39 protein-coding genes (1 of these 39 only partly in view) are annotated in these 42,451 nt (G+C 71.3%); 16 read left to right on the forward strand and 23 right to left on the reverse strand.

The window, feature by feature from the left end:
* The 3 genes from ABD817_RS27845 to ABD817_RS27855 all read right to left on the reverse strand — a co-directional run.
* Nucleotides 1-1,113: the 5' portion of an MFS transporter gene (locus tag ABD817_RS27845; RefSeq protein WP_344921137.1), read on the reverse strand. The gene continues 339 nt to the left of window position 1, outside the view; only the first 1,113 of its 1,452 coding nucleotides appear in the window; it begins with the start codon at nt 1,111-1,113; its stop codon lies beyond the left edge, outside the window.
* A 379-nt stretch (nt 1,114-1,492) separates the two neighbouring features.
* Nucleotides 1,493-3,100, reverse strand: a complete 1,608-nt coding sequence (locus tag ABD817_RS27850; protein ID WP_344921138.1) for a M4 family metallopeptidase — start codon at nt 3,098-3,100, stop codon at nt 1,493-1,495.
* A 336-nt stretch (nt 3,101-3,436) separates the two neighbouring features.
* Nucleotides 3,437-3,577 carry a hypothetical protein gene (locus ABD817_RS27855; protein WP_344921139.1) on the reverse strand — a complete coding sequence of 47 codons (141 nt, stop codon included), beginning with the start codon at nt 3,575-3,577 and terminating at the stop codon, nt 3,437-3,439.
* Here ABD817_RS27855 and ABD817_RS27860 point away from each other — a divergent pair.
* On the forward strand, nt 3,576-4,064 hold the full coding sequence (locus ABD817_RS27860) for a hypothetical protein (protein ID WP_344921140.1): 489 nt from the start codon (nt 3,576-3,578) through the stop codon (nt 4,062-4,064). The genes ABD817_RS27855 and ABD817_RS27860 overlap by 2 nt on opposite strands.
* Before the next feature lie 144 nt (nt 4,065-4,208).
* Here ABD817_RS27860 and ABD817_RS27865 read toward each other — a convergent pair whose 3' ends face one another.
* From ABD817_RS27865 to ABD817_RS27875, 3 genes are read right to left on the reverse strand one after another with little or no spacing between them, the layout of a single operon-like run.
* A complete protein-coding gene (locus tag ABD817_RS27865; RefSeq protein WP_344921141.1) occupies nt 4,209-4,757 on the reverse strand; it encodes a hypothetical protein in 549 nt (182 codons plus the stop codon).
* 52 nt (nt 4,758-4,809) lie between these two features.
* Nucleotides 4,810-5,775: an ankyrin repeat domain-containing protein gene (locus ABD817_RS27870; RefSeq protein WP_344921142.1), complete on the reverse strand. Its 966-nt coding sequence runs from the start codon at nt 5,773-5,775 to the stop codon at nt 4,810-4,812.
* Between the two features lie 2 nt (nt 5,776-5,777).
* The gene (locus ABD817_RS27875; RefSeq protein WP_425583414.1) at nt 5,778-6,467 is read right to left on the reverse strand and encodes an endonuclease V; all 690 of its coding nucleotides are present in this window, start codon (nt 6,465-6,467) and stop codon (nt 5,778-5,780) included.
* A gap of 38 nt (nt 6,468-6,505) precedes the next feature.
* Here ABD817_RS27875 and ABD817_RS27880 point away from each other — a divergent pair, with 38 nt between their 5' ends.
* The 3 genes from ABD817_RS27880 (at nt 6,506) to ABD817_RS27890 (ending at nt 9,132) form a co-directional block, all read left to right on the forward strand.
* The gene (locus ABD817_RS27880) at nt 6,506-7,267 is read left to right on the forward strand and encodes an MOSC domain-containing protein (RefSeq protein WP_344921144.1); all 762 of its coding nucleotides are present in this window, start codon (nt 6,506-6,508) and stop codon (nt 7,265-7,267) included.
* A 136-nt stretch (nt 7,268-7,403) separates the two neighbouring features.
* The gene (locus ABD817_RS27885; protein WP_425583415.1) at nt 7,404-7,706 is read left to right on the forward strand and encodes a thiamine-binding protein; all 303 of its coding nucleotides are present in this window, start codon (nt 7,404-7,406) and stop codon (nt 7,704-7,706) included.
* 235 nt (nt 7,707-7,941) lie between these two features.
* On the forward strand, nt 7,942-9,132 hold the full coding sequence (locus ABD817_RS27890) for an MBL fold metallo-hydrolase (protein WP_344921145.1): 1,191 nt from the start codon (nt 7,942-7,944) through the stop codon (nt 9,130-9,132).
* 40 nt (nt 9,133-9,172) lie between these two features.
* Here ABD817_RS27890 and ABD817_RS27895 read toward each other — a convergent pair whose 3' ends face one another.
* From ABD817_RS27895 to ABD817_RS27905, 3 genes are all read right to left on the reverse strand, one after another.
* On the reverse strand, nt 9,173-9,937 hold the full coding sequence (locus tag ABD817_RS27895; protein WP_344921146.1) for a nucleotidyltransferase domain-containing protein: 765 nt from the start codon (nt 9,935-9,937) through the stop codon (nt 9,173-9,175).
* Nucleotides 9,934-10,584 carry a nucleotidyltransferase domain-containing protein gene (locus ABD817_RS27900; protein WP_344921147.1) on the reverse strand — a complete coding sequence of 217 codons (651 nt, stop codon included), beginning with the start codon at nt 10,582-10,584 and terminating at the stop codon, nt 9,934-9,936. The genes ABD817_RS27895 and ABD817_RS27900 overlap by 4 nt, the downstream gene beginning before the upstream one ends.
* 206 nt (nt 10,585-10,790) lie before the next feature.
* Complete coding sequence (locus ABD817_RS27905; RefSeq protein ID WP_344921148.1) at nt 10,791-11,537, reverse strand: pirin family protein; 747 nt, start codon at nt 11,535-11,537, stop codon at nt 10,791-10,793.
* A gap of 234 nt (nt 11,538-11,771) precedes the next feature.
* On the opposite strand from ABD817_RS27905, the gene ABD817_RS27910 reads away from it, so the two are divergent.
* The 5 genes from ABD817_RS27910 (at nt 11,772) to ABD817_RS27930 (ending at nt 19,107) form a co-directional block, all read left to right on the forward strand.
* Nucleotides 11,772-13,514, forward strand: a complete 1,743-nt coding sequence (locus tag ABD817_RS27910; RefSeq protein ID WP_344921150.1) for a glycosyltransferase family 2 protein — start codon at nt 11,772-11,774, stop codon at nt 13,512-13,514.
* Nucleotides 13,511-15,529, forward strand: coding sequence for a radical copper oxidase GlxA (gene glxA / locus ABD817_RS27915; protein ID WP_344921151.1), 2,019 nt, complete (start codon nt 13,511-13,513; stop codon nt 15,527-15,529). Before ABD817_RS27910 ends, glxA begins: the two co-directional genes overlap by 4 nt.
* An 88-nt stretch (nt 15,530-15,617) precedes the next feature.
* Nucleotides 15,618-16,622 (forward strand): glycoside hydrolase family 6 protein, encoded by a 1,005-nt coding sequence (locus tag ABD817_RS27920; protein WP_344921152.1) that lies wholly within the window; start codon nt 15,618-15,620, stop codon nt 16,620-16,622.
* Between the two features lie 101 nt (nt 16,623-16,723).
* Entirely contained in the window at nt 16,724-18,715 is a 1,992-nt protein-coding gene (locus ABD817_RS27925) for a Xaa-Pro dipeptidyl-peptidase (RefSeq protein ID WP_344921153.1), read from the forward strand.
* Nucleotides 18,716-18,936: 221 nt separating this feature from the next.
* On the forward strand, nt 18,937-19,107 hold the full coding sequence (locus ABD817_RS27930; protein WP_344921154.1) for a hypothetical protein: 171 nt from the start codon (nt 18,937-18,939) through the stop codon (nt 19,105-19,107).
* Between the two features lie 223 nt (nt 19,108-19,330).
* Here the strand turns inward: ABD817_RS27930 and ABD817_RS27935 are convergent, their stop codons facing one another.
* Together ABD817_RS27935 and ABD817_RS27940 are read right to left on the reverse strand one after the other, a co-directional pair.
* Nucleotides 19,331-19,549, reverse strand: a complete 219-nt coding sequence (locus ABD817_RS27935; protein ID WP_344921155.1) for a DUF2277 domain-containing protein — start codon at nt 19,547-19,549, stop codon at nt 19,331-19,333.
* Nucleotides 19,550-19,808: 259 nt separating this feature from the next.
* Nucleotides 19,809-20,165 carry an ArsR/SmtB family transcription factor gene (locus tag ABD817_RS27940; protein WP_344921156.1) on the reverse strand — a complete coding sequence of 119 codons (357 nt, stop codon included), beginning with the start codon at nt 20,163-20,165 and terminating at the stop codon, nt 19,809-19,811.
* Between the two features lie 140 nt (nt 20,166-20,305).
* Between ABD817_RS27940 and ABD817_RS27945 the strand changes: the two genes are divergently transcribed.
* The gene (locus ABD817_RS27945; RefSeq protein ID WP_344921157.1) at nt 20,306-21,406 is read left to right on the forward strand and encodes an NADH:flavin oxidoreductase/NADH oxidase; all 1,101 of its coding nucleotides are present in this window, start codon (nt 20,306-20,308) and stop codon (nt 21,404-21,406) included.
* Between the two features lie 209 nt (nt 21,407-21,615).
* Here ABD817_RS27945 and ABD817_RS27950 read toward each other — a convergent pair whose 3' ends face one another.
* The gene (locus ABD817_RS27950; RefSeq protein ID WP_344921158.1) at nt 21,616-22,923 is read right to left on the reverse strand and encodes an aminotransferase class I/II-fold pyridoxal phosphate-dependent enzyme; all 1,308 of its coding nucleotides are present in this window, start codon (nt 22,921-22,923) and stop codon (nt 21,616-21,618) included.
* A 160-nt stretch (nt 22,924-23,083) separates the two neighbouring features.
* Between ABD817_RS27950 and ABD817_RS27955 the strand changes: the two genes are divergently transcribed.
* The 3 genes from ABD817_RS27955 to ABD817_RS27965 are packed head-to-tail and all read left to right on the forward strand — an operon-like array spanning nt 23,084 to nt 25,789.
* Nucleotides 23,084-24,154 carry a PucR family transcriptional regulator gene (locus tag ABD817_RS27955; RefSeq protein ID WP_344921159.1) on the forward strand — a complete coding sequence of 357 codons (1,071 nt, stop codon included), beginning with the start codon at nt 23,084-23,086 and terminating at the stop codon, nt 24,152-24,154.
* A 29-nt stretch (nt 24,155-24,183) separates the two neighbouring features.
* Entirely contained in the window at nt 24,184-24,342 is a 159-nt protein-coding gene (locus ABD817_RS27960) for a hypothetical protein (protein ID WP_344921160.1), read from the forward strand.
* Nucleotides 24,343-24,346: 4 nt separating this feature from the next.
* Nucleotides 24,347-25,789: a WS/DGAT/MGAT family O-acyltransferase gene (locus ABD817_RS27965; protein ID WP_344921161.1), complete on the forward strand. Its 1,443-nt coding sequence runs from the start codon at nt 24,347-24,349 to the stop codon at nt 25,787-25,789.
* Here the strand turns inward: ABD817_RS27965 and ABD817_RS27970 are convergent.
* The 4 genes from ABD817_RS27970 to ABD817_RS27985 all read right to left on the reverse strand — a co-directional run bounded on the left by ABD817_RS27970 (nt 25,676) and on the right by ABD817_RS27985 (nt 28,098).
* Nucleotides 25,676-26,203 (reverse strand): ATP-binding protein, encoded by a 528-nt coding sequence (locus tag ABD817_RS27970; protein ID WP_344921162.1) that lies wholly within the window; start codon nt 26,201-26,203, stop codon nt 25,676-25,678. The two genes, ABD817_RS27965 and ABD817_RS27970, sit on opposite strands and share 114 nt — an antisense overlap.
* Nucleotides 26,204-26,654: 451 nt before the next feature.
* Nucleotides 26,655-27,200 carry a type 1 glutamine amidotransferase domain-containing protein gene (locus ABD817_RS27975; protein WP_344921163.1) on the reverse strand — a complete coding sequence of 182 codons (546 nt, stop codon included), beginning with the start codon at nt 27,198-27,200 and terminating at the stop codon, nt 26,655-26,657.
* 32 nt (nt 27,201-27,232) lie between these two features.
* A complete protein-coding gene (locus tag ABD817_RS27980; protein WP_344921164.1) occupies nt 27,233-27,550 on the reverse strand; it encodes a DUF4031 domain-containing protein in 318 nt (105 codons plus the stop codon).
* Nucleotides 27,547-28,098 (reverse strand): TetR/AcrR family transcriptional regulator, encoded by a 552-nt coding sequence (locus ABD817_RS27985; RefSeq protein ID WP_344921165.1) that lies wholly within the window; start codon nt 28,096-28,098, stop codon nt 27,547-27,549. The genes ABD817_RS27980 and ABD817_RS27985 overlap by 4 nt, the downstream gene beginning before the upstream one ends.
* 116 nt (nt 28,099-28,214) lie before the next feature.
* Here ABD817_RS27985 and ABD817_RS27990 point away from each other — a divergent pair, with 116 nt between their 5' ends.
* Nucleotides 28,215-29,798: an MDR family MFS transporter gene (locus tag ABD817_RS27990; RefSeq protein WP_344921166.1), complete on the forward strand. Its 1,584-nt coding sequence runs from the start codon at nt 28,215-28,217 to the stop codon at nt 29,796-29,798.
* Between the two features lie 60 nt (nt 29,799-29,858).
* Nucleotides 29,859-30,815: a GNAT family N-acetyltransferase gene (locus ABD817_RS27995; protein WP_344921167.1), complete on the forward strand. Its 957-nt coding sequence runs from the start codon at nt 29,859-29,861 to the stop codon at nt 30,813-30,815.
* Between the two features lie 99 nt (nt 30,816-30,914).
* On the opposite strand, the gene ABD817_RS28000 is transcribed toward ABD817_RS27995, so the two are convergent.
* The 4 genes from ABD817_RS28000 to ABD817_RS28015 all read right to left on the reverse strand — a co-directional run bounded on the left by ABD817_RS28000 (nt 30,915) and on the right by ABD817_RS28015 (nt 35,819).
* Nucleotides 30,915-32,210, reverse strand: coding sequence for an AAA family ATPase (locus ABD817_RS28000; RefSeq protein ID WP_344921168.1), 1,296 nt, complete (start codon nt 32,208-32,210; stop codon nt 30,915-30,917).
* A gap of 85 nt (nt 32,211-32,295) precedes the next feature.
* On the reverse strand, nt 32,296-33,765 hold the full coding sequence (locus ABD817_RS28005; protein ID WP_344921169.1) for a hypothetical protein: 1,470 nt from the start codon (nt 33,763-33,765) through the stop codon (nt 32,296-32,298).
* 121 nt (nt 33,766-33,886) lie between these two features.
* On the reverse strand, nt 33,887-35,014 hold the full coding sequence (locus tag ABD817_RS28010) for a hypothetical protein (protein WP_344921170.1): 1,128 nt from the start codon (nt 35,012-35,014) through the stop codon (nt 33,887-33,889).
* 28 nt (nt 35,015-35,042) lie between these two features.
* Nucleotides 35,043-35,819 carry a hypothetical protein gene (locus ABD817_RS28015; RefSeq protein ID WP_344921172.1) on the reverse strand — a complete coding sequence of 259 codons (777 nt, stop codon included), beginning with the start codon at nt 35,817-35,819 and terminating at the stop codon, nt 35,043-35,045.
* Between the two features lie 327 nt (nt 35,820-36,146).
* Here ABD817_RS28015 and ABD817_RS28020 point away from each other — a divergent pair, with 327 nt between their 5' ends.
* Nucleotides 36,147-36,752, forward strand: coding sequence for a TetR family transcriptional regulator (locus ABD817_RS28020; RefSeq protein WP_344921173.1), 606 nt, complete (start codon nt 36,147-36,149; stop codon nt 36,750-36,752).
* Nucleotides 36,753-36,808: 56 nt separating this feature from the next.
* Here the strand turns inward: ABD817_RS28020 and gndA are convergent, their stop codons facing one another.
* The 3 genes from gndA to ABD817_RS28035 form a co-directional block, all read right to left on the reverse strand.
* The gene (gene gndA, locus ABD817_RS28025) at nt 36,809-38,239 is read right to left on the reverse strand and encodes an NADP-dependent phosphogluconate dehydrogenase (RefSeq protein ID WP_344921174.1); all 1,431 of its coding nucleotides are present in this window, start codon (nt 38,237-38,239) and stop codon (nt 36,809-36,811) included.
* Nucleotides 38,240-38,470: 231 nt separating this feature from the next.
* The gene (locus ABD817_RS28030) at nt 38,471-40,126 is read right to left on the reverse strand and encodes a serine/threonine-protein kinase (RefSeq protein WP_344921175.1); all 1,656 of its coding nucleotides are present in this window, start codon (nt 40,124-40,126) and stop codon (nt 38,471-38,473) included.
* A 242-nt stretch (nt 40,127-40,368) separates the two neighbouring features.
* Entirely contained in the window at nt 40,369-41,625 is a 1,257-nt protein-coding gene (locus ABD817_RS28035; RefSeq protein ID WP_344921176.1) for a glycosyltransferase family 4 protein, read from the reverse strand.
* Nucleotides 41,626-42,451 lie beyond the last annotated feature (826 nt).

The following is a 42,451-nucleotide window of genomic DNA, read 5'->3' on the forward strand; positions in this document are numbered from 1 at the left end:
GACCAGTTCCACGGCGAGCGCGGTGACGGCCAGGGAGACCGCGACCGTCACCAGCCCGGCGACCACCAGCGGGCGGCCCAGCCGGGTGACGATCCTGCCGCCGAACAGGGCGGTCACGGCCGACCCCGCCGCGAACGGCGTGGTCGCCAGCCCCGCCTCCAGGGCCGAGTAGCCCAGGCCGTTCTGCAGGTACAGGGTGAGGATGAAGAAGATCGCGGTGAAGCCCGCGAAGTAGAGCGCCCCGAGCAGGGCGCCGAGCGCGTACGAGCGCCTGCGGAACAGGGACAGGTCGACGACCGGCTGGTGGTGCCGCCCGTACCGGCGCTCCCAGGCCGTGAAGGCGGCGAGCACGGCGAGTCCGGCGAGCAGGGCCGGCCACTTCGCCGCGGCGCTCCACTCCTGCCCCTCGACGAGCGGCAGGAGCACCAGGACGACGCCGGTGGCGAGCAGCAGCACGCCCACCGGGTCCATGTTCTCCCGGGGGCGCCTCTCGCCCACCGGGGGCCGGATGTAGCGGTACGCCAGGACCACGGCCAGGATGCCGATCGGCACGTTGACGTAGAAGACGAGGCGCCACCCGTCGGTGTCGCCGCCGAGGTTGATGAGCATCCCGCCGAGCAGCGGGCCGATCGCGGTCGAGACGCCGATGACGGTACCCAGCATCCCGAACGCCCTGCCTCGCTCCGCTCCCCGGAAGAGCTGCTGGATCAGCCCGCTCACCTGCGGGTTGATCACTCCGCCCGCCACCCCCTGCACGAGTCTCGCGATGACCAGCAGGGCCGGGTTCTGGGCGAGCCCGGCCGCCGCGCTGGCCACGGTGAACAGGACGACGCCGAAGACGAACGCGTCGCGCCGGCCGTGCATGTCGCCGAACCGCCCGGCGGGGACCAGCACCAGCCCGAAGGTGAGCGCGTACCCGGAGACCACCCACTGCAGGGCGCTCTGCGGGGCGTCCAGGCCGGTGCGGATGGAGGGCAGCGCCACGTTGACGATGCTGACGTCGAGCAGGGTCATGAAACCGGCGACGAGGCAGACGGTCAGCGCCTTCCAGCGGCGCGGATCCGCTCCCTCGCGGTCCCGGGAGGACGTCACCCTGTCCGGTCCGGTGCTCATCCGGCCGCGTGGGGGAACGATGCCCCGGCCCCTGGTCGGCTGAGGATCGTCATGACCGCCTCGTTCCCCGTCTCCGGTCGAGCTCTCCACCTTTCAGCAGCGCATACGTACCCTTTTCCACCTTCCTAATCACAGGTCGCGATCCGAGCCCCGGGAGCGCACCCGCGAGGGCCGGAAATCGGGCGTGCCACGTACGGAAACACGAAAGTACGGCGGGCGGCTCCGTCGCCGCCCGCCGCACCGGCCCGTCCGGGTATGGCCGATGAATCCCACCCGGACGGTGCGATCACCGTCGACGCGGGGGATCGCCCTGCGTCACGGGCCCTGCGTCACAGGCATGTGTCACGAGCCCTACGGGCCCTGCGTCACAGGCACTGTGTCACGGGCACGACACCTCGCCGCTCGCGGCCGGGACGTTCACCGCGCTCCAGGCGGCCTTGACCGCGTTGACCTCGACGCAGCCGCTCGGGAAGAGCGACTTGGCGGCGGTCACGGTGGCCCTGCGCGCCTTCGCGTGCGTCCACGGGGCGGTCTTGGTGTTCAGCCCGGCCATGTAGATGCGGCCGGCCTTCTGGATGCCGATACCGGTCAGGCTCGTCGGACCCGAGCAGACGGAGCTGGCCGGCTTGCCCACCGGGTTGGTGCCCTCGGCGAGCAGGTAGAACCAGTGGTTCTGCGGGCCTGCCGCCGCGTGGACCGCGGTGGAGGGGATGGACGAGCTGTAGCAGTTCGGGTGCCCCTTGGCCGAGGGGTTGTACATGTTGCGGATCTCACCCGAGCCGGTCAGGTTGACCTCCTCGCCCACCAGGTAGTCCGGCGGGTCGAGGGCGGCGGGCTGGTTGGCGTAGTGCTCGGTCAGCGCGCCGAAGATGTCGCCGGTCGACTCGTTCAGGCCGCCGGACTCGTTGCCGCTGCCTCCGCCTCCGCCGCCGGAGGTCTGGAAGATGGCGTGGCCGTACTCGTGGCCGACCACGTCCATCGGGGTGACCTGCTTGGTGTTCGCCTGGTTGCGCCCGAAGCTGGTGTAGCTGCCGTTCCAGTAGGCGTTGACGGCGGTCAGGCCGACCCGGGCGGGGAAGGCGCCGCCGGAGCCGTTGAACCCGTTGCGGCCCAGCCAGCCGCTGAGCATGTTCCACTCGGTCTGGGCCGCGTACAGCACGTCGACGCAGGCGGTCTCCAGGTTGGTGCCCGAGCCGTTGCCCCAGGAGTCGTCGGTCCCGGTGTAGGCGGCGCCGTTCTGGCCGCCGCAGCGCAGGCCGGGGCGGGTGGTGTCGGTCATCGAGTACGAGCTGCCCGAACCCGAGGTCTGGATGGTCACCGGGTTGCCGTTGTAGTGGCTGTTGCCCGTTCCGGCGCGCACGTCGTCGTAGGAGTCGACGATCGACCCGTCGAGGGCGTCCACGAAGACGTGCAGGACACTCGGAGCCTCGGCGGTGGCGCCGTTGACGACCACCTCCCAGGCCAGCTTGGGCGTGGTGGTGGTCGCGTGCACGACCAGTTTGGGCGTGGCCACGGTCTCCACGACGGGCAGCTGCGCGCGGGCGGTGGCGGCTGCGGTGGCGGCGTCCACCTTGCTCGTGACGCCGACCGTGATCTTGGCCTGCTGGCCCGAGCTCACGGACCCGACGAGCTCTCCGGCCCTGTCGGTGGCGACGACCACCTCACCGCCGTAGACCGGCAGGCCGCGGTAGGTGCGCGCGTAGGTCAGGTACTGCAGACCGTACGCGCCGGCGACGCTGTTGCTCAGGGTGAACCTCTCGTTCTGGCCCTTGAGCAGGGTTTCCGACCTGGCGGCGAGGGTCGCGTTGGCGGTGGCGACCGCGCGGCTGCGCGACTCCGCGTCCGGCGGTGCGAACACCGGCGGCTCGGCGGACGCGGTGCGGGCTGCGGCGGCGTCCGCCGGGGTGGCGGCGTTCACCGCCGTGGGGGTGGTCATGGCGACGACGGCCAGTACGGCCACGGCGCCAAGCTTGACCTTCGGATTCACGCGGGGTGACTCCTCTCGGTGTCCCTGGGGGGGTAGGAGGGATGCAAGGAGCCCTAAGAGTCCGGGCTCCATAAAGGTGACACCGGGAAGCGCGGGTGGATACCTAACAAAATTCCATAACGTCGTGATATGGGCTGGTACGCGTATTGGTGTGGATCCTCCGGCAGCGCGCTCACCTGCGCGGGAGCGCCCTCGGGGTCGTGCCTGCCATTCCGCGATTCGGGAAAATTATCAGAGTCGGGAAGTCTCGCGAGATTGGGTCTTCTCAAGAGCCCGGCCGCGGGTTATCGAGAGCCTTGAACTATCCGGTTACGTCACCTGTTAAAAGGGCGCCACTCAGGTCAGCCACTTCTCGATGGTCACCCACCTCTCCGCCCACGGCTCCTGACCGCCGGGCGTTCCCCGGACGAACAGGGCGAGGGTCTTCGCCCCGTTCCGTGGAAAAGCGTGGAGAAGGCTCGCGATACTTGCGGCCATGGAAATACAGATCACCGACACGGCCGTGGGAGAGCTGACGCTCACGCTGGATCGGGACGGCGGCAGCATGAGGGTCGAGGGTGACGCGATTCCCACGGTCGTCGTGCGCCGATCGGCGGAAGCCGTCGCGCGGCCGCACATTCCCATCGGTACCCGGGGGCCCGAACACCTGACCATGACCCTCGACGGCACCGAGGTCCCGCTGCGTCCCGCGCCGGGCCGCGTCACGCGCCACTCCTACCGGGCCGAGGCGGACCACGCGGGAAGCACCTACACCCTGATCCCCACCTCCGACGTCTCCAGTGGTTTCTTCCGTGGCGAGTACGGTCTCGGGGAGTTCACCACCTTCGCCGACGGCGAGGTCCGGGCCGGATGGGTCGCTTCGCCGAGCCCGGAGGAGGCCGCCATCGGCTACGCGCTCGCCGCGTGCTTCGGTAGCGGGGCGGAACATCCCCTGCTGGCGCTCCTCGACAACATCGGTTTCTGAACGATGCCGTCGGACCCGACGTCCTCGGCCGTACGGCGGCCGTGACACTCCGGCGCCCGACCGGCCGACGCGGTCTCCGACGGGAGGCCGCACGCGGGGAACCGGTTCGAGGGTCACGAGGCCCTCAGGTCCGTCCGCGGGCGCTCAGCCGGTGGCGTGTTCCCAGTAGGGGTCGCGGTAGAGCATGACCGAGGTGCCGCGGAGCAACTCGTCGGGGGCGGAGATCAGCACGAGCTCGCCCCGCGCCTCCAGACCGCGCAGGATGTCGCGGACGCGCGGGCCGACCGGCAGGCGGCCCGCCGGGAGGTGGAGGGTCTCGCGAACCAGGTCGGCCACCTGGGAGAGCCGGAACGGCTCGGTGAGACCGGCGATCAGGCCGCGGACGATCTCAACGGTGATCACCGCCTCGGCCTCGACGTGGGCGAGCTGCCAGGTCAGCTGAGCCTCGCGCCGGCCGGTTCCGGCGCAGGCGGTGCACTTCTGGGAGAAGCCGGGCACGATGTCCTCGACGGTGGTGCCCAGGCAGGTGGTGCACTGGCCGGTCTCCAATGCGTGCGACTCCGCCGCCGCCCGGTCGGCCAGCTGCCTGCCGCACATGCACAGATAGATCCGGAACCCGCCGCGCACCAGGACGAGGTCGTCGGCGTCGTCGGGGACCTCTTCCCACAGGGCGGTGATCGTGTGCTTTCTCATCGTCGTGCGACTCTACCCATTCCGGGCCCATCACGGCCCTGTCCCGCCCCTGTCACCACAGCATGACCGGGACCAGCCTCATGGGAGCGCTCCACAGCCACTCCTCGGTGATGTAGGTGGAGGTCAGCAGGGTCATCAGGCCCAGGGTACGCTCGGTGGCGGTGGAGGGGTGGGCGCCGCAGTCGCCGAAGCGGCACATCCACAGCTCGAACATGCTGTCGTCGGAGAGCTGCTCGTGGACCGAGGGCCGTCCCGCGGGGAGCCCGTCCCGCCAGATGTCGACCGACGGGCTGGTGGACGGGAACGCCCCGGCCAGCACCCCGCCGCCCGAGGTGACCGCCCGGCCGACCCCGTCGCGCACCGGCAGGATGCCACCGGACTGGAAGAGCGCCACCCCGCCCCCCGGCGGGCTGGCCACGCGCAGGACCTCCACGGGGGAGGTCTGCTCCGCGTCCCGCAGCTCATCGGTCTCCAGCGGCGGGCACGACTCCGGCGCGGCTCCCAGGCGGCGGATGACCTCGTCCTCCGGCACGTCGCCGACGAAGGCCACGCACAGCTCCTCGTTGTAGTCCTCGTACGAGAACATCATCGCGTCGACGGTGGCCTGGAGCTCACGGAACCTGGGGCTCACGCTGGGAGCCCCCGGCAGGTGGGCGAACAGGCCGGCCATCTCGGTGAAGAGGGCCTGGGCGCCGGGGGAGCGGCCCGCGATGCAGGGCCGCCAGGGGTCGGCGCCCGCGGCGAGCAGGATTCGCACGGCGTCGTCCCAGCCGTGGCGGACGGCCTCCCACAGCGGAGTGGCGCCGTCGGTGTCGACGGGGTCGACCTCCGCGCCCGACGCCAGCAGCAGCTCGATCACCTGGGTGGCGCCCTCCTGGGCGGCCTGGTGCAGGGGGGTCGTGCGCAACCACGGCAGTCGCCTGCTCGGGTCGAACCCGTTCGCCAGCCGCTGGCGGATCTGCGCCAGGTTGGTGTCACGCCACGCGTCGGCGTCCTCGGCCCACTCGTCTTCGCCCACTTTTATCCCATCTTGTGCGGTGCGGATCCCACCAGGTCCGTACGACAGTTCTCGGTCAGGGCTCGTCGCGAGAGGCGGTCGGCGGCGCGGGTGGTCTCGGGGAGGCGGTAGCGGGGCGTCAGGTTCAGCACGTTGTGGCAGGCGGTGTCGAGGTCGACGCGGTGACCGGTGGAGACGAAGACGGGTTTGACCCCGTCCCGGGTGCGCAGCACGCGGCCGACGACGTCGCCGTCCAGCGTCAGGTCGGTCCACGAGCCCCGCTCGGGCGCGGGCTCGGGGTAGGTGCCGACGAAGGCGGTCTTGCCGACCCCGATCGCGGGCAGTCCCGTGAGCACGCCGAGGTGGCAGGCCAGGCCGAAGCGGCGCGGGTGCGCCAGGCCGTATCCGTCGCAGACGACCAGGTCGGGGGCCGCGGACAGTCGCCCAAGGGCGTCCAGCAGCGCCGGGACCTCGCGGAAGGCGAGCAGTCCCGGGACATAGTCGAAGGTCACCCTCCCGGCCACGGCGACCTCTTCGACGATCTCCAGCGTCGTCCCGTCCAGGACGGTCACCGCCGCCGCCAGTCGGTCCCTGTCGTAGGCGACGTCCACTCCCGCGATCCTCGCGGGACTGCGGGGCCCGGGACCGGTCAGGTCGAGCAGTGCCCTGAGCTCGTCCTGGATGGCCTTGGCCTCCGTGACAGTGCGCGGCATTTGTACCTTCATGACTCCATGATCGCTACTTTTATAGTATGACGTCATATTTCGGTACTGTTCATCGGATTCTTCGGTGGCCGGTGAAGTCACTGCGGGGTGAGGAGCTCCGGGAGGCGTGTCTCGACGATCGGGGGCTGGCCGGTGACCGGGCCTACGCGCTCGTCGACGAACGGGAGGACCACGCGGGCAGGGTGCTGACCGTACGGCGGCGGGCGGAGATGTTGCACTGGCGCGCCACCTACGGTTCCCCGGAGAGCGGGTCCCACGGGAGCGGCTCCCGGGGGGACGACGACGCGCCGACGCTGACCGGGCCCGACGGCGCCACGTGGCGGTGGGACGCCCCCGGCCTGGTGGACGCGCTGGCGGAGTCACTGGGACGGCCGCTGAGCCTGCGCGCCGCCGAGGGGCAGCAGGATCGGGGCCCGACCGTGCTGGTCACCTTCGAGGCGTCCCTGGCGGCCCTGGGCGACGAGCTCGGCAGGCCGGTGGACCTGCTCAGGTTCCGGCCCAACCTGCACCTCGCGACCGGCATGCCCGCCTTCGCCGAGGAGGGCTGGACACCCGGCAGCACGGTCACCGCGGGCGAGGCCGAACTCACCGTCACCGGCGACCGCGCGGGCCCCTGTATCAGGTGCGTCGTGCCCAGCTGGGATCCCGAGGGGCGTGAACGCTGGCCCGAACTGCAGAAGTGGCTGATCGACAAGCACGAGAACAAGTTCGGCGTGATCATGCGGGTCACCCGGCCCGGCACCGCCCGTCTCGGTGACCGCGCCACCGCCGCCCCCGGTCACCTCTGATCCCGCACCGCCGCCCCGCTCGCTTCCGATTCCTCACCCCTGTTCCTCCTCACCCGCCTCGCCGGATTGCCCGCCGATCCGACCGGAAACTAGGGTGCGTGGGGAGAGGCGCGGGGATCCGGGGAAAGGGCGATACATGTCGGTGCTCGTGGCGTTCAGCGTGACCCCCATCGGAGCCGGGGAGGATGTCGGCGAGCTCGTCTCCGAGGCGGTGCGCGTCGTCCGCGCCTCGGGCCTGCCCAACAGGACCGACGCCATGTTCACCACGGTCGAGGGCGAGAGCTGGGACGAGGTCATGACCGTCGTCAAGGACGCCGTCGCGGCGGTCGAGGCCCGCGCCGGACGGGTCAGCCTCGTCCTCAAGGCGGACATCCGCGAGGGGGCGGGTGGCCGCCTGGAGACGAAGGTCGCCACCGTCGAGCGGCATCTCGCCCCGTGACGCCCTCCGCCTCCTGGGACGCGCGACGCGCGCCGGTCACCCGGCGGCGCCCGCTCCCCGGCGACGCGTGACGCCCTTCGCGGCCACGTCGGTGTCTCTTTTGTGTCCACGCGGTGTCTCGTGCCCTGAACGGGGTCCCGTGTCCGGGTGGCCGGTCTCGCCCAGAGCGTAACGGGAACACCGGCGGGACCGAGGTCGTTCTGCAGGCACTGGCGACTTCAGGAGCGTGAACCGCATGGCGGGCAGCAGATCGATCGGGCGTCTCCTCGCGGGCGGGCTGGCGCTGGCCGCCGCCGGGTGGGTGCTGAAGGACATCCCCGCGGAACTCGGGGGCAAGGCCGAGGGAGAGCGGCTGGAGCGGATGCGCCGCTCGCCGCAGTTCCACGACGGCGTCTTCCGCAACTCCATGCCCGGCGGCTTCGTGCCCTCCCCGCAGAGCACGCGGGAGATCGCCTGGAACATGTTCCGCAACCGCGAGGAGCGCCGCCCGGCCGCGCCGGTCCCCGTGGTGACCTCACCGGCCGGCGGGCCGTCCCCCGCGGGGCTGAGCGTCATCTGGTACGGCCACGCCACCGCGCTGCTGGAGATCGAGGGCCGCCGCGTGCTCGTCGACCCGGTGTGGAGCAGGCGCGCCTCGCCCTCCCAGCTGGTCGGCCCGCGACGCCTGCACCCGGTGCCGGGGCCGCTGGCGGGTCTTCCGCCGCTCGACGCGATCGTCATCTCGCACGACCACTACGACCACCTCGACCGCGCGACGGTCCGCGGGCTCACCGCGCTGCAGATCGCCCCGTTCCTGGTGCCGCTGGGCATCGGCGCCCACCTGGAGCGGTGGGGCGTGCCCGCCTCGCGGATCGTCGAGCTCGACTGGGACGAGGAGGTGACGGTCGCGGGCCTGCGGTTCGTCGCCACCGCCGCCCGCCACTTCTCCGGCCGCACCTTCAACCGGAACGACACCCTGTGGGGGTCCTGGGTGATCGCGGCCGGGGAGAAGAAGGTCTTCTACGCGGGCGACTCGGGATACTTCGACGGCTACGCGGGGATCGGCGCCGCGCACGGCCCGTTCGACCTCACGCTCATGCCGATCGGTGCCTACAACGCCGCCTGGCCCGACATCCACATGGATCCCGAGGAGGCGGTCAACGCCCACCTCGACCTGGGGGGCGGGTTGCTCCTCCCGGTCCACTGGGCGACCTTCGCCCTCGCCACGCACCCGTGGGTCGAACCGGTCGACCGCCTGTGGCGCGAGGCCAAGGCCCGCGACGTCCGCATCGCCGTTCCCCGTCCGGGCGAGCGCGTCGACACCGCCGACGTGCCCATGCTGGAGAGCTGGTGGGAGATGCTGCACGGCGGCGCGACCTCCCGCCCGCCCCGGCGGGTGCCGCCGGTGCCGGCCTCCCCACCCCTGGGCTCCGACCCCAGGCTCTGACGCCACGCGCTGACCGGCGGGGGCGCGACGCCCCGGGACCTCAGGTCCCGGGGGTCCTCGCCGACAGGCGGGTGCGGACGACGAGATCGTGCACCGCGTCCGCCGACGGCGCGACGTCGGGAAGGCGGGAGGAGTCCCGGGCCTCCTCCAGTCTCCCGGTCAGCCGGGCGACGTCGTCCGCCAGCCGCTCCGGGCCGGGTGCGCCCGCCGGCAGCGGACCGTGCTCGGCGGAGCGCTTGGCGGCCACCAGGTCACCGACATACGGCGGGCCGCCGGAGAGCCGGGTGAGATCGGCCTCCAGCTCCCCGGTGCGCATCAGGTGGATGCCGGTGAGCAGCACGCGGAGGGTGTAGAGCAGGGGCTTGAGCTCGCCGGAGCTCTCGAACAGCCGCCACTGGGTGCGGGCGAAGCCCAGGTAGTGGTGGGCGTGGTGGCGGGTGACGCAGCCGGAGGCGATGGCGACCATCTCCTGGTGGACCGGCGAGGTGGACACCACCAGCGGGGAGAGCAGCTGCTCCAGCACGTAGCCGTTGCGGCGCAGCAGCAGACGGCAGAACTTGGCCAGGTCGTGGGTGACCAGGTCCACCTCGACGCCGTCGCGGACCCAGGAGCGGGTGAGGGTCTCCTCGCCCGTCCGCAGGCCGACCACCTCCTCCAGCGGCAGCAGGTGCGCGCCGCGCAGGTCCACGTCGGAGTCGGCCGAGGGGAAGCCGTACAGGTGCGCCCCGCTGACCGTGGCGAAGGCGGCGGGGCGCGTCTGCCCCGCGGGGACCTCGGCCAGCCAGGGGGGCAGGGTGACCGTCACAGCGCCGCCTCCCTCGTGTGCGTCAGGTATTCCTCCACGCGCCGCCGGTCGGGCTCGGCGGGCAGCACGCCGGTGTCGTCGAACCTCGCCGTCAGCTCGGAGCGCCAGCGGTCGACCTCCTCCCAGGGGAGCTCTCCCCGGCGTACGGCGAGCAGCCGGTCGCGATGGGCGTCCACCCGGACCAGCGGCTCGCCGTGGCGAGCCAGGTGCAGGCCGCTGAGCAACAGGCGGATCATGTGCATGGCCTGCTTCCACTTGGGGCGCGCGGGATCCAGTCGGCGGAACTGGGCGTTGGCGTATCTCACGAAGGTCTGGTTGGTGCGTTCGGACAGGAAGGCGTCCCGGATGGCGATCAGTTCATCGCCCGCCGCGGTGGTGTGCTCGACGATCGGCGACCACAGGCACTCCAGGACCGTCGGGTTGGCCTCCAGCGCGAGCCCGCAGAACCGCTCGACCTCCCACGAGAACTGCTCGGGCAGCGGCCCGTCGACGTGCGTGGGCGGCTTGGCCAGCCGCCAGAACAGCCGGGTCGGCGCCACGAAGACCCCGCGCCGGTCGACGTCCGACTCCTCGGTCTCCAGCCCATATGCCCGCGAACCGACCACCACCGACAGCACCGAGTGGTCCGGGACGTACCGTACATCCATCCGCACAGCCTGCCAGGCCCGCTCCCGGCGCGGGTACGGGTTTTCGCGCGCCGAACGCGCGGGAGGTCCCGTTCACGGGGGGGGAGGGCGGGACAGGTCATCGCGCGGGCGGGCCCGGCGGAGCCTCCCGGGCCGGTCCGGTGACGGGCCGGATCCCGCCGTCAGGCGGCGGGGGTCGCGTGCGTACGGCGGGCTGGATCCCGCCGTCAGGCGGCGAGGGCCGCGTGCATCTCCCAGACCAGGATCTCGGCCGGGCCGGTCGCGGTGACGCGCTGGCCGCCGGTGGCGGTGAAGCGGACGGCGTCGCCCTCGGCGAGGTGCCCGGCCCCCTCCAGGTCGACGGTGCCGCGCGGGACGAACAGGTGCAGGAACGGGGCCTCGGGCAGCTCCACGCTCTGGCCCGGCTGGAGCCTGGCCACGTGCAACGCGGCGTACCTGTTGTTGATCCGGATGGCGCTGCGGCCCTCGTCCCTGGCCATGCCCGACGCGACCGGGACCAGGGCGCCGCCGAGCAGCTCGGAGTCGATCTCCAGCTGCTCGTACCCGGGGGTGAGCCCACCCTCGTCGGGAACCACCCACATCTGGACGAAGTGCACCGGGTCGGTGTGCGGCTCCCCCTGGAGCCGCCACGAGTCGTTCTTCTCCGAGTGGAGGATGCCCGTCCCCGCGCTCATCCGCTGGGCCAGCCCCGGATAGATCACCCCGGAGTGGCCCTCGGAGTCCTGGTGGACGAGGGATCCGCGCAGCACCCAGGTGACGATCTCCATGTCCCGGTGGGGGTGGGTGTCGAAGCCGGTGCCGGGCTTGACGATGTCGTCGTTGTTGACGAGCAGCACGCCGTGATGGGTGTTGGCCGGATCCTGGTGGCGGCCGAAGGAGAAGGAGTGCTTCGAGTCCAGCCACTGGATCCTGGTGGCGGGACGCTCGCCGGACCTGCGGATGTCGATGTTCATGCCTGGTGGTCCTCTCACCTCGGTTTGTTGAAACTTAAACTACAGAGCCCGGTGAAATGTTCCTCACATCTCCGCGTTGGGGAGATCTTGCTTACCGACCCGAATATGATGTGTGACGATTTATCACCATGCGGGCCGTGGGTGACCTCGCCGTGACGAGGCGCGGCCTACGCGATCTACCTGGGGGAACACCGTGCTGGGCTTGCTTTCGTGTGCTCCGAGGTCGCTGAATCGATGAGCGCCCCCGCCGACGCCGCGAAAATCGCTCCCTACGACTACGAGAGGTTCAGCAGGCTCGCCGGGCCCGTGACCGAACCGGAACCCGGGGCGCCCTACCGCGTGAGCTACCGCTCCCTGCTGGCCACCGAGCCACACCGGGTACGGGCGGTGCTGCTGATGGTCGCGGCCCTTCTCGTGGAGTTCACCCTGATGGTCTGGCTGCTGCTGCCCGAGCACTGGACCGTCCGGCCCGACCCCTATGGCACGATCCCGTGGTACCTGCCGGTGGCCGACCGCGTCATGCTCGTCGCGATCGCCCTGATCGAGGTCTGCCGGCTGGTCAGCGTGGTCTCCAACGTGCACGCCATGCTGGCGGCGAGGGACCCGGTCCCGGTCGCGCCCGAACCCGGCACCCGGGTGGCCTTCATCACCACCTGCGTACCCGGCAAGGAACCGCTGGAGATGGTCAGGGAGACCCTGGCCGCCGCGCTGAAGATCCGCCACGACGGCGTGCTCGACGTCTGGCTGCTGGACGAGGGCGACGACCCCGACATCCACGAGCTCTGCGACTGGCTGGGCGCCCGCCACTTCACCCGCAAGGGCGTGCCCGAGTGGAACCAGCCCAAGGGGAGCTTCCGCGCCAAGACCAAGCACGGCAACTACAACAGCTGGCTGGACGCCCACGGCGACGACTACGACTTCTTCGTCTCGGTCGACACCGACCACGTACCGCTCCCGGAGTTCTGCGAGCGCATGCTCGGCTACTTCCGCGACCCGAGGGTGGCCTTCGTCGTCGGCCCCCAGGTCTACGGCAACTACGACGCCGGGGTCACCAAGGCCGCCGAGAGCCAGCAGTTCCTGTTCCACTCGCTGATCCAGCGCGCGGGCAACCTGTACGGCGCGCCGATGTTCGTCGGCACCAACAACGCCGTGCGCATCCGCGCGCTCAAGCAGATCGGCGGCCTGTACGACTCGATCACCGAGGACATGGCCACCGGCATCGAGTTCCATCGCTCCCGCGACCCGGAGACCGGGCAGCGCTGGATGTCGGTCTACACCCCCGACGTGCTGGCCGTGGGGGAGGGGCCGTCGTCGTGGACCGACTTCTTCACCCAGCAGTTGCGCTGGAGCCGGGGCACCTACGAGACGCTGCTCACCCAGTTCTGGAGGGTCGCGCCGAAGCTCTCGCCCGGACGGTTCTTCAACTACACCCTGATGGTGACCTTCTACCCGATGTCCGCGCTCAACTGGCTGCTGGCCGGGCTCAGCGCCACCCTGTTCATGGCCGTCGGCGGCTCCGGCGTGACCGTGCCGATGGACGTGTGGCTCATGCTGTACGGCGACGCGGCGCTGCTGCAGGTCATGCTCTACACCTGGAACCGGCGGCACAACGTCAGCCCGCACGAGCCGGAGGGCTCCTCGGGGGTGGCCGGGATGGTCATGTCGGCGCTGTCGGCGCCCATCTACGTCACCTCGCTGATCGGCGCCGCGCTGCGCAGGCCCAGCAAGTTCGTGGTCACCCCCAAGGGCGACTCCGCCAGCCCCGACCAGATCGCCACGTTCCGCATCCACCTGTGGTGGGCGGCGATCTTCGGCGGCGGCCTGCTGCTCACCGTCCTGTGGACCGGCCACATCCACCTGGTCATGACCCTGTGGGGGATCCTCGCCCTGGTCATCTGCCTGGGACCGCTCACGACCTGGGCCTGGAGCCTGCGGGCGGCCAAGGCCGGCCTGCGAGCGGTCGGTGACGAGTCGTGAGCCGCCTGCGCAAGCACCTGGTCGGGATGGCGGTGGTGATCGCCATCCTCGCGATCAACCTGCCCGCCGTCGCGGGCTTCGCCACCGAGAAGTGGCGCGACTACAGCATCAACCGCGACGACTACAAGGCCACCCACGGCCACTGGACCTTCCTCGACGTCCCCGAGAAGTTCAAGGTCAACGCCATCCACGCCGCGCTGCTGCACACCGGCAAGGTGCTCATCGTCGCCGGATCCGGCAACAACGCCGCCAACTTCGACAAGGGCACCTTCAAGACCGTGCTGTGGGACCCGGCCAAGCCGGGCGGGCCGGACGAGTTCAAGCTGATCGACACCCCCGTCGACTTCTTCTGCGCGGGACACGTGGTGCTGCCCGACGGCAAGCTCCTCATCGCGGGCGGCACGGGCCGCTTCGAGGTGCTGAAGGCCAAGGTCAAGCGGGCCGCGGGCGCCCTCACCATCAAGAACGAGGACCCCGACGCCAAGCCCAGGGAGTTCCATCCCGGCACGCTGCTGACCGCCCCCGGCGGGCAGGTCTACCGCACCACCGCCCACGTCAGCGTGCCGCCCGCGAGGAAGGTCGAGACCGGCGTGCCGGGAAAGGTGCGGATCCGGCCCAGCCAGACCAAGGTCTTCGCCGAGGCCGTCACCGAGGGCGCGGCGGGCCTGCTCACCGCGCCGGCCGGTTCCCTCAAGTACGAGATCCAGGGACTCAAGGGCCGGGAGAAGCGCGACCTGTACGCCATGGGCGGCAGCATGACGCTGGAGAAGCAGGACTTCCAAGGCATCAGGGACGCCTACGAGTTCGATCCCGTCACCGAGCGCTACACCAAGGTCCAGGACATGACCGAGGGGCGCTGGTACCCGACCATGACCACCCTGCCCGACGGCAGGGTGATGACCGTCTCCGGTCTCGACGTCGTGGGACAGATCACCAGGGACAACGAGATCTACAACCCGAAGACCAAGACCTGGCGGCCCGGCCCCAAGCGGTTCTTCCCGACCTACCCCGCGCTGTTCCTGCTGGAGGACGACACCCTCTTCTTCTCGGGCATGAGCGCCGGGTACGGCCCCGGCCAGCTCGCGCTGCGTCCCCCCGGCATCTGGGACTACCGCCGCGACACCGACCGGCCGGTGCGGACCCCGGGCGGCGTCGGAGGGGTGGCGCCCGACGAGATGGAGGCGTTCACCCCCGTACCTGGGCTGCCCCAGCCCGAGCTGAACGAGACCGGCGCCTCGGTGCTGCTGCCGCCCGCGCAGGACCAGCGGGTCATGGTGATGGGCGGGGGACCGGTCGGGGAACGCCAGCCGGGCCTGCCCAACGCCACCGCCAGGACCGCCATCGTCGACCTCACCGAGGCCAGCCCGCGCTACGTCAGGGGTCCCGACCTGTCCGACCCGGTGCGCTACCCGAACGCCGTGCTGCTGCCCGACGACAGCGTGCTCTCCTTCAACGGCTCCAGCGACTACCGGGGGCGCGGCGCCAGCGACGTGCTGCGCGCGGAGGTCTACCGCCCGGAGAGCAACAGCTTCCACGAGGCCGCGGCGCCCGCCGTCGGCCGCAACTACCATGCCGAGGGTCTCCTGCTGCCCGACGGCCGGGTGCTCGGCATGGGCTCCGACCCGCTCTTCGCCGACAAGGCGGGCTCGCTGCCCGGCACCTTCGACCAGCGCATCGAGATCTACACGCCGACCTACCTGCACAACGGCGAGAAGGCGCCGGTGTTCACCGGCGGGCGCGAGAGCGTGTCCCTGGGCCGCAGGGCCGGTTTCCAGACCCCCGACGCCGCACGGATCCACCAGGTACGGCTGATGCGCCCGAGCGCCGTCACCCACGTCACCGACGTGGAGCAGCGCTCGATCAAACTGGACTTCACCCGGGTGCCCACCGGGATAATCGCGGAGATCCCCTCCAATCCAGCCCTGGTACCCCCGGGGTGGTACATGCTTTTCGGAATCACCGAACGGGGAACGCCGTCCCCGGCTCGCTGGGTCCACATCCGAGGAGAGGGCTGACATGATCCCCGCGGCCCTCCCGTGGCGTACGGCGCCCTCCCACTTCTGCTCCCCGGGGCCAGGCCCGGGGTCCCCACGGAGGTATTCGATGAACAGGTACGGCCTCGCAGCCGCGCTGGCCCTCGCTCTCGCGACGGCGGCCTGCACCGGCGACCCCGCGCCGTCCACCGGCTCGGGGAGCGCCGCCCCCGGGAACACCGCGCCCGGGGACGCGAGTGGCTTCTACGTCGACCCCGACGGCGCCGCCGCCCAGGAGGTCCGCAAGCTCGAAGGGGAGGGCAGGACCGAGGAGGCCGGGCTGATCCGTAAGATCGCCGACCGGCCCAACGCGATCTGGATCGGCGACCAGGACCCGAAGGACAGGGTCGCCGGCATCACCACCAAGGCCCGGCAGGAGGGCCGGATCCCGGTCCTGGTGGCGTACCACATCCCCAACCGCGACTGCGGCCAGTTCTCCGCGGGCGGCGCCGCCGGCGCGCAGGAGTACCGCTCCTGGATCGGCCGGTTCGCCGAGGGCATCGGCGACCGGCCCGCCCTGGTCGTCGTCGAGCCCGACGCGCTCGCCCACATCCTGGACAACTGCACCCAGGGCGGTCAGGCGGGCGAGCGCCTCGACCTGCTTCGCAACGCGGTGGAGACGCTGAAGAGGCAGCCCAACGCGAAGGTCTACGTCGACGCGGGGAACGCCGGCTGGATCAAGGACCCCGGCGAGTGGGCCGAACCCATGCGCAGGGCCGGGGTGCCCCAGGCGGACGGCTTCGCCTTCAACGTCAGCAACTTCTTCACCGTCGAGGAGAGCGTCGCCGTCGCCGGACGGCTCTCGGACGCGGTCGGCGGAGCCCACTACGTCCTCGACACCTCCCGCAACGGCAACGGCCCCGTCCGCGACGCGCAGGGCGACGACGCGTGGTGCAACCCCAAGGGCCGCGCGCTCGGCACGGAGCCGACCACCGAGACCGGCCACGAGCGGGTGGACGCCTTCCTGTGGATCAAGCGGCCCGGCGAATCGGACGGCGAGTGCCACCGGGGAGAGCCCCGCGCCGGCGACTGGTTCCCCGAATACGCGCTGGAACTCGCGCGTAACGCGAGATAGCCGCTTATTCGTTATATCTTCGATCTTGCAGGTCAAGATTGCTTCGCAGGAGATTGACCGGAGTTGTCAGTTTTTCAGCGACCCTCTGGGAGCTTTCCTCGATGAACAGATGGAAGACGGTCATCGTCGCACTGGCGGTCACCCTGCCAAGCGGCGTGCTGCCGGCCGCTGTGCTTCCCGCCGGCGCGTTGCCGGCCGCCGCCGCGCGATCCGCGGCCCCCCCGATCGGGAACGGCGAGACCCAGCCGATCTACTCACGCGCCGACGCGCTCACCGAGACCGTGTTCGTCGAGGTCGCCGGGGTCGACAGTGACGCCGACGGCCGCCCCGACCGGGTCGCCGTCGACATCATGCGTCCCAAGGAGACCGCCTCGGGGCTGAAGGTCCCGGTCATCATGGAGGCGAGCCCGTACTACGCGGGCGGCAACGACGTGCCCAACCACGTCGTCGACCTCGACGGCTCCGACCCCGCGGGCATGGAGTACCGGCGCAACAAGTTCAACGACCTGCGCGACACGATGTTCGGCGTCGACGGCGACCAGGGCCTCGACGTGAACCGCGCGGCCGCGCCGCCCTTCCGCGGCTACTACGACAACTACTTCGTGCCGCGCGGCTACGCGGTCGCGCTGGTGGAGAACCTCGGCTCGGGACGGGCGACCGGCTGCCCCACGACCGGCCTGGACAACGAGACCGCGGGCCCCAAGGCCGCGATCGACTGGCTCAACGGCCGCGCCCGGGGCTTCGACGCGACCGGCAACGAGATCAGGGCCGACTGGTCCACCGGGAACGTCGGCATGATCGGCGTCTCCTACAACGGCACGCTGCCCAACGCCGTCGCCGCGACCGGGGTCAAGGGGCTCAAGGCGATCGTGCCGATCGCGGCCATCTCCTCCTGGTACGACTACTACCGCGCCAACGGCGGCGTGCTCGCCCCCGGCGGCTACCAGGGCGAGGACGCCGACGTGCTCGCCCGCTACGTCCTGACCCGCGAGAACGCCACGCAGGCCTGCGGCGCGCTGATGGACCGGATCGAGCGGGACCAGGACCGGGTCACCGGCGACTACTCCGGCTTCTGGGACCGGCGCAACTACCTCAACGACGTGAACAAGGTCCGCGCCGCCGTCTTCCTGGTGCACGGCCTCAACGACTGGAACGTCAAGACCAAGCAGGCCGTCCAGTGGTGGGACGCCCTCGCGAAGCGGAACGTGCCCCGCAAGATCTGGCTCCACCAGGGCGCGCACTTCAACCCGTTCTCCTTCGCCGGGCGCAACACCGAGTGGCTGCGCCAGCTCCACCGCTGGTTCGACTTCCACCTGTACGGCCTGCGCAACGGCATCATGGACGAGCCGCAGGCCGACGTGGAGTCGGGCCCGGGACAGTGGGCCCAGCACGCCTCCTGGCCGCTGCCCGGCACCCGTGACGCGCGGCTGCACCTGGCCGCCGGCAAGGACGGCCGCAACGGCACCCTGGGCGCCGACCGCTCCCGGGGCCACACCGTCGAGTCCTTCGTCGACCAGAGCACCCGCACCGCCGAGCGGCTCGCCGAGAACGCCGAGGCCGTCGACCCCAACCGCCTGGCCTACCTGTCGGGCCCCCTGACCCGCGACGCGCGCCTGTCCGGCACCCCCGAGATCTCGGTGCGCGCCGCGTTCAAGGGCGGGCGCTCGCCGTACCTGACGGCGCTGCTCGTCGACTACGGCACCGACGCCCGCGCGTACGGCGACGTCGTCTACGGCGACATCCCGGTCTGCTACGGCCAGGGTGTGCCCGGCGACACCGGCTGCGCCCGGCTGGCCGAGCACGCCACGGTGACCGCCCCCTACAAGATCATTACAAGGGGCTGGCTCGACGTCCGCAACCGCGACTCCGCCTCCAGGACCGAACTCCTGCGCGAGGGCCGCTTCTACGACTTCCGCTTCGACCTCCAGCCGAACGACTACGTCGTCAAGGCCGGTCACCGGATCGGCGTCGTGCTCCTGTCCACCGACCGCGACTTCACCCTGCGCCTGCCCCCGGGGACCGGCGTCTCGGTCGACCCGGCCTCCAGCTCGGTCACCCTCCCGGTCGTCGGCGGGCACCGCGCCCTCGGCTGACGCCCTCCCCCAAGAACACCTGAGCGCACCAGGAGCACGGGTCCCCGGCCCTTTCCCCGGCCGGGGACCCGTGCTCCTGGCGCGCGAGGCCCCGCCGGACCAACTGCTTCCGGCCCTGGGCGAGGGAGGTTCAGGGAGATCATGAGGGAGAACCCTGGCTTGTCCCTGACATCGGGGCTCCGGCCTGCCGCCGGGCCCGGCGGGGGCCTAGCGTGGAGCACATGGGACGAATTCTTCTGATCGTGGCGGCCGTGGTGATCGGCTTCCTGCTGCTGGGCTCGGTTCTGGGCTTCCTCTTCACGCTCCTCAAGTGGGCTCTGATCATCGGCCTGGTGGGCGTGGTGGTCATGTTCGTGAGCAGGCTCTTCCGCTCCTCGAACGCGCGCTACTGACCGGCGCCCGGCGGGACCGGACCCGGCCGGACCGGTGTCCGGCCGCCGCCGGTCCGCCGGGAGCCGCCGGGAGCCGGTCTCGGAGGGGACGCTCGCGGGAGCCGGTGACCCGCCCGGCCGAGGTCGGCGAATGCCATCCGCCCGAGGTCGGCCCTGAGCGCGGCCGGGACCGGGAAGCCGTAGCGCGGAAGCTCGGTCCCCGGCGCCCTCCCGCCGTCTCCGGTCAGTCTCGGGACACGTGCCTCAGCTGGAGGTCGTCGAGCAGGGTCTGGGTCGCGGCGGCCACCGCCTCGACGGCCCGCTCGAAGGCCTCCGCGTTGCGCGTCGACGGGGAGCGGAAGCCCGACACCTTGCGGACGTACTGGAGCGCGGCGGCTCGCACGTCGTCGTCGGTCACATCGCTGGCGTAGGGCTCACGAAGGGTCTTGATACTCCGGCACATGACAGGACGGTACTCCGTCTCGCGCCTCTCCCGAGCCTCCCGCCGTGCCGAAACCACCCCGAGGGGTGCATTCCGCCCCGCCGGAATCGCCCGGCGGAACCTGCCTGCCCCGCCAGCCCGCCCGCCCCGCCGGGTCCGGCTCGTCCACCGGGTCGCGTCGAGGCCGGTCGCCGTCCACCGAGCGCGCCCGTGGCCGGTCCCTCGCCGGGGCGTGTCGAGGCTCCTCGCCGCTCGCCGGATCACACCGGCGCCCACGTGCTCAGCCCTCGCGGTCGTCGCGCTCGCACTGGATCGCGTCGGCGCTCAGGACGGTGTCCAGGAGCCCGGGGAAGAGCGCGTCGAGGTCACGCCGGCGCAGCGCGTTCATCTTGGCCGTGCCCCGGTAGACCTGGTTGATCACGCCCGCCTCGCGCAGCACCCGGAAGTGGTGGGTGGTGGTCGACTTGGTGACCACCAGGTCGATCGCCGAGCAGGGGGCGCCCTCGGCCTCGTCCAGCCGCCACAGGAAGCGCACGATCTGCAGGCGCGTCGGGTCGGACAGCGCGTGCAGCACGCCCTCCAGACGGATCTCCCCGCGCGCGGGGTGCTCCAGGGCTCTGACGGGTGCGGTCGGCACGGTGGCTCCCTCCTGTGGGTCGACTCGATTGTACGAAGGTAATCGTAGTTTGACATCTTTCGTAGTACGTAGGTTATCGTATTAGCCGTGAAGCCGGGGCGCCGCCCCCCGAGATCCCTCCCCCCAGAAGGAGTACGGCCGTGAGCGCCCTGTTCGAGCCCCTGACGTTGAGGTCCCTCACCATTCCCAACCGGGTCTGGATGGCCCCGATGTGCCAGTACTCCGCGGCGGTCGAGGGGCCGGAGCAGGGGGTGCCGACCGACTGGCACCTGTCCCACCTGGCCGCCCGCGCGGTGGGCGGCGCCGGGCTCATCCTGGCCGAGGCCACCGCGGTGACGCCGGAGGGCCGCATCAGCCCGGCCGACCTCGGGCTCTGGAACGATCGCCAGCGGGAGGCGTTCGCCCGCGTCACCCGCCTCCTGCGGGAGCACGGCGCCGTGCCCGGCATCCAGCTCGCGCACGCGGGACGCAAGGCCTCCACCCGCCGCCCCTGGCAGGGCGGCGGGCCCACCGGTCCCGACGAGCACGGCTGGCGGCCGGTCGGGCCGAGCCCGATCCCCTTCGACGACGGCCACCCCACCCCCGCGGAGCTGAGCGACGGCGACATCGACCGGCTCGTGGGCGACTTCGCCGCCGCGGCGCGGCGGGCGCTGGACGCGGGCTTCCAGGTGGCCGAGATCCACGGCGCGCACGGCTACCTGATCGCCGAATTCCTGTCGCCCTTCAGCAACCGCCGCACCGACGCGTACGGCGGCTCGTACGAGAACCGCACCCGGTTCGCGCTCCGGGTCGTCGACGCGGTGCGCGCGGTCTGGCCGGACGAGCTTCCCCTCCTCTTCCGCGTCTCGGCCACCGACTGGCTGGCGGAGGACCCCGCCGACGACCGCGAGGGCTGGAGCGCCGACGACACCGTCCGCCTCGCCAAGGACCTGCTCGCCCACGGCGTCGACCTGCTCGACGTCTCGACCGGCGGCAACGTCGCCGGGGCGCGCATCCCCATGGGGCCCGGCTACCAGGTGCCCTACGCGGCCAGGGTGAAGGCCGAGACCGACCTGCCGGTGGGCGCGGTCGGCGAGATCACCCGGCCCCGGCAGGCAGAGGAGATCATCGCCTCGGGACAGGCCGACGCCGTCCTGCTCGGCCGCGAGCTGCTCCGCACCCCGTACTGGCCGAACCTCGCCGCCCGCGAGCTCGGCGTCGCCGGAGCCCGCTGGCCCGACCAGTACCACCGCGCGGTCTGACCCGGTTTCCGGCCGCCACCCGGCGCGTCCCTCCCGCCGGGCGGGGAGGTGACCCGTCCGGATGAGGGGACGCGCGCGGGTGGGGCGGAAGGCGGCGAACCGGTCCGCCAGGGGGGACGCGGGCCGGTCCGCCCGTCAGGGGGAGTGGCGGTGAGCGGACCGGCCCGCCAGGGGGCGAACCCCCGGGGGTCGAGCGGGCCGGTCCGGGATCATGGGATGGCGCGGCGCAGGGCCACCGCGTCCCGATGGACCGCGCGGGGAGCCTGGCCGTCGATGAGCAGGCGGCGCATCAGGACCGCGACCTCACCCATGGTCTCCGGGCCGAAGCCTCGGCGGGTCACCTCCTGGGTGCCGATCCGCAGGCCCCGCGCGGGCTCGTCGGGAGGCTGCCCCGGCAGGTGGACGCCGCTGAGATAGACACCGCCCTCGGCCAGCAGCCGGGCGGCCTCGTCCCCGCCGCCGAACGCGGCGGCGTCCACCGCCACGTGGTGGGAGACGGTCCAGCCCCGGTGGGCGGCGGCCACGGTGAAGCCCTCGCGGTCCAGCGCCGCGGCCAGTGCCCCGGCGTTGGCGAGGCAGCGGTCGGCGTACCCGGAACCGCCCGCGGCGTGCTCGGCGGCGGCGAGGGCGAGCGGCGCCAGGCGTGAGGCGTCGTAGTTGGCGGTCAGGCCGGGGTAGGCGGCCGACGACACCTGGCGGGCGAGATCCTCGTCGCGGGTCACGACGGCCGCGCCCGGCGGGCCGCCGAAGGACGTGTAGGTGGACATGGTCACCAGGTGCGCGCCCTCGTCCAGCGGACGCTGGAACCGGCCGCCCGCGATGAGCCCCGCCACGTGCGAGGCGTCGTAGACCAGCAGGGCCCCCACCTCGTCGCACGCCGCCCGCAGCGCCGCGACGTCGTACGGGAACAGCATCAGGCTCGCGCCGACCATCACCAGCGTGGGCCGGCGCTCGCGCAGGAACGCGGGCAGGGCCTCGTGGTCGACGTCGAGCCGCCCGGCGTCGTAGGGCAGGTCGGCGACCCGCAGGCCGCGGATCCCGGCGACGCCCTGGGCGTGGTGGCCGGCGTGGCCCCCGGCGGCCTCCGGCAGCACCGCGATCGTGTCGCCGGGGCTGGTGAACGCGCTGTAGCAGGCGAGGTTGGCCAGCGTGGCGCTCTGCAGCCGCACCTCGGCGAACTCCCCGCCCATCAGCGCCGCGACCTGGAGCGGGGCGAGCACCTCCAGCACGTCCAGCTCCTCCAGGCCGGTCTGGTTCTTGTCGCCCGGCCAGCCCATCGACGGGCGGCAGCCCAGGGAGATCTCGTGCGCGGCCCTGGCGCGCTCGCTCATCGTGTTGGTGCCCGCGTACAGCACCACGCCGTCCTCGTCGAGGCGGCCCCGGTGCTCGGCCAGCACCGCGGCGACCAGCCGGGTGACCGCGTCGAGGCCCAGCCCGTCCACCTCGGCCTCAAGCTCGGCCAGGCGCGGCTGTGCCCGAGGCGGGGCCCACGGGGCGACGCGGCTGCGCTCCTCCACGAGGTTCCTTTCACCGGGCGATCGGACGACTCTCACGAGGCGGACTCCCGTGGCTCACGAAGCGGGTCCCCGAAATGAATAAGTGCGACGCTACGGCCCGCGCCAGACCGAGTCATCGTTCCGGCGCCGGAGATACTTCCTACATATGTAGGATTGGAACGTGATAGCGGACGATGTTCAGGATCTGCTGGAGTCTCTTGCCGTCGCCGTGGGCCGGGGCATGTCCGTGGACGACCTGGAGGGCCGGGTCGTCGCGCACAGCGCCCACCACGGGGAGGTCGACCCGGTCAGGGCACAGGCCATCCTCTCGCGGTCGGTTCCCGCGGAGGTGGGGGCCTGGCAGGAGGCGCACGGGGTGGCCGCGACCCGCGATCCGGTCCGGGTCCCGAGAAATCCCGAGCTGGGGATGGCGGCCAGGCTCTGCGTGCCCCTGCTCCACCAGGACCGCCGCGTCGGCTACCTCTGGATCATCGAGGGGCCGGGCCCGCTGAACCCGCAGGAGCAGGACAGGGCCGTGCGTGACGCCGCCGCGATCGCCGCCCTGCTCGACGACGGCGGCAGCTCCCACACCCTGAGCCAGCTGCTCACCGGGGAGATCGGCGTGCGGCGCGCGGCCGGGGTGCTCGGCGAGGGACCGCTGCGCGTCCTGGCGCTGCGGGGCGACCCGGACGGCCTGCGCGAGGCGGTCGGCGCGGAGCTGGCCAGGATACGCCGCCCACCGGCCTTCACGATCCTGGACCGCCACGCCGTGCTGCTGCTGAACCGTGGCGAGGACGCGGCGGCGCTGGGGGAGCGGCTCGCCGCCAGGACCCGCGCGGGCGCCGGGGTCAGCGCGCCGCACCCGGGGCTGGAGTCGGCCGTACGAGCGCACGAGGAGGCGCTCGCCGCGGCCAGGGCCGCCGCGGCGGAACCCGCGCTGCGGCCGGTCGCCCGCTGGCCGGACCTGGGCGTCTACCGGCTGCTCACCGAGCCGATCGCGGGCCAGTCCGGCCCGGCGGGCGGCCCGCTCGACGCGCTGCGCGAGCACCCGGCGCTCCTGGCCACCCTGGAGACCTACCTGGACAGCGGGGGAGACGCGCAGGAGACCGCCAGGCTGCTCCACCTGCACCGCACCAGCCTCTATTACCGCCTCACCAGAATCGAGCACCTGGCCGGCCGCAACCTCAAGAACGGAACCCACAGGTTAGAACTCCATCTCGCGCTGAAGCTCGGTCGCTGGAATGCGGTGTAACGGCCGGATAATCCGGGCACAGCTCTGCGGTGCAGCAGTTGATCAGCGAGATCATGACCGTCGTCGTCGTGCTGATGCTCATTCCGCTGTCGTTAATCCTCGTGTCCGTGGTCGTTCTCGTCGCGCTGGCCGCGTTGGCCCTGGCGACCTCACGGGAGCAGGATGGGAGGACGACATCCCGGAGGTAGTACGGTGCGGCAGCTCAGCGCGGTGGACACGCAGTTCCTGAATTTCGAGACCTCGACGAACGTTGCGAACATCGGGGGGCTCGCGATCCTGTCGGGTGGGTTGTCGCGCGGTGACCTGGTGTCGCTGCTGGCCCGCCGGCTCCACCTGGCCGCGCCCTTCCGCAGGCGGCTCGCCTTCGTCCCGCTCGGCCTGGACCACCCGTACTGGACCGAGGACTCCACGATCGACCTCGACTACCACGTGCGCGAGATCGCGCTGCCCAAGCCCGGCAGCGACAAGCAACTGGGCGAGCAGGTGGCCAGGCTGCACGCCCGCCGCCTCGACCGGCGCCGCCCCCTCTGGGAGATGTACGTGATCCACGGCCTCCGCGGCGGCCGTACGGCCCTCTACATGAAGGTCCACCACGCCGCGGTCGACGGCGTCACCGGCGCCGACGTGCTGGCCGGTCTGCTGGACACCTCCCCAGAGCCCGCCGAGGTCGCGCTGGCACCCGCGGGCGAGCCCGAGGAGGAGATCGACACGGGGGAGATGGTCGTCAGGGGGCTGGCCAGGGCCGTCGTCAACCCGGCCAACACGATACGGTTCCTGATCAACGCCGTCCCGCACCTCGACGAGATCCCGCTGATCTCCCAGGTGCCCGGGGCGGGGCTGGTCTCGCGGCTCACCAGGGACCTGGCCACCTACCTGTCCGGATCCGGGGCCGCCGAAGTGCCCGCCATGCCTCGCATGACCGTTCCCCGCACCCCCTTCAGCGGCAGGATCAGCGCGCACCGGCGGTTCGCCTACACCGCCCTGCCGCTGGAGGACGTCAAGCTGGTCAAGAACGCCTTCGGTGTCACGGTGAACGACGTGGTGATGGCCCTGTGCGCGGGGGCGCTGCGCCAGTGGCTGCTCAAGCACGACGCGCTGCCCGAGCAGCCCCTCATCGCGGGGGTGCCGTTCTCGCTCCGCGTCCCCGGCGACCAGAGCACGGGAAACCAGGTCAGCATCATGATCACCACCCTGGCGACGCAGGTCGCCGACCCGGTGGAACGGCTGCTGGCGGTACGGGACGCCATGCGGCTGATCAAGGATCGCTCGTCGCTCGCCCCGGCGCGCTGGCTCCAGCAGCTCAGCGACATGATGCCCTCCGCGCTGACCGGCCTGGCCTCGCGCGCGGCCTTCAACCTGTTCGCCGGCAGCGCGGGCCCGATCAACGTGGTGATCTCCAACGTGCCCGGCCCGCAGCTCCCCCTCTACGTGAGCGGCGCCAGGCTTCTGGCGTACCACCCGGTCTCCGTCGTGACCGACGCCAGCGGCGGCCTCAACATCACGGTCTTCTCCTACGACGGCTCACTTGACGTCGGCGTGATCGCCTGCCGGGAGATGGTTCCCGATGTGTGGACCGTCACCGACTATCTCAGGGATGCGCTCTTCGAACTCAAGTTCCTCGTTGAGGAGCAGTGACAGGCCGGGGGCGTCCTCGACGAAGCGCAGGGTCTTCTCCAGGCAGACGATCGAGCCCCGCTCCTGCCTTTTGACGAAGCGGATGTCGTCGGCGAGGGCCTGCATGATCAGCAGCCCCCGGCCGTGCTCGGAGGTGGGGGCGGGGGAGGTGGTCTCCGAGAAGTCGAAGCCGTTGCCCGCGTCCACCACCTTGATCACGCAGCGGTCTCTGGACAGCTCGGTGCTGACCATGTAGTCGTCACTGGGGGTGGCATGCTGGATGACGTTGGAACACGCCTCCGAGAGCATGAGCTGGATGTCCTCGCGGATCTGCGGCACCACGCCCAGGGCCTCCAACGAGGAGTCGAGAAGTTGCCTGATCACGGGAACACTCGCAGCGTCACGCGGCAGACGCAACGCGATCGTGGCCTCCACGGTCCCCTCCTTTCACAGCCGATGTAGAAGCCTTGCCCTGGGGACGCCGTCCTAATCGGGGATGGTTGATCGTGTCCCTGGAATGCGGCAATACACGGCAAAGTGCTGCTTCTACGACATGTCATCGGATGTGCGAAGAATTCTCGCCTGGCCGCGGCTGCGCGGCTACGACTCGGGCTACGCGGCTGCGCTTGCGGGGCTCGAACGGGCGCCGCCACCCGGGGCAGGGCACGGAACGCCCACGGGGCGGGGGTCCCGGACCCCCGCCCCGCTTCGGTGATCGACGGCCGCTAGGGCCTGTTTTGTGGATCTTCGCCGTGGCGAGGATCGTCCAGGTGGATGGCCCGCAAGGCGGAGGAGGAGCTCATAACGGAGTTATGGGCGACGACGACAACGCCGCGGGGCGCCGCCTGGGCGACCGCAGTAGGCGAAAAGATCCACAAAACAGGCCCTAACCGGAGAAGGCGTCCGTCGCGGCCTGGCAGAAGGCCTTGAGGTCGTCGGGCTTGCGGCTGGTGATCAGCGTGTTCGGGCCCGAGGCGCAGATCACGACCTCCTGGTCCTCCCAGGTCGCCCCGGCGTTGCGCAGGTCGGTCCGCAGGCTCGGCCAGGACGTGACCTTGCGTCCGCGTACCACGTCAGCCTCGATCAGTGTCCAGGGCGCGTGGCAGATCGCCGCGACCGGCTTGCCCGCGTCGAAGAACCCCTTCGCGAAGCCGACGGCCGCCGGCACGGTCCGCAGGAAGTCGGGGTTGGCGACGCCGCCGGGCAGCACCAGCCCGTCGAAGTCGGCGGCGGAGACCTCCTCGACCGTCGCGTCCACCGGGAAGGTGTCGGCCCGGTCGAGGTGGTTGAACCCCTGGACCTCGCCCCGCTCGGTGGAGATCAGCTTGGGAGTGCCCCCCGCCTGCTTGACGGCCTTCCACGGCTCGGTGAGCTCGACCTGCTCGATACCCTCCGGGGCCACGAGGAATGCGATCGTCTTGCCGTTCAGCATGTCGTCCCCTTCGTTGACGTGCGGTTATATCGTCAAAGGTGTGCCATGCCCGGGGTGCCGGGATCTATGCGAGAGCTGTCGATTCCAGGACGGACCTTGCGTCGGCGGAGACCGGCGGCGGTGAGCCGGACGACGAGCTCGCGCGAGGACACGGCCTCGGCGCCCAGCGCGACGGCTCGCTCGTAGACGGTCTCGGGAACGTCGTAGTGGTCGCGGTCGAACGCCCGGCGCGGCACGCCGAGCAACTCGGCGAAGGCGTGCAGCTCCCCGGTCGAGCTGTCGCTGACCAGGTGTGACCAGAGCAGACCGCGCGGACCCGGCCAGTTGGGCGGGTCGATGAGCACGCTCACCGCCGGGCGAGGTCGAGCGCGACCTCCAGGGCGGCTGCCTGGCGTTCCTCGTCGGAGATCTCCTCGCCCCTGAGCATGAACCCCGAGGCGTGCAGCGCGAACAGGGCCATCGAGTGCCTCAGCTGGGTGGGCAGGGGGTCTTCCGGATCGACGAGGAAGGCGAGCAGCTCGAACATCCGCTCGCGGGTCTTCTCCATCGTCGGGTGGTTCTTGAGCGAGGTCTGGTTGCGCTCGAAGAAGCGCATGATCTCGTGGTGCCTGCCCCGGTGCAGGTCGTCGGAGTAGCGGCGGATCAGCCCCTCGCGCGTCTCGTCGGTGCGCGGCTGGGACCGGGCCCAGGCGATCAGCTCCTCGATCGCCTTCACCCGGTTCTCCGCCAGACTGGCGATGATGTCGTCCTTTGTCTTGAAGTGGTAGTAAAGTGCCGCCTTGGTCACGCCGAGGGCCTCCGCGATCTCGCGGAGCGAGGTGGCCTCGTAGCCCTGCTCGATGAAGAGCTTCAGGGCGATCTCCTGGATGCGCGTCCGTGTGTCGGCGTGTTCCCTCATGGTTCCCTTTACCGAGAAATCAACTTGACGGCCGGCAAGTAAGCGGCCTACATTCCAGCATAGCCGACGCTAGCCGGTCGGCAAGTAAGTAAGATCACAAAACTGGGGGCAAGAAAGTGAAGGAGACCGCGGCCGCGCCGGCGCGGCGCCGCGAGGTCATGGTGGTGCTGCCGGGCCTGATGCTCGCGATGGTCCTGGCCATGCTCGACAACATGATCGTCAGCACCGCGCTGCCCCGCATCGTCGGCGAGTTCGGCGGGCTGACGCACCTGTCCTGGGTGGTGACCGCCTACGTGCTCGGCACCACCGTCTCGACCCCCATCTGGGGCAAGATCGGCGACCTGTACGGCAGGAAGAGCATCTTCCTCGCCTCCATCGCCATTTTCATGGTCGGCTCCGCGCTCTGCGGCATGGCCGGATCCGAGATGCTCGGCGGGCCGTCCGACGGCATGACACAGCTCATCGCCTTCCGCGCGCTCCAGGGCCTGGGAGCCGGTGGCCTGATGGTCAACGCCATGGCGATCATCGGCGACCTCGTCCCGCCCCGTGAGCGCGGCCAGTACCAGGGCATCATGGCCGCCGTGATGTCGCTCGCCATGATCGCGGGCCCGTTCGTCGGCGGCTTCATCACCGACAACCTCGACTGGCGCTGGGCCTTCTACGTGAACCTGCCCGTCGGGTTCGTCGCCCTGGCCCTGCTCGCGGTCAAGCTGCAACTGCCCAAGCTCCGCACCGAGCACCGCATCGACTGGCTGGGCGCGGCGCTGCTCTCGGTCGGCATCACCGCGCTGGTCCTCATCACCACCTGGGGCGGCAACGACTACGCGTGGGGTTCGTGGCAGATCCTCGGCCTGGCGGGGCTCGCCGTGGTCACGCTGGTGCTGTTCGTCCTGGTGGAGCGCCGCGTCGCCGAGCCCATCATGCCGCTCAACGTCTTCCGCGACCGCAACTTCAGCCTGATCTCGGGCGTGGGCTTCCTGCTCGGGTTCGCCATGTTCGGCGCGATCAACTTCCTTCCGCTGTTCCAGCAGACCGTCCAGGGGGCGAGTGCCACCAACTCCGGCCTGCTGCTGCTCCCGATGATGGGCGCCGCCATGGTGGTCTCGCTCTTCGTCGGCCGCGCCATCACCCAGACCGGCAAGTACAAGCTGTACCCGATCCTCGGTGGCGTGGGCATGGCGATCGCCATGTGGCTGCTCTCCCTGATGGACGTCAACACCCCCGCCTGGCAGACCGGCGTCTTCATCGCTGTGCTCGGCGTCGGCATGGGCTTCCTGATGCAGACCACCATGCTGATCGCCCAGAACAGCGTCGAGCAGAAGGACCTCGGCGTCGCCAGCAGCGCCTCGACCTTCTTCCGCTCCATTGGCGGATCGTTCGGCGTCTCGCTGTTCGGCGCGGTCTTCAACAACCAGCTCACCTCGAGCCTGGAGAGCAAGCTGGGCGCCGCGGGCGAGCAGCTCGCCTCCGGAGGCGCCCAGTTCAACCCGGCCGCGCTGCACGAGCTCCCCGCCAACGTGCGGGTCGGCTTCCTGGAGTCGCTGGCCGAGTCGATCTCCAGCGTCTTCTGGTGGGCGATCCTGTTCGCCATCGTGGTGCCGCTGCTGGCGGCCTTCATCAAGGAGATCCCGCTGCGCGGCGGGCCCGAGGCGTCCGGATCCGAGGAGGACGACCGGCTCCCGGTCCCGGCGCTCGACTGACCGGCCGGCGCCAAGTCCCGACCCAGCGATCCCCAAGCCGTCCCCGCCACGATGGGGGACATGAAGACGACCATCCCCACCCCCGCCGGATACCTCACCCGGCGCCCGCTGGCCGGTGACGCCCGCGAGATCCACGAGCTGATCTCGCTCTGTGACACCCAGGTGATCGGCAAGGCCGACATGACCCTGGACGACGTCGCCGACCAGCTGAACGACTCCTCCTTCGACGGGGAGTCCGACGGCTGGCTCGTCCACGACGAGAGCGGGCGCCTGGTGGCGTGGGCCTGGGCCTGCCGCAAGGGCGGCAGCGACAACGTCGACGTCGACGTCGTCGTGCACCCCGCCGCACCGGATCTGACCGGCCCGCTCTGGGACACCGTGACCGAGCGGGCCAGGCAGATCACTACCGAGCTCGGCCACGACCGGGCCGTGGTGGACATCGGCCTCTACCGGGAGGACAGCGGCAAGCGCGCCATCGCCGCCTCCCGAGGCTTCGCCGCCGCCACCAGCTTCATCCGGCTGCGCGCCGACCACGAGGGAACGGTGCCCCGGCCCGAGCTCCCCGCCGGGATGACGGTGCACGACGGGCTCACCGAGGAGGTACGCCGCCAGGGCCACGCCGTGCAGCAGGCCGGTTTCGCCGAGCACTTCGGGTTCACCCCGAAGGACTACGACGAGTGGTACGACGAGCTGGACTCCTCGGTCAACACCGACTGGGCGCAGCTGACGGTGGCCCGCCTCGACGGCGAGCCCGTGGCGATGCTGCTGGGGACCAACGCCTTCCTCGGCGACGAGAATTCCGGCTACGTGCGCCAGCTGGCCGTACTCCCCGCCTTCAGGGGCCGGGGCCTGGGCCGGTTCATGCTGCGTAGGGCGTTCGCCGACGACGCCCGCCGAGGGCGAGTCGGCACCTATCTCCACGTCGACGCCAACAACAGCACGCCCGCCCTCGACCTCTACCTCTCGGTGGGCATGCGCCAGGTGCTGGCCATCGACGTCTGGCGGCGCACGATCTGACCCTCACCACGACTCCGCCACACTCCGCCGCACTCTGCCGTACGGCACCGCGGAGAGGCGGGGCGTCCCCGGCGGCGTGGGCGGGGCCCGCCGTGACCGTCACCCGTCCGGGGTCACCCGGTGCTTGGAGAGGTGGGCCAGCACCGCCTGGTTGGCCTCCCAGCCGTCGGGGAACTTCACCGGCACGCCGAGCTGGACCGGCTCGGACGACGGGTGGGCGTCCAGGAGTTCGGGAATGCCCGCCCTGGCCACCACGACGCAGGCGTGCCGGTGCCGGGAGGTGAGCACGCACAGCCGTCCCGACTCCAGGTGGAACGCGGTGGCGTCGCGGCGCCCGGAGAGCGGGTGCAGCACGATCGTCACGTCGTACTCCCGGCCCTGCAGCCGGTTGGCGGTGTCCACCGTGATCTCCGGGGGCACCCCGGCGGCCCTGATCGCGGCGACCTGGTCGCGGTGCGCGGCGCCGATGGCGATCCGCTCGGCCGTGACGGGATGGCTGCCGCGCTCGGAGTGCGCGACCGGACCCCGCTGGAGCAGCCGCATCGCCAGGACCGCGGTCGCCGCCACGGCCTCCGCGTCGGTGCGCACCGTGTGGCGGCTCGGCAGCTCGTACAGCGCCCACCCCGACACGGCCGCCTCCTCCAGCGCCCGGTCGTGGGAGGTGCGCATGCCGTTCACGGTGAACTCCAGCGCCCGGTCGTCGGGGCCCGTCCCCGCGCGGAACCCGGTGAACGGGTAGAACGCCTCGGAGACCACCGGGGCCGCCGATGCGGGCAGCCGCCAGGAGACCGGCAGCCGGTGCACCGGCAGGTCGGGGTTGTGCCGCAGCAGCACCGAGACCGCGCTCTGCACCGGATCCCACGACAGGCCCGCCCAGCGGTCGCCGTCCACGATGGAGAACGGGTCGAGCTGGCCGGGGTCACCCACGAACAGCGACCGCTCGAACAGCGAGGCGATGCGCAGCAGCTTGTCCGAGCGCATCTGGTACGCCTCGTCGACGATGGCCCAGGGCCAGGTGCGGTCGCCGATCCAGGCCCACTTGTCGGCGGTGGCGATCACCACGGCCGGGTCTCCCAGGTCGGGCAGCTTGCCCGCGACCGAGACGTTGGGGTGGGCGAGGATACGGCCGGGCGTGATGTAGCCGCTCGCCGACAGGCGGCCGATCGGCAGGTCGGGGTGCTCGATCGCGAGCCGCTCCACCAGGTCGTCGACCTGCTCGTTGGTCTGGGCGACGATCATCAGCGGCTCGCCGGTCTCCGCGATGTGCCCCGCCGCCCGCACCACCAGCGTGGACTTGCCCGCGCCGGGCGGCGAGTCCACGACCACGCCGCGATGGCGGGGCAGGTCGGCCAGCACGGCCCCCACCACGGCCGCCGCCTCCTGCTGCGGGGTCATGCCGCACCCCCGTCACGGCTCGCCCCGAGGGGAGCGCACGCGACCGGAAGGGACGCCCCCCGAGGACGCGGGGTCCGGTGAACACTCACAACCACTCCTCCTGCGCGTCGTCGTCACTGGGTTCGTACTCCTGCGGGGGCCCGCCGTGGGTCCACGGCGTCTGCTCCGGGTCGGGCAGCGCCGCCGACGACTGGAAGTCGTCGGTCAGCGAGGTGTAGGAGACCCGCTCACCGGGCTCGGGCACCGAACCGGGGGCCGGTGTCCTGCCCCGCCCCATCCCCTTGGTGACCTTGAGGGTGATCTCCCCGTCCGCGATCTCGACGATCTCGGCGGCGTGACCGCGCCGGTCGGGGCTGCCGACCGTGGTGCCGGGGGAGAGCCGCACCGGGTCGCCGGTCCGTACCGTGATCAGGGGACGGAGCTTGCGCGAGCGGCCCTCACCCTCGCTGTGCTCGGGGTCGGCGGACGTCACCGTCCCGGCGAAGGCCTCACCGCTCAGCCGGTACTCGGCCATGAGCAGCGGGTCGTCGTGGGCCCGCTGCACGTCGTAGCTCGCCCGCGCCCGCTCCAGTCCCGCCAGCCGCGCGGCGGCGCCGACCGCCCCGTCCCTGCGCGCCTGAGGCGGCCCGCCCTCGGCGATCCGCTCGACGAACCGGGTGAACGACCCTCGGTCGATCTCCCAGCGGTCCTTCACCCGCGACCCCTCGGGCAGGGAGCGCAACAGGTTCACACTCCGCCACATCAGCCGCCAGGTGGGTTCGAGCTGGGTACGCAGCGCCTGGCCGATCCGGTCGACGGCGCGATCGGTCGGCGCCTCCTCGTAGGCGCGTATCGCGGGACCGAGCACCTCGTTGTCGAAACCGGGGTCGGTGGCGGGACCGGCCGGAGGCCACAGCAGCGGGTCCTCGGCCTCCTCGGCCGCCCGGCGCCCCGACATTCCCGGCGGCGGATCGATCCACCCCAGCAGCGCCGCCAGATTGGCGTCCTCCAGGCCACTCTGCCCGGTCACCCAGTGCAGGCCCAGCGCCTCGGTGGCCGTGAGCAGCACCGAGGAGCCCGGCTGCCGCGACCGGTCGGTGAAGTAGGTCAGCCACCGGCCGAGCAGCGGCACCGACGGGTGCACCGGGTAGGGGCCGTCGGCCCGGCGGAACCGGGTGGACCGGCCCAGCAGCGCGGTGAACGAGGCCGCGGGCCGGTTCGGCACCAGGATCTGCGGCGCGTCCAGGCACCGCTCGTACGGCTCGCCGCTCTTGCGCTCGACCGTCTCGGTGCTCTTCTCGAACCCCTCGATGTACGGCAGCAGCACCTCGGCCAGCCCGGCGGCGAAGGCGAACCGCAGGTCCCGGTTGCGGGGCTGGGGAACGACGAGCAGCCGGGGATGACCCGGGTCGGTGCCGACCATGGCGGCCAGCGGCGCGGCGGCCTCGCCCGCGAGCTTGAGCGGGATGAGCACCAGCGGCTGGGCGGAGATGTGGCAGTGCCGGACCGTGGTGATCCGCTGCGCGACGCCGTCCCTGACGGCCCGCAGCTGCGCCAGCGCCGTCAGCGCGCTCACCGGCCCCCCTCCGTCCGCCTCGCCGACCCCGCCGGGGCCGGACCGGGCTCGCCGATCCCGATCCCGGTCGCGATTCCGGTCCCGGTCGCGGTGGTTTCTCGCGCGGCCGGTTCTCCCGTCCTCACCGCAGCGACTCCTCGCGCAACCGGTTCGCCAGCCGGAGCAGGCGGGCGATCTCCTCCTGGCCCTCGGCCGGTTCGCGGGTGCCCTCGGCCAGGCCGAGTGCCTCGTCCATGCCGGAGACGCCACCCAGCTGGTCGCGTACCTGGCGCCCGAGCAGGTCGGTGGACCCGCAGACGCGGGCCTCGTGACGGCAGAACATGCACAGGTCGCAGGTCGACAGGCAGTCGGGCGCGTAGCGGGCGGGCACCTGGAGCAGTGCCTGGGCCAGCTCCTCCGCCGAGCGGGTCGGCACGCCGTCCTCGCCGGGGGCCAGGTCGAAGGTGAGATCGCCGGGCAGGCCCTCCAGCAGGCGCTCGACCCTGGTCATCCGGGCGAGCTGGCGGTTGAGGACCGAGAGATGCTTGCGCACGTCGACCAGCGCCGCCGTCGGGCGGTTGGCGAAGTTCTCCGGGCAGACGAGGACCACGTCGTGGGAGACGCGCTCCGGGGCGTGCCCGAGCTCGGCCATGAGCGTGCGCAGCGCCATGACGTAGACCGCCGCCTGCCGCGCCGCCGCCGCGACCTTGTCCGGCTCGGCCTGGCCGTCGATCACGCTGAACGACTTGATCTCGACGATGTGGAAGCGCCCCCCGATCTGGAAGGCCACCACGTCGGGCTCCAGGTACGAGGTGTGCCCGGCGATCTCCAGGCTGAACAGCGGGTGGTCGTAGAACACCGCGGTCCCGTCGTCCTCGCGCGCCGCGCGGTCGATCAGCGCCCGGGTGTGCGAGTGGCGCAGGTGGGAGCCGACGCTCTCCACGTCCCGGTAGCCGACCTGGGCGACCTCCAGGCCGAGCAGCTCGCGCAGGAGCCGCAGCAGCTCGGCGCAGCCGTTCTCCTTCACCAGCGACTCGAACACGTTTCCACGGGTGATCGCGAACTGGGACTGGCCGAACGGCGCGGGGAAGCCGACGTGCCGGGCCGTGAGGTCCTTGTCGATCCCCGCGGCGTCCATCACCGCCCGGCGCGCGCAGCCGGGGTTGGCGGCCAGCGCCGCGATGGCCCGCGCGTCGTGCGGGTGGGACGGCATCGGCCCGCGCAGCTCGTCAAGCCTGTTCAGGAATGACCTCTCCCCGAGCTTGTTCATGAGCCGGTCTCCCCGTCCAGCCTGGTCTTCAACAGGCCCCCCTCAAGGTGTTCATCGCGGTGGCGCCGAACAGGCGCTCCACGTCCGGTAGTTGCCTCGTCGCCCGCGCCGCCACCTCGGCCCGCTGCGCCGAGTCGGCGGCCAGGTGCACCTCCAGCTCGGCCCGCGCCGCGCGGATCGCGGTCGCCGGGTCGGCCGGGGCGAAGCCCTCGACGGCGCCCGGGATGTTCTGCGCCATCCGCGACAGCAGCCGCACCGCCCCCGAGGGCGGCTCCGCCAGCCGCGTCAGGTGCTCGGCGACGCGCATGGCCGAGGTGAGGAAGTCGACGCGCGGGCTCAGCGGCCCCAGCACCCGCAGCTCGGGGGGCCACGTGCTGTCGGCGAGCAGCCCCCGCGCGGGGGAGAGGCGGTCGGTCAGCGCGGCGCACAGGTAGTACGGCCTGGCGTAGGGGTCGCCGCGGAACGAGCGCTCCTCGTCGCGCCGCAGGCTGGTCAGCTGGGAGCCGCGCAGCTCACGGGAGAAGAAGGCGTCGTTCACCGCCACGATCAGCTTGGCCGACGTCGGCACGCCCAGCATGGCCAGTGCCTGGTGCACCTGTTCCCTGATGGGCAGCAGCGGGGTCTCGGGGTCGTGCGGCGGTGCCGGGGCCTCGGAGGTTATCGCCGCGTCCCACGCCTGTTCCGCCCTGCGCAGGTCCCCGCGCAGCGACCGGGCGAGCGAGTTCTCCCTCGCCTTGACCGCCCGTCGCACCTCGGCGCGCAGGTCGGCTATTCGCCGTTCCAGCGCGTCCAGTGGATCACTCACGGCTCGGAGCGTAACAGGAGTTCCACCAGCCTCCCGCGAATTCCAGCGAATTCCAGCATTAAACCGGATCATGTAGTGGCAGTAACCGGACAAAAGGGGCATTTAATGCGAAACCCATCGTCTGGCCCGGCGCGGACCGAATAGTGGGTGCGATATCGCGCGTCGGCCCGACGCGGGGCGCGCTCGTCTCGGCGGCTGCGATCCGGTGGCGCGTGGCCGCCTCGTACTCCGCCGGACGGGCCCGCTCGCCGTCGAGTCCCGTGCCGGTCCGCCGCGCGCCACCCCTGAAAACTTAACCCGGTTAATGCTCCTGTTAGGTTGAAACGCGTGACAGGGCTCCGTGAACGTAAGAGACGGCAGGTCCACGAGGCGATCTCGGCGGCGGCGATCACGCTCTTCCTGGAGCGTGGATTCGACGAGGTGCCGGTCGCGGAGGTGGCGGCGTCGGCGGGGGTCTCCAAGCCGACTCTGTTCAAGTACTTCCCGGCGAAGGAGGACCTCGTCCTGCACCGCATCTCCGACCACCGGGGAGAGGCCGCCCGGGTCGTCCGCGAGCGCGGGGCGGGCGAGGCGCCGCTGGCGGCGCTGCACCGGCACTTCCTGGCCGGGCTTGAGCGGCGCGATCCCGTGACGGGGCTCAACGACCATCCCGAGGTGCTCGCCTACCACCGGATGATCTTCTCCACGCCCAGTCTCGCGGCCCGGGTCCTGCACCACATGGCCTACGACGAGGAGGCTCTCGCCGCCGCGCTCGCCGAGGACACGGACGAGCTCACCGCGCTGCTCGTCGCCGGTCAGGTCCTCGCCGCGCAGCGGGTGCTGGCCCGGCGGAACTGGCTGACCCTGGTCGAGGGGACGACGGCCGAGAGAGCCTACCCCTCGGCCGTCGCCGCCGCCGACCGCGCGTTCGCGCTGCTCCCCGTACTTCCCTGAACCTTCCCGAACGTCCCTGAACGCGCGGTGCCGGGACGTATCCCAGCCCCCGGGGTCTAGCCTTCGACCTCCGTGCGGTCGGCCGACCACAGGGTGTGGAAGGAGCCCTCGCGGTCCACCCGCTCGTAGGTGTGCGCGCCGAAGAAGTCACGCTGACCCTGGATCAGCGCCGCGGGCAGGCGCTCGGCGCGCAGCCCGTCGTAGTAGGCCAGCGCGGTCGAGAAGCCGGGCGCCGGGATGCCCAGTTCCGCGGCCTTCGACACCACCCGCCGCCACGAGTCCTGAGCCAGGGTGAGCGCGTCGGCGAAGTACGGGGCCGCGAGCAGGGTGACCGGCTTGTCCTGCGCCGCGTACGCCTCGCGGATGCGGTCGAGGAAGACGGCGCGGATGATGCAGCCGCCCCGCCAGATCGTGGCCAGCGCACCGAGGTCGAGGTCCCAGCCGTACTCCGTGCTGCCGACCCTGAGCTGGTCGAACCCCTGGGCGTAGGCGACGATCTTCGAGGCGTACAGCGCCCGCCGCACGTCCTCGGCGAAGTCCTCGCCGACGGCCCCGGCGGGCACGCCCGACGGGCCCGGCAGGCCGCGCGCGGCCTGCCGCAGGTCCGCGTGGCCGGACAGGGAACGGGCGAACACCGCCTCGGCGATGCCGCTCACCGGAACGCCCAGGTCCAGCGCGATCTGCACCGTCCACCGGCCGGTGCCCTTCTGCTCCGCCCGGTCGGCGATCACGTCGACGAGCGGCTTGCCCGTGGCCGCGTCGACCTGGCGCAGCACCTCGGCGGTGATCTCGATCAGGTACGAGGACAGCTCACCCTCGTTCCACTCCGCGAAGATGTCCGCGAGCTCCGCCGGGGTCCGGCCGAGTCCCTGCCTGAGCAGGTCGTAGGCCTCGGCGATGAGCTGCATGTCGGCGTACTCGATGCCGTTGTGCACCATCTTCACGAAGTGCCCGGCACCGTCGGGGCCGATGTGCGTGCAACAGGGCACGCCGTCCACCTTCGCCGCGATGTCCTCCAGCAGCGGGCCCAGCGCCTGGTACGACTCCTTCGAGCCGCCGGGCATGATGCTCGGCCCGAGCAGCGCGCCCTCCTCCCCGCCGGAAACCCCCGCGCCGACGAAGTGGAGGCCACGCTCGCGCAGCGCGGCCTCGCGCCTGCGCGTGTCGAGGAAGTGCGCGTTCCCGCCGTCCACGAGCATGTCGCCCGGCTCCAGCAGGGGGGCGAACTCCTCGATCACCGCGTCGGTGGGCGCACCCGCCTTGACCATGATCAGAATGCGCCGCGGGCGTTCCAGCGCCGCGACGAACTCCTCGGGAGTCTCGCAGGGGACGAAGGTCCCCTCGTGCCCGTGTTCCTCGATCAGTGCCTTGGTCCTATGCTGGGACCTGTTGTGTACCGCTACCGAGTGTCCGTGCCTGGCCAGGTTGCGGGCGAGGTTCGCCCCCATGACGGCCAGTCCTGTCACACCGATCTGAGCCTGAGTCATCTCTGACACTCCTTTGTCGTGTCCAAGAATGCCAGTCTGCACCCACCGCCGATCAACGGTACGAAGAGGGCACCGGCGAAAGGGCACCGGCCCCGTACGGTTTCGCGAATCGCCGGTCCCCTCGGGGTTCCCGCGTCCGGCGGGATCGGGGGCGCGATCGACCGGCCCCGCGACTGCCCGCATGCCGGTGCCGGGAGGCCGGAGCGGGGGTCTCCGGTGGAATCCCCGGGATCAGCGGCGGAACAGGGTCCCGGGGTCCTCCGAGCCGAGAACCCCGCCCAGGCAGCGATAGGTCCGCGCGCCGCCCTGGAACTGCTCCTTCGAGGGCGGCAGGACCGTGCTCCGCCACCTGGTCCGGCTGATCCCACGGGCGTCGCCGTACCGGGAGGAGAGCATGATCTGCGCCGAGCACACCTTCTTCACCGTCGGATGCATCTCCAGGGCCGCCAGGTCGTAGGTGAGCGAGTCCCGCGGCAGCGGGGCGATCGCGTACGTCTCCCACGAGTGGGACTCCTCGCAGCCGATCCGCTTGGCCGTGGTGTCGCCCGCGATCGCGACGAGACCGCCCCAGCACTCGGCCTCCGCCACGCACGCGGCTCCCGCGCCCGCCACCGCCGTGGCGGGGCAGGCGGTCGTGACAGTGGGGACCTCGGAAACCTCGCGCGCGGAGGACGTGTCCGCCTCCGGTGCCGCGCTCCCGCCGGTCTCGCCGCTGCCGCCGCTCTGGAGGGCTCGCTGCCCGGTGGGCGGGGCCTGGTCGCGCCCCTCGACGTACATGAGCCCGACCCCGGCCAGCAGCAGGATCGCGAAGGCCGCGGCCACCGCGACGAAGACCCGCACGTTCGACGAGGCGGGATGCGCCGGAGCCACCGAGGGAGACTGGGTACCGGAGAGCCCCTTCACACCCGGCGACGTCAGATGCGACCGCACCACATCCCCACCCGACGGTGTGGCGTACGGCGATACGGGCGCCGATGCCTGCCCCGGCGGTGTGGCGTACCGCGACGCCGATGCCGACCCCTGCCCCGGCATCGGGGGAGACCCCGGCACCGGGGGAGAGAGGGCGGGACGCGGGGCGCGGGACCGGTGGGCCGGGCCGCTCCCCTCCAGGCGCAGGTCCGTGAGGGCGTCGCGCAGCGCGGCCACCGAGGGGGTACGCCGCGCGGGGTCGGTGGCCATGGCCTCTCTGAGCACGGCGGTCAGCTCCGGCGGCACCCCCGGGATCTCGGGGATCGGCAGGCGGTGCAGGGCCATGATGACCGCGATGTTGACCACGCCGCTCTCGGGGAAGCGCGGCGGGCGCCCGGAGAGCAGCGCGTACAGCGTGGCGGCGAGGGAGTAGACGTCGCCGGCGGCGGCGGGTTCGGTCAGCTCGAACGCCTCGGGCGGGGCGTAGGCGGGGGTGAGGGACTCCCGGGTCACCGACGCCTCGCTGCCCGAGGACGGCATGGTGGCCAGGCCGAAGTCGGAGAGCACCACGTTGCCGTACCGGTTGATCAGGATGTTGGCGGGCTTGATGTCACGGTGCAACACCCCGGCGGCGTGCGCGGCCGACAGCGCGTCGGCGATCCGGACGCCGATGTCGGCGACCTCCGCCGGAGGCAGCCGCTTCTCGGCCCGCATCCGGTCCAGTAGCGACCCGCCGGGACACAGCTCCAGGACCATGTACGGCCGGCCGTCGGGCAGGACCCCCGCGTCGTAGACATGGGCGACGTGCGGGTGACCGGAGAGGGCACCGGCCGAGGTCACCTCACGCATGAAGCGGCGCCGGTCCCGCTCGGAGACCAGCACCCGGTTGTCCACCTTGAGCGCGACCTCGCGCTCCACCGCCAGCTGCCTGGCCCGGTAGACGATCCCGAAACCGCCCTGGCCGAGCACCCCGGACACCTCGTATCCCGGTACCGCAAAGGCGCCAGCTCCGCCCACCCGTCACCTCCTGAAGACGAGCGGCAGATTACCGGAGTTTTTACTGCGAACTACGTGTGTATTCCCTTATCCCCAGTCAGCGAATGGCGCCCGTGACCGGCGGGACATTCGTCATGCCTGGTCGGGCAGGCGGCGTTCGTGACTTGTGGGGTTTTTGTCATGCTCGGTCGGATGGACGGTGTCCGTGATTGGTGGGGCGTCCGTCATGACTGGTCGGGTGGACGGTGTCCGTGACCGGTGGGGTGTCCGTCGCCGAGTTCCGCCAGGAGCGCGTCCCAGCGTGCGCCGATGACGTCGAGACCGTACTCGGCGGCCGTCAGCACCGCGTTGCCGCCGAGTTCGCGACGCAGCTCACGGTCCTCGATCAACCGGCAGAGCGCCTCGGCGAGCGCCGCGGGCCGCTTCCGCGGGACCAGCAGCCCGTTGTGCCCGTGCGTGACGACCTCCCCGGGGCCGTGCGGGCAGTCGAAGCTCACCACCGGCACCCCCTTGCTCATCGCCTCCAGGATCGTCATGCTGAATCCCTCGTAGCGCGAGCTGACGACGTGGATCGACGACCTGGCCAGCTCCAGGCCGATCTCCGGCGAGCTGCCCATGAGCAGCATCGTGTCCGACAGCCCGGCCTCCTCGATCCTGTCGCGGAGCCTCCGCTCGGCCTCGGGCCTGCCGCGCCCGTAGAGGCGCAGTACCCAGTCGGGGTGCGCCTCGGACACCGGCTTCCACGCCTTGACCAGCAGGTCGAAGCCCTTGGCGTACACCATCCTGCCGACGGCGATCACGACCTTCTCGTCCAGCCTCGAGATGTCGCCGGTCAGCGCGGTCACGGCGTTCGGGATGTGCAGCAGCCGCTCCGGGGGCGCCTTCAGCGCCCTGCGGTAGTGCTCCAGATCCGTCCGGGTGAGGGTGACGAAGGCGTCCAGCCTGCCGTAGCGCCGCTTGATGAGCCGGACGACCTCCGGGGCGTGCACCTCCAGGGCCACATGCTCCTGGCCGACGGTGATGACACCCGGCGGCGCGAACAGCGCGGTGATCAGGTTGAATCCCGGCCGGGTGGAGATCAGCACGCCGGTGCGCATGGACCGCAGGAAACGGACCGTGAGCAGGTCCGTCCGGAGCGAGACCGCCCGGTGGATGTTCTCCTGCCTCGGGATCAGGACACTCGGCAGGCGCGACAGCAGCCGAGCCACCGGACCCCGCCGCCGGGTCCTGTCGTCAAGGAACGACACCCGCACGCCCGGCGGGATGGGGAAGAACGGCTCCTTCGCCGTCCGGACCACACTGACGATCTCCACGTCGCGCTCGCGCGCCAGGTGACCCGCCAGGTTGAGCACGGTCCTGATCGTGCCGCCCATCCCGTACGCGTGCTGCAGCAGGATGCGGATCGTTCCGGTGTCGGGCGCCGGAGCGTGCCGTGCCCGCCTCGCGTTGAGCACTCGCAGCAGCCGGAACGCCGCGCGCATGGCCTGTCTCCGGACCTTCCCCGATGTCCCCGGCATTCTGAGAGCCCCCCGCTTCCCGCCCCTGATTCCTCACCTTCCCGGAGCCGCTTTCCCTTAAAGCGCGCGCACAACGACATCCTGATCACTGTCCGGCAAGCTGTTTGTGCTTCCGGTGCTCTTGTTTCCCGCCGCTCGTCATTCGCCGAAGCGGGACAGCCGGTCATGTACCCACGCGAACAGGCCGGGGTGGTTGACGGTCCGCGTGCCCGTGAAGACCGTGGGACGGGGCTGCGAACCCCGCGATGACTTCCCGTCGGGCCGAGAAGCGGTCCATGAGCGGTAGCGGTTAAGGATCACCACCACGCGAGCGTGCGGCGAGTCGTCCGCTCCGGGTAGCCGGTTTTCCCTCGGGGGCGCGGTTGATTTGACGATGCGGGTCGGTGTTCATACAGTTCACCAGACCCGAGGGAGACGGCGGTGACGCCGGGGCCTCGGGACCCTCTCTACGCGATCTTCCTCCCCACGGGATCTTTGTCTCCAAAGGGGCCTGATTCGACACGAATCAGACGATCGGGTAGGTTAGAACGGTTGCCCCGAAAGGGGAGGCTGTAAATTCTGAAACAGGTAAGCCGGATCGGGTCGGTTTGACACGAAAAAGCGGGCCTGAAAGAATAACGGCACAACGAAAGAACAGAACAAAATAAAACGAACGCCCTGGAATTCTACTCGGCTGGTTGGTCGGGTCTGGGTGATGGTGTACGCGTCCGTTTCTTGAGAACTCAACAGTGTGTTAAAAGCCAGTGCATGAAGCACAACCCCGTCCTACCACCCTATCGGGGTGGGGGAT

The organism is Streptosporangium oxazolinicum, assembly GCF_039537505.1.
In the GTDB taxonomy this organism is placed as follows: domain Bacteria; phylum Actinomycetota; class Actinomycetes; order Streptosporangiales; family Streptosporangiaceae; genus Streptosporangium; species Streptosporangium oxazolinicum.

Coding starts and splice junctions, on each gene's coding strand:
- ABD817_RS27930 (WP_344921154.1), top strand. CDS start 18,937: ATGGGACGAATTCTTCTGATCGTGGCGGCCGTGGTGATCGGCTTCCTG.
- ABD817_RS27920 (WP_344921152.1), top strand. CDS start 15,618: ATGAACAGGTACGGCCTCGCAGCCGCGCTGGCCCTCGCTCTCGCGACG.
- ABD817_RS28000 (WP_344921168.1), bottom strand. CDS start 32,210: ATGACCCCGCAGCAGGAGGCGGCGGCCGTGGTGGGGGCCGTGCTGGCC.
- ABD817_RS27995 (WP_344921167.1), top strand. CDS start 29,859: ATGAAGACGACCATCCCCACCCCCGCCGGATACCTCACCCGGCGCCCG.
- ABD817_RS27855 (WP_344921139.1), bottom strand. CDS start 3,577: ATGGCCGCAAGTATCGCGAGCCTTCTCCACGCTTTTCCACGGAACGGG.
- ABD817_RS27875 (WP_425583414.1), bottom strand. CDS start 6,467: ATGCCGCGCACTGTCACGGAGGCCAAGGCCATCCAGGACGAGCTCAGG.
- ABD817_RS27890 (WP_344921145.1), top strand. CDS start 7,942: ATGGCGGGCAGCAGATCGATCGGGCGTCTCCTCGCGGGCGGGCTGGCG.
- ABD817_RS27935 (WP_344921155.1), bottom strand. CDS start 19,549: ATGTGCCGGAGTATCAAGACCCTTCGTGAGCCCTACGCCAGCGATGTG.
- ABD817_RS28035 (WP_344921176.1), bottom strand. CDS start 41,625: ATGCGCGCGGCGTTCCGGCTGCTGCGAGTGCTCAACGCGAGGCGGGCA.
- ABD817_RS27985 (WP_344921165.1), bottom strand. CDS start 28,098: ATGAGGGAACACGCCGACACACGGACGCGCATCCAGGAGATCGCCCTG.
- ABD817_RS27885 (WP_425583415.1), top strand. CDS start 7,404: ATGTCGGTGCTCGTGGCGTTCAGCGTGACCCCCATCGGAGCCGGGGAG.
- ABD817_RS27865 (WP_344921141.1), bottom strand. CDS start 4,757: ATGAGAAAGCACACGATCACCGCCCTGTGGGAAGAGGTCCCCGACGAC.
- ABD817_RS27905 (WP_344921148.1), bottom strand. CDS start 11,537: ATGAACATCGACATCCGCAGGTCCGGCGAGCGTCCCGCCACCAGGATC.
- ABD817_RS27975 (WP_344921163.1), bottom strand. CDS start 27,200: ATGCTGAACGGCAAGACGATCGCATTCCTCGTGGCCCCGGAGGGTATC.
- ABD817_RS27925 (WP_344921153.1), top strand. CDS start 16,724: ATGAACAGATGGAAGACGGTCATCGTCGCACTGGCGGTCACCCTGCCA.
- gndA (WP_344921174.1), bottom strand. CDS start 38,239: ATGACTCAGGCTCAGATCGGTGTGACAGGACTGGCCGTCATGGGGGCG.
- ABD817_RS27900 (WP_344921147.1), bottom strand. CDS start 10,584: ATGGATGTACGGTACGTCCCGGACCACTCGGTGCTGTCGGTGGTGGTC.
- ABD817_RS27860 (WP_344921140.1), top strand. CDS start 3,576: ATGGAAATACAGATCACCGACACGGCCGTGGGAGAGCTGACGCTCACG.
- ABD817_RS28010 (WP_344921170.1), bottom strand. CDS start 35,014: ATGAACAAGCTCGGGGAGAGGTCATTCCTGAACAGGCTTGACGAGCTG.
- ABD817_RS27910 (WP_344921150.1), top strand. CDS start 11,772: ATGAGCGCCCCCGCCGACGCCGCGAAAATCGCTCCCTACGACTACGAG.
- ABD817_RS27880 (WP_344921144.1), top strand. CDS start 6,506: ATGACGTCATATTTCGGTACTGTTCATCGGATTCTTCGGTGGCCGGTG.